The sequence below is a fragment of the Sphingopyxis sp. OPL5 genome (assembly GCF_003797775.2).
Taxonomy (GTDB): Bacteria; Pseudomonadota; Alphaproteobacteria; order Sphingomonadales; family Sphingomonadaceae; genus Sphingopyxis.
The window spans coordinates 4,493,768-4,549,457 of sequence record NZ_CP060725.1 but is presented as its reverse complement, the minus strand read 5'-3'; the positions used below and the strand labels follow the sequence as shown (position 1 = coordinate 4,549,457).

Sequence of the window (55,690 nt, the reverse complement as noted above, 5' to 3'; positions counted from 1 at the left end):
CCCGCGCCGGGCGATGGCGATTTCGACTGGACGGGAATTCTGCCTGTCGAGGATATGCCGCATGTCTATAACCCGCGCGAGGGCTGGTTCGCGTCGGCCAACCAGATGAACCTTCCGGCGGACTACCCCTATCGCGAGCGGGTCATCAGCTTCGGCTGGAGCGACCCTTTTCGCTATGATCGCATCGTCGAGGTGCTGCGCGGGCAGCCGAAGCATGCGATCGCGGACAGCGTCGCGCTCCAGCACGATGTCCAGTCTTTGCCCGCGCGTGCGCTGTTGAAGCTGCTTCCGGCCAATCCCTCGGCGGACGCCGCGCCGGCGGTCGCGCTGCTCCGACGCTGGGATTGCGGGATCGAGGCGGACAGCGCCGCCGCGCTGCTGTACGAAATGGTGATGCCGGCGCTGTCGACGGCCTTTTACGACCGGGCTGTGCCGGCGGCGGCGCGCGAGTTGATCCCGTCGGTGAACCTCGCCGAAATGCTGGGCATTCTTGCGTCGCCGGACAAGCGTCTGGGCGACAACCCTGCCAACGCGCGCGACGCGCTCATCGACGGGGCGCTGGCCGTGGGATGGAAGAAGGCGGTCGAAGTCGGCGGAGCCGACCCCGCCGGCTGGCGGTGGGGCGATCTGCACCGCGTGTCGATCGAACATCCGCTCACCGCGTCGAACCGGGCGATTGCCGCCGCCTTCCCCAAGATCGAGGGTGGCCGCTCGGGCGGAGACGGAACGACGCCGATGGCGCGCGGCTTCAATCCTCGGCGCGGCTTCGATGTGACGCATGGCGCTAGCTATTTGTTCGTCGCCGACGTCGGCGCGTGGGACAACAGCCGCTTCCTGCTGTTGCCCGGCCAGTCGGCCGATCCGCGCTCGCCGCGCTACCGCGACTTCTATCCCAAATGGCTCGCGGGCGAGATGCAGCCTTTGTGGTTTAGCAAGGCGGCGATCGACCGTCATGCCTCCACACGGCTGGTCCTCGCGCCCGCCTAGAGCGCTTCGGCGATCGCGACGAGGGCGCGGTCGACTGCGGCGGTGGCCTGGCTGTCCAGTTCGTCGGGTATGTCGTTCGCCAGCGCGGAGAAGATGAGCGTCTTGCCGCTGCGTGTTACGAGGTAGCCCGACACGGCGCGCGAGGCGTTGAGCGATCCGGTCTTGGCGAATAATTTGCCCTCGAGGATCGTGTCCTTGAAGCGGTTCTGCAGCGTGCCGTCGCGCCCGGCGATCGGCAGCGTTTCGCGCCACGCCATGCTCCACGGCTGGCGCGATATCCAGCTCAAGAGGTCGACCGCGCCGCGCGGGGTGATGCGGTTGTAACTCGACATGCCCGACCCGTCGGCGAAGAAATAGCTGGTGGCGGGGAGGCCCGCTTCGCCCATGACCTTGCGCATCACAGCCTGACCGTCGGCGATCGAACCGCTGCCGGCTTGCCGCGCGACGCGGCGCAGCATCAGTTCGGTGTGGAGATTCTGGCTCTCCTTGTTGATCCGGATCATATTCTCGGCGAGCGACGGCGCGGGCAATTCGGCGAGCATCGCGGGTTCGCCGGGCAGCGCGACCGGCGCACCGTCGCGGGTCTTGGGATCGTCGGCGGTGGTCAGCGGGCGGTGGCGGGCCGCGATGTCGCCGTCGACGCGTACCCCGCGCGCGCGCAGCAACTCGCTGAAGCGCCAGGCGGCATAGTGCGCCGGATCGTCGATGCCGTAGCGCAGCGTCATCGGCGCGGCCTCGGCGCCGATGGTGCCGGTCAGGCGCAGGATGCGGCTGTTAGGTATCCGGTCGGCGGCGACCTTGTCCTCCTTGCCCGCGACGGTCGTGACGTGATTTTCGATGCTGTAATAGCCCGGGGCCTGAATGGTGGGCGCCACACCCGGCGCGCCCGGTGCGAGTTTGACCACCAGTTCATTGTCGTCGAGCGTCAGCGCCGAAATGCCGGTGCCGTAACGCGACTGGATATTGTTCCAGCTCATCCCCGGGCTCCAGCGTTCGTCGGGGAACCAGCTGTCGTCGCCGACGATGTTGCGGACATGGCGCGTCTTCGCGGCGACCGCGTCGGCGAGCGTCTGGAGGCAATCGGTCTTGCAGTCGTCGGCGCTGGAAAGCACCGCGTCGCCGCGGCCATGAAGCACGACGTCGACCTTGCCATCGGCGGCCGTTTCGAGCCTTACGCCCGTGCCTTTTGCGGTCTGCTGGAGCAGAGGCAGTTCGGCATAGGCGATGGCGGTCGTGAACATCTTGGTGTTCGACGCCGGAATGAAGCGCTGGTCGGGGGCGATCGACACGAGCGTTTCGCCGTCGAGCGTCGTGACGAGCAGGCCGTAGCGCGTGCCGGTGGGACCCGTGGCGAGCGTCTGTTCGACGGTGGTGAGCAGCGGTGCGGCCGGTGCCGTCTGGGCGTGGACCGTGGCGAGCGACAGCGCGAGGGCGGAGGCGAGGGCGAAGCTCTTGATCGTCATTTTCATCGGTTTGTCCGTTCGTCCCATGCAGTGATGAGGGCATTGCCCGTGGCGGCGCGTAGCGCCACTATGCCGCTGTCGAAATGGCGGGTCGGATGGACCCGGTTGGTGAGCAGGGTCCAGGCGAGGCCGCGCTCGAAATCGATCCAGAGGCCGGTGCCGGTGAAGCCGGTGTGTCCGATCGTTTCGGCCGAACAGGCGTCGCCGCCGTGCCAGCCGGCAAAGGCGCGCTCCCATCCGCAGGTCCGGTGGTTTTCGCCCGCCGTGCGGATCTCCGCCATCATCGCGGGCGACAGGACTTCGCCGCGCAGCATCGCGGCCGCGAAGCCCAGCACGCCGTCGACGGTGCCGAACAGCCCGGCATGGCCGGGCGCTCCGCCAAGGGCATAGGCGTTTTCGTCGTGGACCTCGCCCTTCATCACGCGGCCGCGCCAGCTGCAATGCTCGGTCGCGACCGCCGGGCCGGGCGGCGGGCCAAAAGCCAGTGCTTCGCCCAGCGGCCAGGCGGAGAGGGGCGCGCCGGTGATCCGCTCGATCGCGATGCCGAGCAGGATGAAATTGATGTCCGAATAGACCGGCGGCCCGTGGCGCCATTCGCGCTGGAGGACGAAGGCGCGCAGCCGCGCGGGGTCGTCGCCATAGGTATAGATCGGCTCGACCGCGGGCAGGAAGCTGCGGTGCATCAGGCAGTCACGGAAGGTCAGCCGGCGCTCGGCGGCGCCCGCGACGTCATATTGGCGCAGGTCGGGGATCGCGTCGGTCAGCGCGCGATCGAGATCGAGCCGGCCCTGTTCGGCGAGGGTCAGGATGATCGTCGTCGTTGCGATGACCTTGCTCAGCGAGGCGAGGTCGAACCAGTGGTCGCGGGTCAGCGTCTCGCGGTCGGGAACGAGCGCGGCCATGCCCGTAAGGCGCACGGCGGTGCGGCCGTCGGCATCGACGACGCCGAGCGCCGCGCCGGGGATGCGGCCGCTTTCGACGGCTTCAAGGGCGGGCGCAACGCCCGCGTCGCAGATGGCCTGCAGCGTCATGTCGCCGCGCGCGCCTTCACGCGGACGATGACCGGCAACAGGAAGATCGCGGCGAAGCTCAGCGCCCCCGACAGCAGGAAAAAGCCGTCATAGCCGATCTGCGTCTGCATCGACCCCGATGCACCCGCGAGCAGGCGTGGCAGCAGAAAGGCGAAGCCGGAGAGCAGCGCATATTGTGCCGCCGGATGGGCCGGGCTGACCAGCATCGACAGATAGATGACGAACACCGCACCCGCGAAACCATTGCCGAACTGGTCGATCGCAACCGAGGTATAGAGGATGAAGGACGATGGCTCGCTGTGCCACAACCAGACATAGATCCAGTTGCCCGCCGCCGCCGTTACCGCGCCGATGCCCAGCGTCCAGCCGAGCGACAGCCGGGTCGACAGAAGGCCGCCGAGCGCGACCCCGGCCATGCTCGCCGAGAGCGCGACGACGCCGTCGGCAAAACCGATCTGTTCGAGGCTGTAGCCCGCTTCGTTCCACAGCGGGTGCGACAGGGTGAGCGTCAGCACGTCGCCCATGCGATAGAGCGAGACAAAGGCGAGCACCGCGAGCACCGCATAGCCATAGCGCCAGAACAGTTCGACATAGGGGGCGGCAAAACCCGATTTGCCCGCGAGCGCATCCGCGCTGAGGCGATTGATGCGGGGGAGCGCGAGTGCGAGCAGGACGAAGGGGAGCAGGGCGACGGCGAGGACGACCGGGGTGACATTGGTCTTGGCCGAGATGCCCGCGCCTTCGGCGGCTGATAGCAGCAGCCAGCCGGCGGCCGCCGTGACGAGCGCCGCGACAAGCAGGATCAGGAGGCTGGCGCCGATGCCGGCGAGGAGCGCCGGCACGCGGCCGGTCGCGCCGTCGCGTTCGGCGCGCATCGCGGCGAGGATCGGAAAGGGCAGGAAGGCGGCGAAGGCGATGACCAGATAGGCTATCGTCCAGTCGGCACGCGCCGCGACGAGGATCGCGCCGCTGCCCGCCGCGACCATCGCGCTGCGATAGCCCCACAGATTGGCGGCGACGATCGGCGCCTGTTCGGCCTGCGTCGGCGCAAGCTCGATGCGCCAGCCGTCGGCGGCGACCTCTAATGTCGTCGTCCAGAAGGCGAGCAGGACTGCGAACAAGGCGGTCAGCGGCAGGCTCTTGTCGTTCGAGGTGAAGGCCATGGCGACCATCGCGGTGAAGATGCCGAGTTGCGACAACATGATCCACCCGCGCCGTCGCCCCCAGAAGCGCGCAAAGCCGGGCACGTCATAGCGCTCGACCAACGGCGCCCACAGGAATTTGAAGGTCGGCAGCAGCGCGATCCAGGCGAAGAAACCTATGATGACGATGTCGACGCCGTGTTTCGACAGGCGAAGCGTAAGCACCGCGTTGAACATGTAGAAGGGCAGCCCGGCGGCAAAGCCGAGCAGCAGGTAGAGGCCGAACAGACGCCGTGCGGAGGGCCTGGCGGGTAAGGGGAGCCCTTCGATCGGGCTGCCGGCCGCGAGCGTCGTCGTCATGGCGGGGGTCTTGTGTCAGCGGGCGGTGGTGTCTCGTCCGCCTTCTCCCAGCGCGCGACGATGGTGGTGACGGTCAGGTTAGCGCTCGCACTCGCGACGGTGCGCGTCATGTCGAGCAGGCGGTCGAAGGGCAGGACGAAGCCGACGACGAGCGCGGTCTGTTCGGGCGACACGCCGACCGCCGAAAGCACCGCAGCGAGCATGAACAGCGAGGCCGAGGGGATCGGCGCGGTGCCGAAGGCCGCGAGTGCGCCGGTGAGCAGGACGACGAGCAGCATCTGCAGGTCGGGCTCGACCCCCACCGCCTGTAACGCGAAGATGCTGAGCAGGCCGACGTACATGGCAGTGCCGTCCTTGCCGATGCTGGCGCCGATGGGCAGGACGGTCTTGGCGACGCCGGGTGCGATCTTCAGATCCTCGAGCGCGATACGCAGCGCCACGGGCAGGGTGGCGGCGGAGGAGGCGGTCGAGAAGGCGACCGCGAGGGCATCGACGATCGTGCGGTAGAAGAGCAGCACGGGCCGCCGCGCGACGAGGACGAGCAGCGGTATGTGCACGAGCAGGATTTGCAGCAGTACGCCGACGGCGACCCCCACCGCGAGCCAGCCGATGTTGGCGAAGACCGCGACGCCGTTATCGGCGACGGCCTTGGCGATCAGCGCGAGGACGCCGAACGGCGTGACCTCCATGACGATCCGCACGACGTGGAACAGGGCCTTGCCTGCCGATTGCAGCAGGTCGGCCATCGGCTTCCCCTCGTCGCCGGCGAGGATGACGCCGAAGCCGAAGAGGATCGAGAAGAAGATGATCGCCAGCATGTCGCCGTCGACCAGCGACTGGACGATGTTGGTGGGGATGATGCCGACAAGCTGGTCGTGCAGCGACTTGGGTTCGCCCAGCGCATGCGGGACCGCGCCGGCAAGCGCGGCGCCCTTTCCGGGTTCAAGCAACAGGCCGACGATGATGCCGATCGACACCGCGAAAAAGGTCGTCGCCGCGAACATCCCGACGGTGCGTGCGCCGACCGATCCCAGCTTGCGCGGGTCGGCGAGCGCAGTGACCCCCGATGCGATGCTGATGAAGACGATCGGGACGACGAGCATCCGGATCAGCCGGACGAAGAGTTCGCCGACGATGGCGATCGCTCCAGTCGCGGCGGGCCAGACGAGTCCCAGCACCACGCCGATCGCGAGCGCGCCAAGCACCCTTTGCCACAGCGGCACCGCGACCCAGCGGCGAAGCAGTCCCGTCATTCGCCCCTGTGCCCCGATCCTGTCAAATGCCACCCCAGAAGCCGGGCTGCGGCGGCGACATGATGCCGTGCGCCGCGCTGACCCCGCCCGCGCGATCCTCTGCAAGCCAGAGCGGTCCGTCAAGGTCCGCGAAACTGCTGTTGGCCGCAATGGCCCAGGCGGGCGCGATCGACAGCGACGAACAGATCATGCAGCCCGTCATCACATCGAGCCCGCGTGCGCGCGCCGCCTGCGCCAGGTCGAGCGCGGCGGTCAGCCCGCCCGTCTTGTCGAGTTTGATGTTCACGACGCGGTAGCCGTCGGGCAGCGTATCGAGATCGGCCGCGACATGGACCGCTTCGTCGGCGGCGATCGGGATGGCGGACCGGAATCCGGAAAGATCGCTATCGGCGTCGGCAGGCAATGGCTGTTCGAGCAGGTCGACGCGCAGATCGGTCAGCAGTCCCTGCAAATCGCGCACCTCGGCGATCGTCCAGCTTTCATTGGGGTCGACGATCATCCGCGGCTTCGGCGCCGCAGCGCGGACGGCGGCGATCTGGGCTGCCGGGTCGGTGCGATCGACCTTGACCTTCACCAGCGGCGCGTCGGCAAGCGCCGCAGCGGCGGCGGCCATGCGATCGGGCGCGTCGAGACCGACCGTCATCGCGGTGACGATCGGGCGCAGCGGACGCTCAAGACCGAAGGTGGCTGCGAAATCGGCGCCCGACAATCGCAGTTCCAGATCCCACAGCGCGCAATCGATCGCGTTCCGCGCGGCCCCGGCGGGCATCAGTTGCAGGAGGTCCTGCCGGCCCGCTCCTTGCTCGATCGCGCCGCGCGCCGCTTCGATCGCCAGAATCGTGCTTTCGGCATTCTCGCCATAGCGCGGGTAGGGGACGCATTCGCCGCGTCCGGTCACGCCATCCTGCGCGATGGCGACGGTCACCACCTGCGCGGCGGTCCTGACCCCGCGTGATATGCGGAACGGCGTGTGCAGCGGCAGGATTTCGTCCGCGACGATCAGGGTGCGCATGGGGATCAGGCGGTTTCGGCGACGCTGTGTGTGGCGGCGTCGGTTTCCAGCAGACGGTCGAGGATTGTCTCGACCCCGAAGCGATAGGGATCGCTGGTCGGCAGCCCGAATTCGGCCTCGGTCGCGGCGCACAGGGCACGCGCGTCGTTCTCGGGCATGGCCGAGGTGTTGAGCGCGATCCCCACAACCCGCACATTCGCGTTGGTCAGCCGGGCTACGCGCAGATTGGCTTCCAGTGTTTCGGCAATGCCGGGCAGCGGATAATGCGGCAGGCCGCGCATATGCGGCCGCGCCGGGTCATGGCACAGGACGAGCGCGTCGGGCTGCGCGCCGTGCAGCAGCCCCGTCGATACGCCGGCGAAGGAGGGGTGATAGAGCGAACCCTGCCCCTCGATCAGGTCCCAGCCGTCATCGCTGCGTGCGGGCGAAACCTGTTCGATCGCGCCCGAGATGAAGTCGGCGACCACGGCGTCGAGCGGAACGCCGTCACCCGCGATCAAGATGCCCGTCTGTCCGGTCGCGCGGAAATCGGCCGCCAGGCCGCGCTTGTCGAGCGCGGCGGCGAGGCAGAGCGTCGTGTACATCTTGCCGACCGAACAATCGGTGCCGACGGTGAGAAGCCTTTTGCCCGCGCGGGGCTTGCCGTTGCCGATCGGGATATCGGGTCGCGGGTCGCGCACATCGTGCAGCTGGCGGCCGCGCCGCGCTGCGGCCTCGATCAGCCGCGGTTCGGCGTTCAGCCGATGGTGCAGCCCCGAAGCGATGTCGAGCCCGGCCTCCATCGCGGCCAGCGCATCGACGATCAGATTCTCGCCCAGCCTGCCGCCGGCATTGGCGATGCCGAGCACCAGCGTCCGCGCACCGGCGGCGTAGGCTGCGGCGAAATCCATCCGCGGCAGGTCCAGGGTCAACGGGCAATCGTCGTGACGATATTCGCCGATGCAGATGTCGGGCCGGAACACCGCCAGTCCGCGCGAAGTCTTGATGTCAGCGGGGTCGCTGGAATGGCCGAGATAGAGAAGATAGGGCGTTTCGATCATGGATCCGGGAACCTGCCTGATGGTAATGGGGCCGATAATAGCTTCCCCTGTCGCAACGCCCCAATATCCAGCGCCCCATATCCTATAGCTTGACGCTATAGACCTTCGATCACCGTCGCGAGCACGGCGAGGAATGCCGACGCCGTCCGCGACGGCGGGCGATTCTGCAGATAGACCGCGTTGATGTCGAAAGTGATCGCGGGCTGCAGCGGCCGGCTCGCCAGCCCGGGCGGCAGCGCGGCGTGCGCCGTGAAATTGTCGACGATCGCCATGCCGACTCCCGCGCTGACCAGCGCTGCGGCGACATAATAGGTGCGGGCCGAAACAACCTCGTCCAGCACGACCTCCAGCCGATTGAGCTCACTCGACAGCATCCGTCCGATCGGGCCGCTCTGCGCCGGGCTGATGAACTTGTGCCCGCACAGTTCGTCGAGGCGCAGGCGCGGGGGCGCGGCCGGCATATCGTCTTCGCGGTAGATGACCACCAGTTCGCCCTCGCCGATCACCTGATGGGCGACGGGCGCCGACAGCGGCACCTCGAAACTGATCGCGATGTCGGTTTCATGTTCGTACAGTTTACGCACCATTTCATCATGGTGCAGCGTCTGGAGATCGAACATGACGTCCGCATGATCGTCCAGAAACCGGGCGACAGCCGCTGGGATCGCGCCGAGCCCCAGCGACGGAAGCGCCGAAATGCGGAGCAGACCGCCGCGCCCGTGGCGCAGGTTCTGGCAGGCCTGGCGCAGCGACCGCACCCGGTCCTGAATGTCGGATACTTCGGCGAACAGGGTGCGCGCGTCCTGCGTCGGGATCAGCCGTCCTTTCGACCGCTCGAACAAGGTCAGCCCGATCGAGCGTTCGGCGTGGCGCAGCACCTTCGTCACCGAGGGCTGCGAAACGTTGAGCGACCGGGCGGCGGCACTGACCGTGCCGTGCAGGAAGACTGCGTGAAATATCTCGATCTGGCGCAGGTTCATCGCGTCGTGGCTCCAAAGCTGCGGTTGTCGGGCAAGAATTTGCCGCTGTTTCGGCCGAATATCGACGCTGGTTTTCGATCTTATGCCATTGGGTTATAGGGGCTGCAACTACACTCTCTGGACGCGGGGCGCTTATTCGAGACATCCTCATCGCCGGAAAAAGCCGACCGAGGGTGCGCCCCGGCCGGCGGTCGCAACCGCCCAACAGAAGGATCACGCCGATGCCGTCGTCGCTTGCTTCGCTTTCCGTTCGCCGGACGATCGCTTCGCTGTCGGTCGCTGCGGCGCTGCTTTGCGTGGCCGGCGCCGCGGCGCGGCCGGACGAGGCGGTCGACGTGATCATCCGGGGCGGGACGATCTATGACGGCGGCGAGGGCGAACCCTTTGTCGGCGACGTCGCGATCCGCGGCGACCGGATCGTCCATGTCGGCCCGTCCGGCGGCTATTCGGCGTCCCGGGTCATCGACGCGAAGGGGTTGATCGTCGCGCCCGGCTTCATCGATCCGCACACCCATGCCGACAGCTTCCTCCGCTCGCCCGATCGGGCGGTGCGCGTCAATGCCGCCTGGCTGGCCCAAGGGGTCAGCACGGTGATGATCGGGGTCGATGGCTATGGCACGCCCGATGTCGCGGAGGATGCCGCCAAGCTCGCGGGATCGGGGATCGGCACCAATATCGTGCCGTTCGTCGGCTTCGGGCCGGTTCGCCAGCGGGTGCTGGGTCAGGATGCGCGCGCGCCAAACCCAGCCGAACTCGACGCGATGAAGGCGTTGGTCGCCAAGGGCATGTGCGAAGGTGCGGTGGGCCTTTCCACCGGACTTTTCTATGCGCCGCAAAGCTTTGCCACCACCGGCGAGGTCGTCGCGGTGGCGCGCGAGGCGGCGATCCGCGGCGGCCTTTACGACACCCACCAGCGCGACGAATCGAGCTACAGCATCGGCCTGCTCGGGTCGGTGGAGGAAGCGATTGAGATCGGCCGGCAGGCCGGAATGCCGGTCCATTTCGCCCATCTGAAAGCGCTCGGCGTCGATGTCCACGGACAGGCCGGCGCGGTGATCGCCGCGATCGACGCCGCGCGCAAGGCGGGGGTCGACGTGACCGCCGACCAATATCCCTGGCTGGCGTCGGGATCGAGTCTCGACGCGTCGCTGCTGCCGCGCTGGGCGGTCGATGGCGGCGGGGCGGCGTTGCTGAGGCGGCTCGACGATCCCGCCACGCTGGCGCGAATCCGGGGCGAAATGCAGGACAATCTGCGCCGGCGCGGCGGGGCCAGCGCGTTGCTCCTGATCGCGCAGGGCTTTCCCTGGACCGGCCGGACGCTGGAACAGGTTGCGGAGGAGTGGAAGGCGGATCCACGCGACGCGGCGCTGCGGATCATCCGGCAGGGTATCGAAGCGAAGGATGAGGGACAGAGGGGCGGGGGCGCCGCCGTTGCGTCCTTCAATATGGCGCAAGCGGACGTCGATCTGTTGATGACGCAGCCGTGGATGGTGACATCATCCGACGGGTCGGATGGCCATCCCCGCATGTTCGCGACCTTCCCCGAAAAATATGCGCGTTACGTCCGCGAGCGCAAGGTCATCGACCTGCGGACCTTCATCCGTCAATCGACCGGGCGTACCGCCGACATCTACAAGCTCGACGGGCGCGGTTACCTGCGTCCGGGCTTTTTCGCGGATGTGCTTGTCTTTGATCCCGTCCAATATGCGCCGCGCGCCGATTATATGCACCCGCGCGAACTGAGCGTCGGCGTCCGGAAACTCTTCGTCAACGGCGCATTGGCGGTCGATGACGGTCGAGCAACGGGCGCCGCTGCCGGTCGCGCTCTGCTGAGGCCCCGTCCGCCCGGCTGCACCGGGCGCGATTGAACGGTTAAAACGCCAAATCTGGATGCTTGCCCATGCGGGCAATGACCATCGCGCAAAGACGCTCGGTCTCGACACGATTTGCACACGCGATCCGCGCGAAACCCTTGCCGCCGTCGCGTCCGTCGTCGATTGCCTGAAACGATACGGGGTTCGTGGAAACCCTGCCCCTCTTGGCCCAGGCGTTGCTCAAGGCGTCGCAGGCGGATCAGCGCCGATGACAGCAAATTCATTCGACAGTCCGAACGGCCTTCGTCAGAAGGTCGGATGCGTCTGCCAATTCCTGGGTGATCGGGTTGTTCCAAAATCTGCTTGAACATGTCGATACGATGCATGCGACCGCTGGTTTGCTGGTCGGCATCATGGTCGGGCTGACGGGCGTCGGGGGCGGGTCGCTGATGACGCCGCTGCTGGTGCTGATGTTCGGCGTCAATCCCAAGACAGCCGTTGGCACAGACCTTCTGTTCGCCGCGCTGACGAAGACGGTGGGGAGTACCGTCCATGGCTGGCGCGACACCGTCGACTGGCATATTTTTCGCCGTCTCGCCGCAGGATCGATCCCGGCCGCTGTCCTTTCGGTCGTCGCGTTGCAGGGGCTCGGCAGTATCGGCGACAGTGCCGAGCATGTCATCATTCTGTTTCTGGGCTTTATGTTGATCCTTACGGCGTTCGCGGCATTTTTTCAGGGACATCTCATGCGGTTCGCGCGGCGGCACGAAGGCCCCGACGATCAGCGGGCGCTGCTGCCGACCGTGATGCTTGGGGCGTTCATTGGAGTTGCGGTCTCGATCTCGTCGATCGGGGCGGGGGCGATCGGTGTGACCGCCCTGCTGATGCTCTACCCGCACCTGCCGGTCTCGCGGATCGTCGGCACCGATATCGTGCACGCGGTTCCGCTGGCCCTGGTGGCGGGTTCGGGGCACTGGCTCTATGGCGATGTCGATCCGACGCTGCTCATCAGCCTGTTGGTGGGATCGATTCCCGGCGTGATCGTCGGCAGCCTCTTGTCCAGTCGCGCGCCCGATCATCTGTTGCGTCCGGCGCTCGCGGCCGTCCTGCTGTTTTCGGGCCTGAAACTGCTGACCAGTTGATAGGGATTCTTTGGAACCGATGGACTGCTTTCGGCTAGCTTGCGACTTGCGAAGTCAAAGCCGTAGCGACCCGCGCGGAATCCCGATGACCCCGTGCCTTGAAACCGCGCCATTGATCGTTGCGGCGTCGAGCCGCAGCAAGGCGGCGTGGGTCGCCGCCGCCAACGGCACGTCGGCCGGCGGGTCGGCGGGGACCACTTCGCCCGCCATGAAGAGCGCGTCGAGCGCGTTGAACAGATCGGCCTCGCCGATGTCGGCCGCGGCGGACAGCGGTTGCGGCCCGTTTTCGAGCGCGCGCAGGATCGCATGCGCCGCATCATTGTCGAAACGGATCGTGCCGGCGGCGGTGCGGGCCTCGAAACTGGCTTCGCCGAGCGGGCGCGCGGCCGACCACCAGCCCTGCATCCGCGCCTTGGCCTGTTCGGTCGCTGAAAGCCGCGCGTAGGGCTGTTTCACGAACAGGTCGGTGCGGAACCAGTTGCGGGTGAGCAGGTCGAGCGCGCATTCGCGCGCGGCGGGATTGGCGATCGTGGACAGTGTGTCGCGCCAGGCCGCCTTCAGGGCAAAATCGGCGCGCAGGCGGTTAGGCCTCGCCTGGCCGGCCAGCGCCAGTTCGCGCTCCGCCGCAGCTTCGAGAACCGCGCCCGACCAGAGCGGCGTCCAGTGGCGATTGAGATATTCATGCGCGAAATAATCGGTCGGCAGGCGGCCGCGCATCTCGTCGATCCATTCCCAATGGCCCGCTTCGAATATCCCGGTCGCGCGCAACTGTTCGAGCGCGGTTTCGAACCGCTGGGTCGGCGTGCCCGGCAGGCCGTCCGCCAATGTCCACAGCATCTGCTGGAACGCGACCATCGGTGTCCAGCCGGGCAGGCAATTATAGCCGACGGCCAGCACCCCGCCGGGTTTCAGCATATGGGCGGCGAGGTCGAGGACATGGCCGCGATTGGTTTCGCTGACCCATGCCAATACGCCTTGGCATTGCACATAATCGGCCGCGCCGCCGGCTTGTGCCGCCAGCGCGGCGTCGAAATATTGATGATGGAGTTCGATGTTATCGAGGCCGATTTCCGCCGCCATCGCCGCGCCGCGCGCGACATGGTTCGGATTGCCGTCGATGCCGATGAAATGCCCCTCGGGATGCGCGGCAGCGTTGAGGATCAGCCCGATGCCGTCGCCGCAGCCGATATCGACCATCGTGAAGGGCGAGCGCGTGCCAAGACCGCGCGGCGACGCGATGCCGGCATGCGCCAGCATCGCGTCTATATTTGGCGGGGCGAAGCTAGCATGAAAGCTGCTCGGATAGAGCGAGTCGCCGACATAGCCGTCGATGCTGTCGGACGGACTCGCCGTCGTGTCGTGCGGCGCCATGCGCGCGATCCTCCGCTACACCGTCAGAACTTCACCGGGTTGGGCGTATATTCGTTGGCGGCGGTCGCAGGGCTGAGCTTCACCTCGTTGACCTTCTGCACGACGCTGCCAAAGTCGGGGTCGAGCTTGATATAGGTCGGGCCTGCGCCGCCCGATGCCTGGTCGAGCGCGTCCTCGCTCAGCGCGACGGCGCCCGCCCTGGTCAGCTTGTCGGTCTTTCTGGTCATCGCAATTCTCCTAACAACGCCGCGCGGAGGCGGCGGTTCGACAGGTTGCGGCCCGAGTCGGAATATCCTTCCCGACAGGCGTCCTGCATAGCCGATTCCGCATGCGATAGTGTGCCTTGCGTCACAGCGATGCCGACACCCTTGTCACAACGGGGAAAATCGGTTCATGTGCGCGGATAGAACAATATGGGTCGCGTGCGCATGGCAACAGGGGCGGCACGCGGATGAGCGAAACCATCTATCGGCAGACGGCGCTGGATCGCATGGCGAATCCGGAGCGGCTCGACGCCCCGCTGACGCTGGTGCCGCGCCCGTCGTGGATCCTGCTCGGCGCCTTCGCCGTCGCGCTGGTCGCGGCGCTGATCTGGGCCAGCGTTGCGCGCGCGCCGGTGACCGTTGGCGCGAGTGGCATCCTGATCAACCGGTCGGGCCTCGCCGAAATCGCCGCCGCGCAGGATGGCCGTATCCAGACCATGCTGGTCATCCCCGGCGATGCGGTGCGGATCGGCCAGCCGATCGCAACCATTGCACGCACCGAGCTTACCCGCGAACTGGCCGACGCCCGCCTCGACCTGCGCGATGCCCAGGCGCGGCTCGCGCGGTTGCAGGGTTTTTACGGCGAACAGGGCGGGCGCGAACGCGGCGCCGATAGTGCTCGGCTCGCGACGATCGCCGAAAGCCGCCGCGCGCTTGCAAGTCGCGCCAGCTATCTCGAGCAGCGCGCGGGCCGGATGGAAAAGCTGATCGCGCGCGGCTTCATCACCCAGGACCAGCTGGTCGATGTCCAGATCGAACTGGCAGCGGTGCGCGAGCAACTGTCGAACCTGGGCGAAGCGGCGCTGCGCGTGCGGGTCGACGCCGACGCGCGATCGGGCACCAGCGGTCTCGCCCTGCTCGACGAACAGCGCGAGGTCGATACGCAGCAGCGCCTGATCGAGCGGCTCGAGGCGCGCCTCGGCGACGAGGAAGTGATCCGCGCCACCGTTGCCGGGCGCGTCACCGAGGTGAAGCTGGGCACCGGCGACATCGTCGCCCCCGGCACCGCGCTCGCGACCGTCGCGCCCAACCAGGGCGGGCTCGTGGCGCTTCTCTATGTTCCCGCCGCCGAAGGCAAGCGCATCGCGCCGGGGATGCGCGCGGAGATCGCGCCGACCGCCGTCGAGCGCGCCGTCTATGGTCATATCCGCGGCCGCGTCGCCTCGGTCGCCCCGTTGCCCGCGACCCCGGAGGGCATGCGGCGCATGCTGCGCAACGACCAGCTGGTAGCCGAACTGACCGCGCGTGGCGCGCCGATCGAGGTGCGGATTCTGCTCGACCGCGACGCCGCCAATGCGAGCGGCTTTGCCTGGTCGGCGTCGAAGGGACCGCCGGGGGCGATCAGCGCGGGATCGATCGTCGCGGGCAGGGTGGTGGTCGCCGACCGGCGCATCATCGGATTGCTGGTGCCGGGCGCCGGTAACTAGCGAATGGCACGGCGCCGATCCACGCCAACGGTGCTCCAGCTCGAAGCCGCCGAATGCGGGGCGGCCTCGCTGGCGATGGTCCTCGCCGCGCACGGCCGCCACATGGGGCTCGACGAATTGCGCGCGCTGTGCGGCGTGTCGCGCGACGGGACCAAGGCGTCGAGCCTGCTCCGCGCGGCGCGATCGCTGGGGATGGAGGCCAAGGGGCTGAAGGCCGAGCCCGATCATATCGCCGACCTGCCATTGCCGGCGATCGCCTTTGTCCATTTCAACCATTTTCTCGTCGTCGAGCATATCGACGCGCGCCAGGTCTGGCTCAACGATCCGGCGTCGGGTCGCCGCCGCGAGACGATCGCCGAATTCTCCGATGGCTTTACCGGGGTCGTGCTGACCTTCGTCCCCGGCGCCGGTTTCGAGCGGGGCGACAGCCGCCCCAGCCTGGCGCAGTCGCTGCGTCAGCGGTTCGACGGGGTGCGCACCGCGCTGTGGTTCGTGGTCCTGACCGCGCTGGCGCTGGTGGTGCCGGGGGTGGTGCTGCCGGTGTTCAGCCGGATTTTTGTCGATTATGTGCTCGTCCGCGGCCTGTCCGACTGGTTGCTGCCGCTGCTGATCGGGATGGGCCTGACGGCGATGGTCCGCTTCATCCTCCTCGAACTGCAGGAGCGCACATTGCTCCGCGCGCGCATGGCGATGAGCCTCAACACCGGCGGGGCGTTGATGCGCAAGCTGCTGACGTTGCCGGTGGCCTTTTTCGACCAGCGCTTCGCCGGCGAGATCGCCGACCGGGTGAAGCTCAATGAATCGCTGGCGACGCTGCTGACCGGCCATCTGGCGCAGGCGGCGGTCAATCTGGTCAGCGCCCTGTTCTTCCTGATCGTGCTGCTTTTTTATCATTGGGCGCTGACGCTGGCGGTCGCCGCGCTAGCGCTGCTCAACGCTGCCGTCCTGCTGCTGTCGAACCGCCTGCTGTCCGACCGCTATCGCAAGATATCGATCGACCGCGGCAAGCTCGCGGGCGCGCGCGTCGCCGGGCTGAAGGATATGGAGACGTTCAAGGCGTCGGGCGGCGAGGATATGCTGTTCGCGCGCTGGACCGGCCTGACGATCGCGGTCCAGAACGGCGAGCAACAGGTCGCGCGGCTGGCCGCCTTTGTGCAGCCGATGCCGGCGCTGATCAGTGCGCTGATTATCGCGACCATATTGGTGTGGGGCGGCTTTGCCGTGATGGGCGGGACGATGACGCTGGGCGAACTCGTCGGCTATCAGACGCTGGCGGCAAGCTTTGTCGCGCCGGTCGCGGCGCTTGCGGGTTTCGGGGCCGAACTGCACCAGATCCGCTCCTACACCGGGCGGCTCGACGATGTGCTGGCCGAGGCGAGTGATCCGCGTTTCGATCGCGCCGATCCCGCCTCCGACGGACGGCTGCCGCAGGGAGGGGTGAGCGCGCGCGACCTGTCCTTCGGCTATGCGCCGCTCGATCCGCCGCTCATCGACGGGCTCAGCTTCGATCTGCTGCCCGGCGAACGCATCGCGCTCGTCGGGCCGTCGGGGTCGGGCAAATCGACCGTCGGCAAGCTGATCGCCGGGCTCGAACAGCCGCGCGGCGGCGACCTGCTGCTCGACGGCCGCGCGCTGCTCGACTGGCCGCGCGCCGCGCTTGCGCACCGCCTCGCTTATGTGCGGCAGGATGTGATGCTGTTCGAAGGGTCGGTGCGCGACAATCTGACGCTGTGGAATGACGCTTTGCCCGAACCCGACATGATCCGCGCGGCGCGCGATGCGATGATCCACGACGTCATCGCCGCGCGGCCCGGCGGTTATGATGCGCGGATCGCGCAGGGTGGCGGCAATTTTTCGGGCGGCGAGCGGCAGCGGATGGAAATCGCACGCGCGCTGGCCAGCGATCCCAGCCTGATTATTCTCGATGAAGCGACCAGCGCGCTCGATCCGGTTACCGAACATGGGGTGATGGAGGCGATCCGGCGGCGCGGGATCACCTGCATCATCATCGCGCACCGGCTGTCGGCGATCCGCGATTGCGACCGCATCTATGTGCTCGAACAGGGGCGGGTGGTCGAGGCGGGCGACCATGGCGAACTGATGGCCGGGCACGGCGTCTATGCGCGGCTGGTCGAGGCATGACGGACGCGATCGCCTTGCCGGCTGGCGCGACCCGGGCGCTGCCGCATGGCGGCACCGGCTGGCGCGTCGCGGCGGGGCGGCTCGAACTCTATCTGGTCACCGCCGAGCGGCGGCGCTTCGTCGAACTCGTCGAGGCCGAGGGGCGCGTCGCGCCGCTGCCCGAGGGCGCGCGCCGCTTCCTCGTCGTCGCGCTCGACGATTGCGAACTCGCGCCGCTGCTCGCCGGCACGTTCGACGATGGCGACCCCGGTGCGGCGCTCGACGCCGCTTTTGCCGCCGAAGCGGCGCAGCGCGACGCGTCGCTGATCGATCGCCTTGGCGTGGGGCCACCCGGCGGTGCCGAGGGCAACCGGCTGGCGCAGGCGTTCGCCGCGCTGGGGGAAGCCCTCGGCCATCCGGTCGACCCGGCGATCTTTCGTGGTTCGCGTATGGATTTTGCGCAAGCCCCCGTACTCGCGCGCATCGCCGGGCTGCGCGCCGGACGGACGATCCTCGCGCCGGGCTGGTGGAAGGACGATGCCGGGCCGATGCTGGTGCAGGTCGGGGAGCATGGCACGAGCGCGGCGCTGTGGCGGGGTGGCGCGTATCTCGATGCCGATGGCATTCCGCTCGATCCGGGCGAGGTGCAGCCCTTGTGCTGGCGCGTCTATGCGCCGCTTGCCGGCGACCTGTCGTCGTTCCGTCCCATGGCGGTGAGCGTCGCCGCCGGCATCCGGCGCGAATGGCCGCTGATCGCCGGGGCGGGGCTCGGCGCGGCGCTGCTCGGGCTGATCGTGCCGCTCGCCACCGCCTGGATTTTCGACGAGATCGTCCCCGGCGGCGCGGGCGGGCTGCTGATCGGCATCGGCATCGCGCTCGTTGTCGCGGCGCTCGTCAGCGCCGCCTTCGCCACCGTGCGGACGCTGGCGATCGCGCGCATCACCGGGCGCGGGCAGGTCGCGATGGCGGCGGGGGTGACCGACCGGGTGCTGCGGCTGCCCGCGCGCTTCTTCAAGACGCTGTCGCCGGGCGATTTCAACCAGCGGATCGAGGCGCTGGAAGGCATTCGCGCGCTCGTCGCCGCGATCCTGCTCAGCGCCGGGCTGACCGCCTTTTTCTCGCTTTTCTATCTTGTCCTGCTCTTCGCCTATGAACCGCGCATGGCGCTCGCCGGGCTGGGCGTAACGCTCGTCTATATCGGCGCGGTGGCGGTCAGCCGCGTGGCACAGGCGGCACCGCTGCGCGAGGCGGCCGAACGCGACGGCAAGCTCGCGGGTCTCACCTTCGAGATATTGGAAGGGCTGCCCAAATTGCGCTCGGCGGCGGCGGAAGACCGCATGCTGGATCGCTGGACGGGCGCTTACACGCTCGAACGCGCGGCGGATGCGCGGGGACAGCGCATCGGCGTGCATTTCGGCGCTTTCGCCGATGCCTGGGGGATCATCGGCCTGATCGCGCTGTTCGCGACCGCGGCGCTGCTCGTGTCGGGCGATGTGCCGCCGGGGCAGTTCATCGGCTTCCTCGCCGCCTTCGCGATCTTTCAGGGCAATCTTGTCGCGCTGTGCGATTCTTTGCTCGCGATCTACACCGCGCGCCCGCTGGCCGAGCGCGCACGCCCGATCCTGACCGCCGAGATCGAGGCGGCGGGCGGCCGCGCCGACCCTGGGCGGCTGACTGGCGATATCCAGGTGTCGGGGCTCAGCTTCGGTTATGACCAGGCGATGGCGCCGCTGCTCGCCGACCTGTCGCTGAGCGTCGCGCCGGGCGAGCATGTCGCGATCGTCGGCGGCTCGGGGTCGGGCAAGTCGACCGTCCTGCGGCTGCTCCTCGGCTTCGAGACGCCGACGACGGGGTCGATCGCCTATGACGGGCAGGAACTCGCGAGCCTCGATCCGGCACGGCTGCGCAGCCAGATCGGCGTCGTGCTCCAGTCGAGCCAGCTGTTCGCGGGGACGATCATGGAGAATATTCGCGGCGCGAGCGATGCCGGGCTCGAGCAATGTCAGGCGGCGGCCGATGCGGCGGGGCTGGCCGACGACCTCGATCAGATGCCGATGGGGCTGCACACGATGGTCACCGAAGGGGCGGGGACGCTGTCGGGCGGGCAGCGCCAGCGCATCCTGATCGCGCGCGCCCTCGCCGGAGGGCCGCGCCTCCTGTTCTTCGACGAGGCCACCAGCGCGCTCGACAATGCGACGCAGGCGATAGTCGCGGCGACCCTCGACGCGCTCGACGCCAGCCGGATCACCATCGCGCACCGGCTGTCGACCGTGCGCAATGCGGACCGCATCTGCGTCCTCGAACGCGGGCGCTTTGTCGAAACCGGGACATTCGCCGACCTCATGGCGCGAAACGGCGCCTTTGCCGCGCTCGCGCGCCGCCAATTGCTGGAGGACTGATATGCGCAAGGCGCTCTATATCCTGGGCGATCTGGAGGACAGCGACATCCTCTGGCTGTCGCGTCACGGCAGCGTCCGCGGCCTCGCGCCCGGCGAAGTGCTGATTGAGGCGGGGCGGGCGATCGGCGAATTATTCTTCGTCACCGATGGCACGCTGGCGGTCACCAGCCCTGCCGGCGCGCATGTTGCCGACCTCGCGCTCGGCGATGTGGTCGGCGAGATGTCCTTTGTGGAAAAGGCGCTGCCGTCGGCAACGGTGACCGCGCGCGACCATGTCCGGGTGCTTGCGGTGCCGCGCGCGGCGATCCTGGCCGAATTCGCGGCGGACAGCGGCTTCGCGGCGCGCTTCTATCGCGCGCTGGCGGTGTTCCTGTCCGATCGGCTGCGCAGCCTGTCGACCCCGGCGGGCGGGCAGACCGAACTCGACGAAGGCCTGCTCGACACGCTCAGCGAGGCGGGCGACCGTTTCGTTCGCCTGATCGCGCTGCTCGAGGGGCGCGAGCATTAGAGTCCGACCGTGGGCCGAGGATGGCCGGGAGCTTAACCGCCGACGGAGGGCTTGACCGACCCGTCACCCGGCTTCACCGATCCGTCGTCGGCCTTGACCGATCCGTCCGCCATCACGAAATTGACGCTGGCCCGGCGCGCCGCCTCGCGCGCGGCCTGCACGGCGGGCAGGCCGCCGCTGACCCCGTCGAGCGCTTCGTCACTGATCGTTTCAGGGGCGTCTTTTCTATCGCTCACTTTTCATCTCCTTGCCGTCGCCTTTTCATTCGATGCCATCCCGATAGGCGATGCAGACGGACGATGCTGTGACGCGAGACACACGCAAAACCCGTTCGGCACCAACGCAGGGCCGTCCACCCACGGCCCAGGTGCAGCCGCCATGCACTTTTCACCCACAGCGCTGATTTTCGGCCGGCGCCGGCTATGATCCGCGTTCGGTTGCGATCCGGATGGCGCCGGTCAACGTTTTGTGAACGGGGCATTTTTCGGCGACGTCAAAGAGCTTTTGGCGTTGTTCTTCCGACAAATCGGGGGCGATGATGGTGACGGTCTTGTGAAACTCGTCGATCATCTGCTCCGATCCCGCTTCCATCTTTTTGCCATGACGAACCTCGACATCGACATGTTCGACCGGCCAGCCTTCGCGAATCGCATACCAGCGAACGGTTATCGCGGTGCATTCGCCGAGCGACGCGGCGAGCAGGTCATAGGGCGACGGACCCAGATTCTTTCCGCCCTTGGACAGGGGTTCATCCCCGAAGATATGATGACCGGACACCTCGATGGCGACCGCGAGCGGGCTGCCCTGAGCATCGGAAACATGGGCCATGGTCTTTTGCGCCATCGTGTCAGCCGTCCTTTTGTCGAATGAAGTCGGTGTAACCAGCAAGGAACGTCGCGAGCTGATTGCGGACGGCGGGATCGCCCATCGCGCCATTCTCGTCGAACATCCCCGATGCGCGCGAGACGAGCATCCGGCCGCCGGTCCACAAGGTCGCGCCAAGGGTGCGCAGCACCGGCAGCCAGTCGTTCTGCGCCAGCAGCGTACCGAACCCACCCGGCGACGCGCCCAGAATCGCGAACGGACGCCCGCCGAACACCCGCGCAATGTCGCCCGGCGGGCGCGAGGCCCAATCGACCGCGTTCTTGAACACGCCGGGTATCCCGTTGTTATATTCGGGCGTCGCCAATATCACGCCATCGGCCGACGCGATCGCCTCCTTCAGATCGACCACCGCATCGGGCAGACCGCTCGCTGCCTCCGCGTCGGCATCGTAGAGCGGGATGCCGTGCAACGTGCGAATCTCGAGCGATACGCCCTCGGGCACCAGCCCGGCCGCGTTGCGGAGCAGGGCGGTGTTGAACGAGCCTGTCCTGAGGCTGCCCGAAATGCCGAGCAGGCGGGTCATGGGTGCGGCCTTGCGGCGATGCTCGGCTTTTCGCCCGGGCCGACGGTCATCACATCCTGCCAATCGGGGTGCTTCTCGTATCGCGCGCGGACATAGGGGCACAAGGGAATGATGCGAAAGCCATTGCCCCGTGCATCGGCGATGAGGAAATCGACCAGCGCCGCCGCCACGCCCGTGCCCCTCAGGCTCTCCGGCGCGCCGGTATGGTCCGCGCTGATAAGGCCGGGGCCGCGATGGGTGAAGACCAGTTCGGCCGCATCCTCGATCCCGGCGACCCGCGCCAGGTAGCGGCCATGGCGGCCATCGTCTTCCTTGGTGATCGTTATTTCGGCCATAGCGGCAGCTTTCCTTGTTCGACTATCATCGGACGGTTCCGGCCATCCGTATATGGAGGATTTAGGGCCCGGCCCAAGCCATTCGATGTCCGGTGATGTCCCCGCGTTTCCTGGATGCCGGCGGTCATTTCGCAACCTCGGGAAACGGGATGGATTCGGCGTGGTCCGCGTCGGGCAATTTCATGCGCCCGGCCGTCCAATCCTCGCGCGCCTGTTCGAGCCGGTCCTTGCTCGAGGAAACGAAGTTCCAAAGCAGGAACCGCTCGCCGATCGGCTCGCCTCCCAGCACCATTACCGTGGAGGGCTGGTTCGCGGTGACATCGGCGCCGTCGCGTCCGTTCAGCACCGCCATCTGGCCCGCGCCCAGCACCGTTCCGCCAATCTTGATCTGTCCGGCGGCGCAATAGACCGCCCGTTCGGGATAGGCGGTGGTGACGCTGCGGCGCGCGCCGGCCTGCATCTCCCAGTGCTGGTAGAAGAGCGGCGAATGAACTGTCACCCGCGACGAAAGGCCATCGGCCTCGCCCGCGATCAACCGGCCCTTGACGCCATGCTCGTCCCATTCGGGCAGGTCGGCCCCGGCATGGTGGTGGAAACTGGGATCATTTTCCTCCGCCTCGACGGGCAGCGCCACCCAGGCCTGGATCCCATGCATGTTCGCACCATGCGCGCGCGCATATTCAAGCCGTTCGCTGTGGGTGATGCCGCTGCCCGCGACCATCCAGTTGACCTCGCCGGGGCGGATTTCCTGCTCGAAGCCCAGGCTGTCGCGGTGGGTGATCTGGCCCGTATACAGATAGGTCACGGTCGAAAGGCCGATATGCGGGTGGGGACGCACATCCAGCTCGCGCGGGATGCCCGGTGCCAGGTCGAGCGGGCCCAGATGGTCGAAGAAGATGAACGGCCCGACCATCCGGCGCGCGTGGAAGGGCAGAACCCGTCCGACGACGAAACCGCCGCCGAGATCGCGTTCCCGTTTGTCGATGATGCGTTCGATCGTCATGGTTTTGGTGTTTCCCTTGCTCTGAAATCAGCCATGCGGCGACGATATCGCCCTATTCAGGGCGGCGTGCGGACCAGCCACCCGGGAACGGACAACGCAGGATCAACTGAACACCATCTCTCGGCGGTCAATCTCGAAAATCCGCTTCGCAAGTCGCCAGCCGATCCCTTGTTCCGTCAGCCTTGTGCCGCCTCGATTATCAGTGCGGCGACCGCATTGGGCTGCGACGCCAGAGACGCATGGCTTGCGGCGAGGCGGATCAGTTTTTTGGGCGCCATCCGCGAGGCCATCATCTCCTGATTGGCCGGCGCAATCATGCGATCCTGTTCCGACAGCTGGTACCAGCACGGCTTGCTCTTCCATGCCGGTTGAGAGATCGTGTTTCCAAAGGTCGAGCCAAGCGGCGCCTTTTGCGTCACCGCCATCACCAACGCCTGATCCTCGGGCAGATCCTGGCAGAAGTTCGCGTGGTATTGGTCTTGTGCGATCCACAAAAACCCGTCGCTGTCGGGCGCGATGGCTGCCGCGCCCGCCGGGGGATTGGCTTGCGTTATGCCGCCCGGGCTTTCACCCGCGTCGGGAGCGAAAGCGGCGATATAGACCAGCCCGACAACGTCGGGATGGGTGCCGGCTTCGGTGATGACCGCGCCGCCATAGCTGTGCCCTACCAGCAGCACCGGGCCACCGACCTGTGCAATCATCTTGCGGGTGCGCTCGGCATCATCGGCCAGCGAGGTGAGCGGCATTTCGACCGCCTTCAGCTTGGTGAGTCCCGCCTGATGGAGCAGCGGAATGACGCCGGCCCAGTGAGCCGCGCCACCCCAGAAGCCATGAACGAGGATGATGGTCGGTGCGTCGGTCATTTCGTCTCTCCTGATTCTCGTTGGGCGCCCTCGTGCATCATGGTCTTGTTGCGCTTGATGGCAAATCGATTCTCATTGTCGTCGCGAGCGAAAAGTGCCGGCCAGCGAACCGCCCCTATGCCGTTCCGGCCTGCCGATTGAACGGGCGGATAGCGGGCCGGGATGCGATTGCCTCGAACGCGCTGTGAATCGAGTTCTTAGCGATCGTTCGCGACCTGCTGGGCCTTGGCGTAGCATTCGATCCGCAACTGATATGGCGGGAAGATCTTCGTATTGACCTGCGCCCATTCGGCGGCATCGTCGGGGTCGATCACCGGGCGGGCGCCGTTGAAATTGGCGGGCGTGGACATGGGTTTTCTCCTTGCTGAGCGGGGTGGACAGCCCGCGCCCCACCGGCGCGCGGGCTGTTTGTGCGATGCTATTCGGTGCGGTCGTAGGAAAACTGGATGCCGGCGGTGCCGCCCGTCTCGATGAACAGGTTCATGAAGGCGGGAACGGTCTCGTTACGTTTCCAGTCGCGCTGTAGTTCGCAGAAGAGTTGGGGGACGGAAATCATCTTGCCGCCCGCCTGTTCGATGCGGCGCAGCGCCGCCTCATGCGCGGCGAGCGAGGTGCCGCCGACCGCGTCGACGGGGACATAGACCTCATAACCCGCCGCGAGCGCGTCGAGCGCGGGGAAGGTCAGGCAGGCCTCGGTCCACAGCGCGGTCATGATCAGCTTCTTGCGCCCGGTGGCCTCGACGGCCTTCCTGAACTCGACATCTTCCCAACTGTTGATCGTCGTGCGGTCATAGGTCGGATAGTCCGCCAGAACCTTGGCGACGTGCGGCACCGGGGGCTTGTTGAGGCCGGTCTGGACATTGACCGTCGAATGGATGATCGGCAGATCATAGACGACCGCGGCCCGGGCGCAGCCGGCAATATTGTTGAGCATCAATTGCCGGTCCATCGAGGCGATCGAGTTCACCTGCACCGGCTGATAGTCGATGATGATGAACGCCGCGTTCTGCGGCGTCAGCAGATGGTCGGCCCTTGGGTCCCGGGTGGCTTCACTGGTCATCGTCGTCCTCCTGTAAAATGCCCGCTATCGGGCCACAAAAATCACTCTCAACGCTGACCGGTCCGGCGCGGGTCAAAAAAAGCCCGGCTCCGTGTCGAAAGGAGCCGGGCTTTCAATCAGGCCGCCATCGCAAACCTGCCGCTGTTGACGTCGTCGATCGCCTGGCGGATTTCCGCCTCGGTGTTCATCACGAACGGGCCATAGCCAACGATCGGTTCGTCGATCGGCTCGCCGGTCAGGACCAATATGGTCGTGTCCCCGTTGGCGCGCAGATGCACCTCGCTGCCTTCGCGGCTCAGCATCAGCATCTCCGCCTCGCCGACGTCCTGATTGCCCTCGACGGTCAGATGTCCGCCAAGGACCACCAGCATCGCCGTGTGCCCTTCGGGCAACGACAGGGTCATGTCGGCGTCGCGGGTGAGGCGCAGATCCCAGACATTGATCGGCGTGAAGGTCTTGGCGGGACCTTTGGCATCGCCGAAATCGCCGGCGATTACGCGCGCCATCCCGGCACCGCCGGCCAGTTCGACCACCGGAATGTCGGCGTTGGTGATGCCTTGATAGCCGCTGGGCGCCATCTTGTCCTTTGCGGGCAGATTGACCCAGAGCTGGATCATCTTGAACGGGCCGCCGGTCTTTGCAAAGGCCGCCGAATGATATTCCTCGTGGAGGATGCCGCTGGCGGCGGTCATCCACTGGACATCGCCGGGGCCGATCACACCGCCATTGCCTGCCGAATCCTTGTGCTCGACCTCGCCGTCATAGACGATGGTGACCGTCTCGAACCCGCGATGCGGATGCTGGCCGACGCCGCGCCGATCGGTCGTCGGTGCGAAATAATGCGGTCCCGCATAGTCGAGCAGCAGGAAGGGGCTGATGTGCCGATCCAGCATATTGTAGGAAAAGAGCGAGCGGACGGGGAAGCCGTCGCCCACCCAATGGCCGTGCTCATTGCCATAGCGGCCGAGTATCGTCTTGTTCATCGTTCATCTCCTCGGGGAGCGACCCCAGACGGGGCGCTCCTGACTTGCGAGGAAGATGCTCCTGCATCGCCGGGCGCGAAAGATTGCGATTCCGGACGCAGCGTCCTATGAATGGAACGATGAAGGATCTGAACGACCTCTATTATTTCGTCCAGATCGTCGATCATGGCGGCTTTGCGCCCGCCGCCCGCGCGACCAGTCTGCAGAAATCGAAGCTCAGCAGGCGGATCGCGGCGCTTGAGGACCGGCTCGGCGTTCGGCTGCTCAACCGCTCCTCGCGCCGTTTCTCGGTGACCGAGGTTGGCCAGGAATTTTATCGTCACTGCGTCGCCATGCTGGCCGAGGCCGAGGCGGCCGAGCAGGCCATCGCCGAACTGCGGGCCGAGCCGCGCGGGGTGATCCGCATGGCGTGTCCGGTCGGGCTTCTGCAATTTCAGTTCAGCGGCCTGATCGCCCGTTTTGTGAAGGCGAACCCGGCGGTCGAGGTCCATCTCAAGACCTTAAACCGGCCGGTCGACGTGATCGCGGAGGGGTTCGATCTGGCGATTCGCGTCCGCTTCCCACCCCTCGACGATACCGGCCTGGTCATGCGCAAACTCGACGACAGCCGGCAATGCCTGGTCGCAAGCCCCGAACTGATCGCAGGCCCCGCCCGATCGCCCGCCGACCTGAATGGCTTTCCCAGCCTCGACCTGGGTCCGGTACGATCGGATTATCGATGGGACCTCGAAAGTGCCGATGGCCGGAAAGCAACCGTTCCCTACACGCCGCGCATCGTTACCGACGATCTGGCGACGCTGCGTGCGGCCGCGATCGAAGGGCTGGGGATCGTACAACTGCCGACGTTGCTGATCTGGCCGGACGTCCAGGCCGGGCGGCTGGTCCATGTCCTGCCGGATTGGCGACCGCCGGCCGGCATCGTGCACGCCGTATTCCCCTCACGCCGGGGCCTGCTGCCGTCGGTTCGCGCGCTTCTCGACTTCTTCGCCCGCGAATGCGCGCTGCAGCGGAGCAAGGCCGACGATGTCCTGCAGCCATGAGAAATCCGGGCCTTTGGACTCCCTGGTGAGATGCCGGCGATGCATTGCGCGGCGGCCGCTGCTGCCACCGGCGCGGCCGCGCCCGACAGGGTCAGGCCGACGGCGAGCGCCAGCAAGCTGCGTAGAATTGCCATGGGGGACCCCCGCTCAATAGACCATGTTCCAGCCTTCGGAACCCGCGAACTGGTTGGCATAGCCCCAGCAGATCAGGCCCGGACGTTCGGCGGAGGCGCCGTCCTTGGTCAGTCGGTAGAGCAATTGGCGGCAGCGGAAGCCCTGGACCGGCTCTTCGCTGACGATCGTCAGCGATCCTTGCGCTTCGGCGCCCTGCCATCTGTGGACATGGCCGATCGCGAATTCGCCGAGGATGTGCTTCGACCCGTTGTAGGGGCGCGGCGTTTCGTCGCGGGGGAAGACCGCCCAGCCGTCATAGGCATAGCCGCCCTCGCAGCTGGTGCAGCGGACCTTGCCGAAATCGTCATAGGCCTGTTTGACCGCGGCGAAACCGTCGGGGGGCGGCATCTGGCTGGGATATTGCACCGTCGACGCGGATTGTTTCCTGGCGGCGGGCTTCGCGGCGGCGGGTTTGCCGCCCGTATCCGGCGCCGCGTCCGGCTTTTCCTTGTCGGTGGTTTCGGAAAGACGATTGGCGATGCTTTTGAACAGACCCTGGCCCATCGCGGGAACGGGCAGGGTCAGCAGCAACGCGGTGCAGGCCGCCGCTTGGAAAAGGGTTCGCATATCATCGCCTCGTTTCTGGATAGTGTGGGGAGCGGCCGGGGAGAGCCTTGACGATGGCTTCGGTCGCGCGCGGAGAAGGAGTGCCGGCGAACCGGGGGGACGCCGCCGGCACTCGCTGTCCCGTTGCGGTCAGGCTTCGGGCTTGGCTTCGGCCTTGGCGCGGGCTTCGGGCTTCGCTTCCGCCTTGGCACGGGCCTCGGGCTTCGCTTCGGCCTTTGCGGCCAGCGCCGACGCGGGCAGGCTGAGCGCGATCGCCGCGGCGAGGAGGGGGAGGGTTTGCTTCATCTGTCTCTCCATCATGAGGGGAGAGCAGAGGCGCCGGGCCTTGCCGGGGGTGGGAAGGGGGCCGGCCACCTCTGCTCGCGGCTGGATGCCGCAACCCGTGGCTAGGACAGGCGGCGCGGTTGCGCCTCGGTGGTGCTTCGAAAGCCGATCGCGGCGCGACAGGACGGGCGGTGCGTCGACGAAGGCGGCCGCTCGCGCGACGAAGGCGTCAGGCGAGCCCCAGCCGTTCGAGCACGGCGTGGACATAGCTCGGCCCGACCTGCACCACCGCGCCATCCGCCATCTCGAGCGCGATCAGCCCTTTGCCGAGCCGCTGGACGCTGCTCACCAGCGCCGGGCGGATGAAGGTCGAGCGATGCACGCGCATCAATTGCTGCGGATCGAGCAATTGTCCGAGTGCGGCCATCGAGATGCGGTGGATGTAGCTGCGCGTCGCGGTGTGAAAGAGCACATAGTCGCGCGCGGCCTCGACCCATTCGATCTGCGCGATCGGCAGACGCAGGTTGCCGGTGGCGACCTGGACCCATATCGCCTCGTCGCGCGCCTCGGCCACTGGCGCCTCAGCCAGCCGGTCGGCGGCGTCGCGCATCGCGCGGCGGCGGCGCGCGCGCTCGACGGCTTGGCGCAGCCGGTCGAAGCGCACGGGCTTGAGCAGATAGTCGGCGGCGTCGACCTCAAAGGCGTCGGCCGCATATTGCTCGAAGGCGGTGACGAAGATGATCTCGGGCCGCGGGTTGGCGACCAGGTCGGCGGCGACCCGGATGCCGCTTTTCTGCGGCATCGAGATGTCGAGCATGACGAGGTCGGGTTTCAGCACCGCGATCCGCTCCTCGGCCTCGCCGCCGGTCGATGCGGTGCCGATCACCGCGACATCGTCGATGTCGCCGAACAAAGTTTCGAGCCGGCGCAGCGCCAGCGGTTCGTCGTCGACGAGCAGGACGGTGAGCGCGCTCATGTCGCCGCTCCCTCGACATGAGTGTTGAACGGCAGGCGGGCGACCGCGACGAAGCCGCGCGCCCTTTTTTCGGTCCGGAGGCTGCCCGCCGCGCCATAGAGCGCTTCGAGCCGCTGGCGGACATTGGCGATGCCGACGCCGGTGCCCGGCCGCATGTCCTTTTCCTGCCCGTTGCCGTCGTCCTCGACGGTGACGACCAAAGTGTCGCCCTCGCGCGCCGCCTCGACGCGGATCGTCACCGGCACCGCCGATGGCGCGAGCGCATATTTGATCGCATTTTCGATCAGCGGCTGGAGCAGGAAGCCCGGCACCAGCGCGGCGTTGAGCGACGGCGGGCAGACGAATTCGACCGCGAGCCGCTCGCCGAAACGTACGCTCTCGATCTCCAGATAATGTTGCAGCGTCGCGAGTTCGTCCTCGAGCGGCAGCAGCGCGTCGGGTTCGGAGGACAAGGTCGCGCGCAGGAATTCGGACAGCTTCGCCAGCATCGCGTCGGCGGTGGCATATTCGCGCGTCACGATCAGCGACGAGATGGCGTTGAGCGTGTTGAACAGGAAATGCGGATTGAGCTGGTAACGCAGCGCGGCGAGGCTCGCGGCGCTCGCCGCGGCCTCGGCACGGCTCGCGGTCTCGCGCGCCGCCGCGAGTTCGAGCTCGCGCTCGCGCGTGAGCCGGTTCGCCTCGATCACCGTGAAGGCGGCGCCGAGCAGCGCGAACTGCCAGATCAGCGCGATGAAATTATTGGTGGCGCGCAGCCCGAAGGGCGCCGCCATCTGTTTCGACACCACCAGCCGCCCGATCCATTCGCCCGTCGCGGCGTCGATCAGCGCGAGCGTGCCCGACGCGAGGCAGACCGCGACGCCCATCGCGGCGAGCCGCACCGCCATGTTGCGTCGGCGCGTCCGGCGCACGGTCCACCAGACCCCCCATGACAGCAGCATCCCCATGACGCAGATGTTGACGACCGACACCAGCACATAGGTGCTGGCGCCGCTGAAGATATGATAGGGGATGAGGTAGAGGATCCCGGACAGGGTCCAGGTCGTGATGACCAGCCAGATGGTCTGACGATGTTCGGGCTTCAACGGCATGGCGGTTCCATTGTGTAGTTTGCGCCCAGCATAAGGGAAGTGGGCGCGGCTGACGTCCTCGCTCGTCGCATCCATGTCCGCCTTCGTCGCGCCGGATCATGCCCGGCGACCGCCGATCGGCCTTGGTCGCACGCCGATGGCGGCGCCGGCGCCCGCCCGATAGCCGGCCTCCATCGCGGCAGCTCGCCGCCCAGGAGACACGCTATGGCACATCGTTATCGCACGGGGCTGGCCGCCTTCGGCCTGCTCGGCGCCCTCATCCTCGCCGAGACGCGCTCAGCCGCCGCCGAACCCGCGCCGGCCATCGCGGCGCCCGCCGCCGCGGCCGCGCAGCCGCTCGAAATCCTGCCCTCGGGCCACCCGGTGGTGCTCGTCCGCATCGACGACGGCGCGCCCAGGCGCTTCGTCATCGACACCGCGGCGAGCAGCACGACGATCATGCCCAAGCTGCGCACCGAAATGCCGGGGCTGGTCGCCAAGCTGTCGGATGACCCGCTCGATGGCGCGGCGGGCCGCAGCGATGTCGAAACGACGATCGTCACCCAGGTCGAGGTCGCGGGCCATGTCTTCCGCGCGCCCGAACTGCTGCTGCTGCCCCCCGGGCCGACCGACCATCTGGGCGTCGACGGCATCCTCGGCGCCGACATCATCGCCGATTTCGTGGTCGAACTCGACATTCCCGGCCGCCGCTGGCGCATGACGCGAAAGGTCGAGGCCGACAGGCTGGACGGCCTCCCGGCCTCGGTGCCCTTCACCCTCGACGACATGCGTGCGCCGCGGTTGACGATCCGCCTCAATGGCGTCGAAGTCCCCGCGATCCTCGACACCGGCGCGCGCGGCACGATCATCAACTGGGCGGCGGCGAAGGCGATCGGGATCACCCCCGACAGCCCCGGGGTGGTCAAGGCGACCGACATCAAGGGCGCGACCAATCATGCGATGCCCAGCGTCGAGACGCCGATCGCGGCGCTGACCATCGGCGAAGCAAAGGTCGAGGGCAGGAAGGTCCGTATCGCCGACCTTTCGATCTTCAAGATCCTCGGCTTCACGCTCGAACAGCCCGCGGTGATCCTGGGTATCGACATGTTCGCCGACCGGCGCTTCGTCATCGATCATCCGGGCCTGCGCCTCCACGTCTCGCCGCCGATCGTGACCCCCGCCGCGACCCCGCAGCCCTGACCTCGAAAGCGATATCTAACATGAAGATGCTCCTTTCCGGCAGCGCGCTAGCCGCGCTTGCCATCGCCGCGACCGCCGCCACCGCGCAGCCGGCACCCAAGCAAAAGATCGACGCGGTCTATTGGCTGTCGGCAGAGACCGTATCGGGCATGGCAACCGGCCAGCCCGCAGGGATCGAAAAGACTCTGATGCTCCAGCTGGGGTCGGTGCACCGCAACCCGGTGCCGAGCGCCGACCATGTGCCGCCGCAGGGGCTGCGCGCTGGCGATCGCCTGCCGCTGCTGACTCCGGCGGTTGGAACGCCCAAGCCCGACGGGCGGCCCGATTTCCGGCCCGGCCCGGCCGACAAGCCCAAGGCGCGGATCGAGCTTTATTGGGGCTGCGGCGAAACCGCGCCCGCCGGGCAGCCGGTGGTGATCGATCTCGCGACGATGAAGCCCGGCGGCGCCTCGCCCTTTGGCGTCCTGCCCGATGTGCGCGCGATGACGCCGCCGTCGACCGCGAGCCACGCGACCTATGGTGAATGGCCGAACAGCCGGGACGGCACGCGCGTGCCGCGCGGCGGCTCGCTGATCGGCGATCATGTCGTACAGGGCAATTATACGCCGGAGATGCGCTTTGCCGTCGCCGCGGGGAATGACTTCCTCGCGCCGCTCGCGCCGCGGAGTGGCGCGCTCGCCTCGGGCGCGGTCATGGTCAGCTGGCCCGCGCTCGCCAATGCGCGCGGTTATCTGCTGTCGGTCACCGGTGCCAAGGAGGACGGCACCATCGTGATGTGGACGTCGAGCACGGTGCGCATGCCCGCGATGGCGCTTCCCGACTATCTCGAACAGGGCGATATCGCGCGCCTCGTCCAGCAACGCGTGTTGCTCGCGCCCCCGGCGACCGAATGCGCGGTGCCCACGGCGGTCGCCACCGCGGCGGAATCGGCGATGCTGATGATGACGGCTTATGGCCCCGAGGCGAATTATGGCTCGCCGCGCGAGGCGCCCGCCGGCTGGAGTGTCAAGCTGCGCACCCGGGCGAGGCATATGAGCCTGCTCGGGGTCGATCTCGCCGCGATGATGGCGGGCGGGGACGACGAGGATGCGCCCGCCGCTGATGAAAAGCCGAAGAAGAAGCGCGGGCTGCTGCGTGGTCTCGGCGGCGCGCTCGGTCTGCCGGGTTGATGGCTATCCTCTCCGTTCGAAAGTCCGTCCGATGAAAAATCCCCTGATCCGTCTTGCGATGCTCGGCTTGTTCGCGGCTGCGCCCGCCATTCTTGCGGCGCACGCCGCGCCCGGCGACAGCCGCGCGCCCAAGAAGCTGATGGCACGCTGGTCGGGCACCGCGCCCGAACCCGGCGCGGGCCTGCCCGGCTGGGCGTCGAAGGCGCCCGACGTCCATGTCCACCAGCCGCGCAATCTGGCGCGGATTCCGATCGCCGAGATCGACCTGCTGCGCCGCCGCGCGATGGTTGCGTTCGACGCGCTGATGCGCCAGCCGTCGCTGCGCGACGTGCGCGGCACCAGCCTGCACGCCGACATCAACATCTCGGTCGTGCCGACGCTCGATGGCGTGCGGCTGGTCGGGGCGACCTTCACCCTCCGCGCCAAGAGCGTGATCGAGGGCAGTTCCGACACGGTCCAGCGCGACGGCCGCTACCTGACCCCGTCGGAGGAGGGCGCAGTGCTAAGCGTTTTCCTCAACCCCTATGACATGATGGCGCGCCGCCAGGTACAGGCCGAGGGCGTGCAGCGCGGGGGATTCCAGGTCCGCACCGGCGCGGCCTATGGCCTGTATGTCGCCGACCGGCTCCCCGACTATGATCCCGATACCGAATATGCCTGGGGTCCGCGGCCGCTCGCGCTGCAATTGCAGCACGACCGCAGCTGGTATCAACCCGGCGCGGCGGGCATCCACCCGCTGCTCGTCCATATGTCGAGCTACTCCCACGAAAATGACGATCTGCGCGGTGATCGGCTGAGCCCTGAACGCCCCGCGGCACGCCTCGCCGCGGCGATGTTCATGACCGACTGGGACGATGTTCAACGCCGCATGAAGGAGGTGAAATGATGCGCCGCTTTACCCTGACCACGCTCGGGCTGGCGCTCGCCGCCGCGCCCGCCCCCGCGCTCGCCCAGCGCACCGACGACAATGTGACGACCAGCGCCGAGGATGCCTTCGGCACCTCGATCGGCGGCGAGCAGATCGGCATCTACAATCCCAATTATGTCCGCGGCTTCTCGGCCGCAGAGGCGGGCAATATCCGCCTCGACGGTCTCTATATCGACCAGCAGGCGAGCTTCACCGACCGGGTGATCGCTGGACTGCAGATGCGCGTCGGCCTGTCGGCGCAGGGCTATCCCTTTCCCGCGCCGACGGGCATCGCCGAATATGAGCTGCGCAAGCCCGGCGACAAGCGGTTGCTCAGCGTCAGCGGGCGGCTCGGGCCCTTCGGCGCGAAGGTGGTCGAACTCGACGGCCAGTTGCCGGTGACCGACCGGCTGTCGCTCGGCGCGGGCTATGGCTATTTTTCCGACCGCAACCACACGGGCGGCAGCGCGCAATTCCGCACCATGGCGGCGATCGCGCGCTGGGAGCCGGTCGACGGGGTCGAGGTCACGCCTTTCTGGAGCCGCATCGGCATCGCCGACGAGGAATTGCCGCCGTTGCTGCTTACCGCCGGCGACCATCTGCCGCCGCGGCTCGAGCGGGTGAAGCGGATCGGGCAGAAATGGGCGGCCAACGACGGCCAGACCATCGCCACCGGCCTGACGACGACGATCCGGCGCGGCGACTGGACGCTCAAGGCCGGCGCCTTCCGCTCGATCCTCGACCTCGATCGCTCGCACACCCAGCTCTTTCTCAACGTCCGGCCCGACGGGACCGCAGACGAGGTGGTGATCGCCGAGCCCGGCCGCCGCTCGGCCTCGACCAGCGGCGAAGTGCGGCTGTCGCGGCGTTTCGCCGACGGGCCGCGCCTGCATACGCTGCACCTGTCGCTGAAGGGCCGCGACAGGTCGCGCACCTATGGCGGCAGCCGCGAGATCTTCATCGGCAACCATCCGCTCGAGGACCCGGTGACCGTCCCCGAACCGGTCACCAGCTTTGGCCCGCAGACGCGCGACACGGTGGGACAATGGACCGCAGGCATCGCCTATGAGGGGCGGTGGAAGGATGTCGGCGAAATCAGCGTCGGGGTGCAAAAGACCGATTATCGCAAGCGCGTCTTCGGCCCCGGCGCGCCGGTCATCACGACCAAGGACGGCCCGTTGCTGCTCAACGCGACCGCCGCCGTCTATGCGTCGCCGTCGCTCGCCTTTTACGGCAGCTATACGCAGGGGCTGGAGGAAAGCCCGGTTGCGCCCGGCCACGCGGTCAACCGCGACGAGGCGCCCCCCGCCATCCGCACCCGCCAGTTCGACGCCGGCGTGCGCTGGTCGATCACCCCGGCGATCCGCCTCGTCGCGGGCGTGTTCGAGGTGTCCAAGCCCTTCTACTCGGTCGATACGGCGCGGGTGTTCCGCCAGCTCGGCGACGTCCACCATCGCGGCGCCGAATTCTCCTTTTCGGGGCAGATCGCGCCGGGACTCACCGCGATCGCGGGCACCGCGCTGATCGACGCGACGCTGTCGGGCGACGCGGTCGACAGCGGGCAACTCGGCCGAAAGCCGCTGGCGAGTTTCGGTCGCCTGTCGACCGCGGTGCTCGATTACCGGCCAACCTTCGCGCCCGCCGTCTCGGTCGACCTCGTCGTCGAAAGCACCTCGGACCGCGTCGCGAGCACCGACGGCAAGCTCGTCATTCCGGCGCGCGCGATCGCGTCGGTCGGTGGGCGCTATCGCTTCAAGCTTGGCAAGGCGCCCGCGACGCTGCGCGTCCAGATCGCCAATGTCGGCAACAAATTCGGTTGGGCGAACGGGCCGTCGGGCATCTACCTCTACAATTTGCCGCGCCGGCTGACCGCCACGCTGACCACCGACCTCGGCTGACCCTTTCCCCCCGGCATCACGACAATCAGGAGACCCTCATGCGACAGGTTTTTCGCACGATCGTGGCGGCCGCCACGCTGTTCGGCATCGCCCACGCGGCGCAGGCCCAGAGCTTGCTCAAGCGCCTTGTCGATCGCACCGCGCAACAGGCCGAGGAAGAGGTCCAAAGCGTCGTGCGCGACACGATCGCGAGCGGGCTGCACGGCGGCGGTGGAAGCGAGCCGTCCCCCGACGGGGCAGAGGAGGGCAGCGAAACGGGTTCGAACGACCCCGCGCCCGCACCGGAACCCGCTCGCGCGACGTCCGTCGGGGCGGCCTATATCGACGGCCTGCGCGTGCCGCCCGAGATCGAGGCGCAAAAGGCCGGCTACAACAAGTTCGGCGAGGTCAGCTGCAACGATTGCGAGGGCGGGATCGACTTCGATGGCCGTCCCAAATTTCCCTACGACCAGTTCAGCGGCCAATATGGCGAACGCGCCAAACGCGCCGGCAGCTGGCCGGTCGGCCACGTCCACCGCTGGCAGGGGCGGGCCGCGAAGGGCATGCTGACCGTCACGCGCGAGGAGCAGGTCGAGGGTTTCCGCTGCCGACGCCTCGAATACCGGCTGGAAAAAGGTTCGGCATCGGCCAGTCGCCCCGGGCTTATCTGCTTCGGCCTCGCGAACCGCTCGTCGGAAATCGAGAATTGGCACGAAATCTATTGATCGGCGTAGCATGTCGGCGTTCGAGAGGGCTTGCCCGTCGAGAACGATCATTCCAACCGCGTTGTCCGCAATCTTCTGCTAGGGAAGCGCGCCCGCTGACTTGTCGGAATGCGCAAATGACATTGTCGGAATGAAGGGAGGAAATGGCCGTTAAGCCATTGAGAAAATGGTGGACGCACTAGGGCTCGAACCTAGGACCCGCTGATTAAGAGTCAGCTGCTCTACCAACTGAGCTATGCGTCCACTGCCGTATTCCGGCGCGCTTTGGAGCGTTGGGAAGGACCCTTTGCTGCGAAGCGAGCGGCCCGCTATCATGGCCTTGCGGGGATGGCAATGCCTCCTGCGCATTTTTCTCGACAATTTTCGTCAGCTGAGGCGGCTGCTCTGCTTTTTGCTGTCATTCTCGATCGCCAGGACGATGCCGACGCAGGTCATGATCGTCAGCATCGACGAGCCGCCATAGGAAAAGAGCGGCAGCGGAATGCCGACGACGGGCGCTAGCCCCATCACCATCGCCAGGTTGATCGCGATATAGAAGAAGATCGTCATCGTGAGGCCCGTCGCGGTCAGCTGCCCGAAGCGCGTCCGCGCCTTGAGCGCGACGCGGGTCGACCAGCGCAGCAGCAGGAAGAAGCCGAGGAGCAGCGTGAGCCCGCCGATCAGCCCCCATTCCTCGGCCATCGTCGCGAAGATGAAATCGGTATGCCCCTCGGGCAGGTAATCGAGGTGGCTTTGCGAGCCGTTGAGGAAACCCTTGCCGCCAATGCCGCCCGACCCGATCGCGATCTTCGACTGGCTGATATGATAGCCGGCGCCGAGCGGGTCGCTTTCGGGATCGAGGAAGATCAGGACGCGTTTCTGCTGATAGTCGTGGAGCATCGAAAACAGCACGGGCAGGGCGGCGGCGCCCGCGGCGGCGGCGCTGCCGAACCACCAGAAGGGCAGGCCGCCGACGAACATCACGATGATGCCGCCGGCGCAGATGGCGAGCGCGGTGCCGAGGTCGGGCTGGAGCATCACGAGCGCCGCCGGCAGGCCGATCAGGACGAGCGCCGGCCATAGCGCGGTCCAGGTGCGCGTGTTGCCCGGCGGCAGCTGGGCATAAAAACGCGCGAGCGCCAGCACGATCGCAACCTTCATCAGTTCCGAGGGCTGCAGGTTCATGAATCCGAGGTTGAGCCAGCGCTGGCTGCCTCCGCCGACGAAGCCGAGCAGTTCCACCGCGACCAGCAGCACCAGCACGCCGATATAGCCGATATAGGCGAAATCCTCGAAGATCCGGATCGGAAAGCGCCCGATGATGAGCGCGACGCTCAGGAAGACGACGAAACGCACCCCCTGCTGCAACGCCCAGGGCGACCAGTTGCCGCCCGCCGCCGAATAGAGGACGAGCAGGCCGAAACCGGTGATGCCGGCCAGTATCGCGATCAGCTTCCACGGAATCCGCTGTATGGCTGGCGGGACCGGGATCATTGCGGAACTCCGGGCTCGGGGTCGCTCGATGCGCCCGATTTCCATGCCGCATAGTCGCGGTCCATCCGCTCCTTGATCGTGCCGCCCCAGCCGGCCTCAAAGGTGTCGAGCGCCTCCATCGCCTTTTCGCGATCGAACAGGAAGGTCATGAAATCCTTCGCTATCGGCGCTGCGGCGCGCGCGCCGCCCATGCCATGTTCGATCACGACGGCGGTCGCGTAACGTGGATTGACGACCGGCGCGAAGCCGATGAACAGGCCGTGGTCGCGAAATTTCCATGTCCCGCTCTTGCCGTTCCCCGTGCCCAGTCCGCGCACCTGCGCGGTGCCGGTCTTGCCGGCCATGGTGATGCCGTCGAGCGGCAGGCGGCTGCGCACCGCGGTGCCGGCGCCATTGACGACAAGGTCCATGCCGTGGCGGGCGACGGCGAGCGCTTCGGGGGAAAAGGGCAGGGGCTCGTTCTTGAATTCGCGGTTGATCAGGCGCGGATACAGCCGGCGCCCCGACGCGATCCGCGCCGCCATGACGGCGAGCTGGAGCGGGTTCACGCTGACATAGCCCTGTCCGATAACCGAGTTCAGCGAGTCCGAGGCCGACCATTTCTGGTCGTATTTCTTCATCTTCCACGCGCTGTCGGGAATGGTGCCGTAACGCTGGCTGCTGCCCGCAAGCTGGAATTCCTCGCCGAGGCCCATCAGCCGCGCGGTCGGCGCGATCGCGTCATAGCCCAGCCGGTCGGCGAGCCAGTAGAAATAGCTGTTGCAGCTTTTCATGATCGCCGACGGCATGTCGAGACTGCCATGGGTGCCGAGGCAGCGGAAGAAGCGGTTGCCGAGGCGGTAGCCGCCGATGCAGGTGTGACGTTCGCTCGGGTGAACGCCATGTTCGATCGCGGCGATCGCCGCCATCGGCTTCAGCGTCGACCCGGGCGGATACAGGCCGCGCGTCGCCTTGTTGATCAACGGCTGATGATCGTCGGCACGCAGCCAGGCATATTCGCTGTTGCTGATCCCGTCCGAAAAGCTGTTCGGATCGAAGCTCGGCATCGAGACGAAGGAGAGGATGTCGCCATTGGTGCAGTCGATGACAATCGCAGCGCCCGACTCGCGCCCCATCCGCCGCGCGACATATTCCTGCAGGTCGGCGTCGATCGTCAGATGGACGGTCTTGCCCTGGATGTCCGACGTGGTCGTCAGGTCGCGCACGACCTTGCCACGCGCGGTGACCTCGACGCGCTTCGCGCCCGGGGTGCCCTTCAGCATCGGCTGGAAATATTTCTCGAGCCCGTCCTTACCGATCTTGTACCCCGGCGTGATGTAGAGCGGGTCCTTGTCCTTTTGATATTCCTCGGCATTCGGGGCGCCGACATAGCCGATCAGATGGCCGACCGCCGCGCCGGTGGGATAGTTGCGCGCAAAGCCGCGCTGCGGAGCGACGCCGGACAGTTCGGGCAGGCGGACGAGGATCGATGCATAGTCCCCCTCGGACAGATCCTCGGCGACCGCCACCGGCTGGAATCCCGAGGCCGCCTTGAGGTCGCGGTTGATCCGGTCCATCGCATCGCCGTCGAGCCGCAGCAGGGTGCGAAGCTGGCCGAGCACCATATCTTTGTTGTGCAGCCGGTCGGGGATGAGGTCGATGCGCAAGGACACGCGGTTGTTGGCGAGCGCCTTGCCATGCCGGTCGACGATCCAGCCGCGGCGCGGCGGGGTTAGCGTAAGATTGACACGGTTGCTTTCGGATTCAAGCACATAGCGGTCGTTTTCGACAACCGATATATAGGCCATGCGCGTCGCGAGCGCGGCACCGATGACCATCTGTCCACCGCCGACGAGCAACGCGCGGCGCGTGAAGGTCATGCCCCGCCAGGCTTCGGTGATCGGTGGACTTTTTTTCCGGGGCATGGGTGGGAACTATCGGCGTTTCAGGCGGAAATTGTCAAACATGCCGGTCAGCCGCATGAACAGCGGGACGAGCAGCGCCGACACGATGATCTGCGGGGCCACAAGGCCGAGAACCTTGCCGGTGTGCGCATCGGGATGCGCGATCAGCGCCGCGAGCGACTGAATGATCGCTACGAGCAGCGCGGCGATCGCCCAGTCGTGAAAGAAGCCGCGCCAATAGATACGCTGCGAAAAATACTGGATCGCGATGCTGGCAAAGGTCCACAGCGCGATCGCCGAGCCGATCGGTGCGCCGCTGAACAGATCGTCCCACAGGCCCAGCGGCAGACCGATCCACACCGGCCACATTTCGATGCGCAGCAATTGCCAGCACAGGAAGAACAGCAGCCCGAGCGGCGGCAGCACCGGCGAACTGGCGACCATAGGCAGCATCAGCGGCAGCGCGGAGGCGATCATGACGCTGGCCACGGGCACCATCCGCATCCGCCACAGCGAGGCGGGCTCGCCCAGCCGGCGCGTGTCGGTGCGGTTCATGGCGCGGGCGCCGGAGCGGGGGCCGCCTGCGCCTCGATATTGTCGGGGGTGTAGGCGCGCAGCACGGATACGGCGTCGACCTGGGCCGGGTCTGCGAGCGGGCGAGCGAGAGCGCCGTCAGCGGTACGCCGGACGACGATCGCGACGGGAATATTAGGCGGATACAACCCTCCCGTGCCCGAGGTGACGAGGATATCGCCGGGTTTGAACGGATTGTTCGCGATGTTGAGGGTGCGGATATCGAGGTCGCCGTTGCCCCGGCCGTTGGCGAGCGCGGGGAGCCCGTCGCGAGCGCGGCGGATCGGCACGACATTGTCGATGTCGGTGAGCAGCAGCACCTGCGAAACCGAGGGGCCGCTCGACAGCACCCGCCCGATCAGCCCATCGGCCCCGCGAACCGGCTGCCCCGACGCGACGCCGAGGTTGCGCCCGATGCTGAGCAGCGCGATGCGCTTGCTGCTTGTCGAGGTGGAGGTGAGCAGATAGCCGTTAGCAAAGGCGGCCTTGTCGGTTTCCTGCAGCTTGAGCAGTGCCTTGAGCTGGCGATTTTCTTCCTGCAGCGCGCTCGTCGCGACCAGCTGGCGCCGCGTATCGGCGAGTTCCTTGCGCAAGCGGCGGTTCTGCGACCCCGCGCCGACATAGGCCGACACCCAGTCGTCGATGCCCGAGATCGAACCGATGATCGAGCGGCTGCCGCGCGCGACCGGCGCCGTCACCTCATGGCTCGCGACGCGCAGCGCCGCGAAACCCACGGGATCGGCAACCGACAGGATCGCCAGCAACAGGCCCGCCACCGCCCCGGTCACCGCGATGACATAGGCGACGAACAGGCTCGTCTGGGCCTTGCGGGATTGCCCCGGACGTCGATGTGCCGGGCGGACCATGATGCAGCTTTACCCTATCAGGCTTGCTGGAGCACGCCGCGGAAGGCGGGGTCTTCCATCGCGCGGCCGGTGCCGATCGCGACGCAGGTCAGCGGATCCTCGGCCACCGTCACCGGCAGGCCGGTCGCGTCCTTGAGCAGTTCGTCGAGCTCGGCGATCAGCGCGCCGCCGCCGGTCAGGACGATGCCCTGGTCGACGATGTCGGCAGCGAGTTCGGGCGCGGTGTTTTCGAGCGCGATGCGCACGCCCTCGACGATCGTGCCGATCGGTTCGGACAGCGCTTCGGCGATCTGCGCCTGGTTGATCGAGATTTCCTTGGGCACGCCGTTGACGAGGTCGCGGCCCTTGATGTGGATGGTCAGCCCGACGCCGTCGGCGGGAATTCGCGCGATGCCGAAATCTTTCTTGATCCGCTCGGCGGTCGCTTCGCCGATGAGCAGATTATGGTGGCGGCGGACATAGGAGACGATCGATTCGTCCATCTTGTCGCCGCCGGCGCGGACCGAGGTGGTGTAAGCGAGACCGCGGAGCGAAAGCACCGCGACTTCGGTGGTGCCGCCGCCGATGTCGACGACCATCGAACCGATCGGTTCGGTCACCGGCATGTCGGCACCGATCGCGGCGGCCATCGGTTCTTCGATCAGCCACACTTCGCTCGCGCCGGCGTTCGATGCGGCATCGCGGATCGCGCGGCGTTCGACGCTGGTCGAGCCCGAGGGGACGCAGATCACGATTTCGGGGCTGCGGAACGCATTGGGCTTGCCGCCATGTACCTTGGTGATGAAATGCTTGATCATCTGTTCGGCGACGTCGATGTCGGCGATGACGCCGTCGCGCAACGGGCGGATCGCCTCGATGCTGTCGGGGGTCTTGCCCATCATCAGCTTGGCGTCGTCGCCGACCGCCTTGACGCGCTTGACCCCGTTGATCGTCTCGACCGCGACGACCGAAGGCTCGTTGAGCACGATGCCCTTGCCGCGGACGTAAACCACCGTATTGGCAGTGCCGAGGTCGATCGCCATGTCTTGGGAATTGAACTTAAACCAACGCGAAAAAAAGGACATCGATCGTCATTCCTGTCTTCATGCGGACGGACCGCCCCGTCGCCAATATTCAGCGCGCTTTCCCGTCCGTCAACAGGACCAAATCTGAGGGAGATTCCGGCCGTCCCTGATGGGGCTGGCTGGACGAGAAGATAAGGCTGTGCGGGTGGGTCGCGATTTGCGCCCGACTGCGCTAGGAGAGGGATTATGTCAATACGCCGCCTGCCCGAAACCCTCGTAAATCGGATCGCAGCCGGTGAAGTGGTCGAAAGACCGGCTGCGGCGCTAAAAGAACTGGTTGAAAACGCCATCGACGCGGGTTCGCGCCGAATTTCGGTGCGAATCGCCGATGGCGGAATCGCGCGAATCGAGGTCGAGGACGACGGGTCGGGCATGACCCCCGCCGACATGGCGCTGGCGCTCGAACGCCATGCCACCTCGAAGCTCCCCGACGACGCGATCGAGGCGGTCACGACGCTCGGGTTTCGCGGCGAGGCGCTGCCGTCGATCGCCAGCGTCGCGCGGCTGACGCTCGAAAGCCGGATGCCGGGCGCCGACGGCTGGCGGCGGGTCGTCGACAATGGTGCGGTGGTGGCCGAAGGGCCCGCGGCGCTGGCCAAGGGCACCCGCGTGCTGGTCGAGGACCTGTTCGCGCGCGTCCCCGCGCGCCGCAAATTCCTGCGCAGCGGGCGCAGCGAATATGCCGCGTGCCTCGACGTGGTGAAGCGCCTCGCCATGGCCAATCCGGAGGTCGGTTTCACACTGGAGCATGACGGACGCCGGGTACTCGACGTGCAGGCTGGACAGGACCGGCTGGCGCGCGTTGCGGCGCTGACCAGCCGCGACCTGGCCGGCAACAGCATCGGGGTCGATCTCGACCGCGGCGACGTGCATCTGGGGGGGGTGATCAGCCTGCCGACCTACAATCGCGGTATTTCCGACCACCAATATCTCTTCGTCAACGGCCGACCGGTGAAGGACCGGCTGCTCGTCGGCGCGCTGCGCGGCGCTTATGCCGACCTGCTCGCGCGGGATCGCCATCCCGTCGTCGCGCTGTTCCTCGACGTGCCGACCAGCGAGGTCGACGTGAACGTCCACCCCGCCAAGACCGAGGTGCGCTTTCGCGATCCGCAACTGGTGCGCGGCATGATCGTCGGCGGCCTGCGCCGCGCGCTTGACGAACATGGCTTCCGCAGCGTCCAGCGCCCCGCCGAGGCGGCGCTCGCGGCCTGGCAGCAGGAGCCGGTGGCACCGGCGCCGACGACCGGCTTCCTTTTCGGCGCCGCGCCGCGCACCGAACCCGCGGTGCACCTGTTCGGCGCCGACATCGCGCCGCCCGCCGCCGATGTCGCGCGCGTTTATGACCGGCTTGTGCCCTTCGCTTCGGCGCATGCGCCGCTCGCCGGCCGCGCCGAGGTTGCCGTCGCCCCCGTGCCCGAAGCCGAAGCCCATCCGCTCGGCATCGCGCGCGGTCAGATCGCCAAAACCTATATCGTCGCCGAGGCCGAGGACGGGCTCGTCATCGTCGACCAGCATGCCGCGCACGAACGGCTGGTGCTCGAACAGCTGCGCGGCGGCATGACGGGCCGCGCGGTGCCCTCGCAAGGGCTGCTCCTCCCCGAGGTGGTCGAACTCGACGAGCCCGCCTGCGACCGGCTAGAGGCGGCGGCGGGCGAACTTGCGGCGCTCGGCGTCGAACTCGAACGCTTCGGCCCCGCCGCGGTGATGGTCCGCGCGACTCCCGCGATGCTCGGCAATATAGATTGCATCAAGCTCGTCACCGACATCGCCGACGATCTCGCGGGTTATGACGTCGCGCTGGGACTCAACGAAAAGCTCGAACTCGTCGCTGCCACGATGGCCTGCCACGGCTCGGTCCGCGCCGGCCGCACGCTGGGCGTCGCCGAGATGAATGCGCTGCTCCGCCAGATGGAAATCACCCCGCATTCGGGCCAGTGCAACCATGGTCGCCCGACCTGGGTGAAGCTCGCGATGGACGATGTTGAAAGGCTTTTCGGGCGGAAATAGAATTTTTTGCTCGGCTTTGGGACGAAATCGGGGCTAGGGGGCGAGCTCCCCTCCATGGAGTATCCATCAATGAAATTGACGATTGCTGCGCCGCTCGGCGTTGCCCTCCTCCTCGCGGCCTGTTCGGGCGAACCCCAGGCGGAAAAGGCGGCCGCGCCGGCTCCGGTTGCGGAAAAGGCCGATGTGCCCGACACCGGCAGCGAAAAGCCGATCGAACTGGCCGCGATCGGCAAGGGCGAATTGCTCGCGCTGCAGGGCGAGCGCGCGTGCCGTTTCACGATCGACGGGCAGGATGCGCCCGCGCTCGTCGTCAAGACCGACGTTGACGCGAACGCGACCGCACAGGGTGCGGTCAAGGTCGGCAGCCGCGTTCAGCGTATCGCGGGTCCCGGCGGCTTCGATGAACTGAAGAAGGGCATGGACCTTTCGGGGCCGGGCCTCAGTCTGACCGTCGAACCGTCGGAAGGCGGCACGAAGGCCAAGCTGGCGGCCAGCCGCCCGTTCGGTAAGCCGACCAGCTTCGACGGTGACTGGAGCTGCGACGCCTGAGGCGTCTCAGCCCATCTTGATCCCGGCGACGCCGTTTTCGACGACGCCGGTCGCACGCTTCGACAGCGTGTTGACCGGCGTCGTCACCTTGTCGACCACCATGAAATGCGTCTGCCACGCCTCGCGATTGACGTCGCAGACCATATAACCGCGCTGGTCGTTGGCGAATTTCAACTCGGGGTTGAGCGCCAGCCATTCGTCGGTGCCCTGGCGCTTGTCGCTGCCGTCGCCGCCGCTGGTGATGGATGTGCCGACGAACTCGCCGCCGACGACCTTGTCCTTGAGCACCAGGTCGCCACAGAAATTCTGATGCTCGTCGCCGGTCAGCACGACGCAGTTCTTCAGCCCCGCCATACGGGACAACACCCGCTCGCGTGGCTGCTCATATCCCGCCCAGCTGTCGAGGTTGAGGATTTTCGCCGGCTCGTCGGGTTTGCGGCGCCGGTCGAGCGACATCATCGTGATCTGCTGCGCCAGCGCGTTCCACGTCGCGCCGCCCTTCGCCAGGTTGCGTCCGAGCCATTCTTCCTGCGCCTTGCCGAGCACTTGCGCGTCCTTGCCGTTCACCTCGGGGCAGGCGGGCTTGAACCCGTCGCCGCACGGCTGGTCGCTGCGATATTGCCGCGTGTCGAGCAACTGCATCGCCATCAGGTCGCCATAACGGAACTCGCGGTTCATCGCGACCATGCCGCCGCGCGGCAGCAACGCCTTGCGCACCGGCATATGTTCGTACCACGCCTGCATCGCCGCCTGTTTCTTCAGCATGAAGACTTCGGGCGGCGCGGCATCGGGGTCGTTGCCGGGTAGCCCCATTTTCCAATTGTCGATGTCCGACACCCAGTCGTTGCGGATCTCATGATCATCGAAACTCGACAGAAAGGCGTGGACCGACCGCGCCGCCTGCAAATCGATGTCGCCGAGTTGCTGGCTGTAGGCGGTGCGGAAATCTTCGAGGTCGACCAGCGCGCGAAACGCATGCTTGCGCACCGGGCGCGTCGGCAGCCCGGTGTTGAACAGATATTCCTCGCTATATTCGTAAATGAAGTCGCCATAATGATAAACGAAGGCAAGGTCCTCGCGCGCGAGGTGGCGGTAGGCGCCGAAGAAGCCCGCCTCGAAATGCTGGCAGCCCGCGACGCCGAATTTCAGCGTCTCGGCCCTGGCGCCGGGGGCGGGCAGGGTACGCGCGCGCCCGCGCAGGCTGCGTTCGCCGCCCGCGGTAAAGCGGTAAAAATAGGGCCGGTCGGGCTGCAATCCCGCGACCTCGACATGGACGCTGTGCGCGAGTTCGGGGCGCGCGAGGTCGGTGCCCTTGGCGACGATTTCGCGAAACCCGCTGTCGGGCGACACTTCCCAGTCGACCGGGATGTTGGTCAGCGGCATGCCGCCGTGGCGCTCCATCGGTTCGGGCGCGAGCCGCGTCCAGATGACGAACCCGTCGCTCGCCGGATCGCCCGCCGCGACCCCCAGCTTGAAGGGAAAATCGCGGAACAGTCCCTGCGCGCGCACGATCGCCGGTGCGGCGAGTCCGGCGAGCGTCGCTCCGGTGAGAAAAGAGCGGCGATTATACATGGCAGTTCCCATTGTCTGATGATTCGGCGTTGCGCCGGACATAGCCCAGCCGATGCGGAAATCCCATGTACCGCGATCATGACAAAAGGGTTGCGGGCTGCGGCGCGATCGGGCTTGCGGTGCGCTGGTCTTTCTGGAACTAGGGAATCATCTATCCGGGGGGAAGGTCATGATCACATTGCTGAAATCGCGTGCAGCTCTGTCCGTCGCCGGCGCCGTGGCGTTCGCGGTGCTGATGCCCGCCGCCAGCGCGACCACCGCGCCCAGCCCTGCCGCCGAACAGGCGGCGATCGCGGCGCAGCGGCAGGCGGCCGACCGCCTGACCAAGTCGATGAAGCGCCAGACGGGGACGGTCCATATCGGGGTTGCGAACGCCGACCTCAATCTGGGCGACGCCTATTATTTCGTGGGTCCTGAGGAGGCGCGCACGATCCTCGTCGATGTCTGGCGCAACCCGCCGGGGGCCGCGACGGGAGTGCTCGGCATGGTCTTTCCGAAAGGCAAGAGCTTCACCGACGACACCTGGTCGGCCGTCATCACCTTCGAGGACACTGGCTATGTCTCCGACGACGATGCCAAGACGATCGACTACAACGAGATGCTGGCGAATATGAAGGCCGCCGACGAGGAACAGGCGCCCGCTACGCGTGCCGAAGGCTATCCGGCCGGCATCCTGCAGCGCTGGGCGCAGGCGCCAACCTACGACGCCCAGAAACACTCGCTGGTCTGGGCGCGCGACATCAAATTCGACGGCATGGCGCAGGACACGCTCAACTACGACATCCGCCTGCTCGGCCGCTCGGGGGTGCTCAGCATGAACATCCTCGCCGACATGGGCCAGCTTGCCGAGGTCCGCGAGGCGGCCAAGACCTTCGCCACAGTCGGCAGCTTCCGCACCGGGGCGCGCTATGCCGACTATAATCCCTCGACCGACAAAAAGGCCGAATATGGCCTTGCCGGGCTGGTCGCCGTCGGCGCGACGGCGGCGGTCGCAAAGAAGGTCGGGCTGCTCGCGGTGCTCCTCAAATTCGGCAAGTTCATCGTGATCGGCGTCATCGCCCTGTTCGCGGCTTTCCGCAACGCGATCGGCGGCTTGTTCGGGCGCAAGCCGGCGCTCGATGCCGCCGAATGGCAGGACGAAAATCACATCGCGCCCGCCGAACCCGCCGAAAGCGATGATCCGGCCGACAAGCCCCCGGCGCAATAGTCCCGATCAGCCGACGAGCATCCAGACCGCCATGCCGATCATCGCCAGATTTTCGGTCAGCGAAACAAAGCCCAGCGGCACCTTGCTGCTGCCGCCGACGCAGGCGCATTTGAGTTCGCGCTTGTCGATATAGACCGCCTTGAACACCGACATCGCGCCGATGGTGCCGATGAACAGCGCGACGGGGATCGACAGCCAGGGCAGGGCGTGCGCGGTCATCAGCACACCCGCCAGCCCCTCGGCGAAGGGATAGACTTTGCCGTAGGGCACCCATCGCTTTGCGAGCAGGTCATAGTTCAGGAACATCGTCGAAAAACTGTCGACGTCCTGCAGTTTGAGCAGCGCAAGCACGACCATGCTGAACGAGACGAACCATTCCGCCGCCTGCATCGTCAGCGCCGTGCCGAACGCCGCATGGCTGGCGGCCACCGCCATCAGCGCTGTCATCGCGAACAGCGCGATCACCGGGCGGTAACTGACCGCGTCGGGATCGCGCACGCGCAGGCCGAAATGGCGGCGCAGATCGTCATGGCCGCCGATCCGCTCGCCGTCGATGAAGGTCTGCGGCGTCGTCTTGACGCCGTGTTCGGCCTTGAAGGCATCGACCGCCTCGCGCGTCGTCAGCCAACGGTCGTCGACCGTGAAGCCTTTCCGTTCGAGCAGATATTTGGCCTTCAGGCCATAGGGGCAGGTGTGGCCGGGCATGACCATGCGATAGAGGGTTGCTTGTCTCGTCATGCCCCCCATATCGCATCCGTACCATGATACGGAGTCAAGCGATGCAGATCACCATCGGGAAATTGGCCGCCGCCGGCGGCGTCGGGGTCGAAACGATTCGCTATTATCAGCGGCGCGGCCTGCTCGCGACGCCCGCGCGCACTGGCGGCGACGGCTGGGGCGGAGGAATCCGACGCTATGATGCGGATGATCTGAGGCGCCTGAAATTCATCCGCGCGGCGCAGGGCGCGGGCTTCACGCTCGACGAGATCGGCGAATTGCTCGAACTTGAGGTGGGCGACGATCGCGTGCAGGTGCGCCACCTCGCACGTCAGCGGATCGAGGCCCTCGACGCCAAGATCGCGCAGATGACCGAAACCCGCGCCGCGCTTTCACGCCTCGCCGACCAATGCGCGGCGAGCGACAAGGGACCATGCCCGATCCTGGCGGCGTTCGAGCCAGCCTGATTCCTTTCCCGCTTGCGGGAAGGGAGGATCAACTATGCAGGAAGTGCATCACGTCGCCGTCATGGACGACATAGGCCTTGCCCTCGGCGCGCAGCTTGCCGGCTTCGCGCGCCTTGGCTTCACCGCCCAGCGCGACATAGTCGTCGTAAGCGATGGTCTCGGCGCGGATGAAGCCCTTCTGGAAATCGCTGTGGATTTCGCCCGCCGCCTCGGGCGCGGTGGCGCCGGTGTGGACGGTCCAGGCCCGCGCTTCCTGCGGACCGACGGTGAAGAAGGTCAGCAGATGGAGCAGTTCGTATCCGGCGCGAATGACCCGCGCGAGGCCGGTTTCGTGCAGCCCCATTTCCTCGAGGAATTCCATCCGGTCGGCCATCTCCATCGTCACCAGTTCGCTTTCGATCGCGGCGGAGACGACAACGGCCTGCGCGCCCTCGGCGGCGGCCTTGGCGAAGACTTTCTTGGAGAAAGCGTTGCCGTTGGCGGCGCTGCCTTCGTCGACGTTGCAGACATAGAGGACGGGCTTGCTGGTCAGCAGCTGCGCGGTGCGCAGCACGCGGGCTTCCTCCTCGTCCTTCGGCTCGGTCAACCGTGCCGGCTTGCCTTCGCGCAGCAGTTCGAGCGTCTGGCCCAGCACCGAGGCCGCGATCTTCGATTCCTTGTCGCCCTGCGCGGCTTTCTTCACAAAGGCGGGGACGCGCTTTTCGAGGCTTTCGAGGTCGGAGAGCAGCAGCTCGGTTTCGACCGTCTCGGCATCGGCGACCGGATCGACGCGGTTTTCGACATGCTGGATGTCGTCATCCTCGAAACAGCGCAGGACATGGACGATCGCATCGACTTCGCGGATGTTGCCGAGGAACTGGTTGCCGAGGCCTTCGCCCTTCGACGCGCCGCGCACCAGGCCCGCGATGTCGACGAAGGCGAGTTGGGTCGCGATGATCTTCTTGCTGCCCGCGATGGCGGCGAGCTTTTCGAGCCGCGCGTCGGGCACCGCGACGTTGCCGATGTTCGGCTCGATCGTGCAGAAGGGGTAATTGGCCGCCTGCGCCGCTGCCGTTTCGGTCAGCGCGTTGAACAGGGTGGACTTGCCGACGTTGGGCAGTCCGACGATGCCGCATTTGAAACCCATAAAAACTCCATGCCTCCGGCGGGAGCCGGCGTTGTTCGCGCCCCTAGCGCCAAGTGGCCGCCGACACCAGCCTTTGCCGCCGATGCGAAACCGGTTGCGGCAGGTTCAGTCTTGGGCCCTTATCGCGCCGATGATGAGAATAGCGATCCGATGGGCGGCGGTTGCGGTGATCGCGACGACGAGTGTGGCCGGGGTCGGCGCGGCGACGAGCCGTTTCGAAACCGGCGTGCTCGCCGAACTCAACCGCTTTCGGGGCGATCCTTCGGGCTATGCGACGGTGCTGCGCGGCTATCGCCCGCGTTTCGAGGGCAAGCTGCTCGTCGGCGAGGGCGGCAGCGAGATCGATATCATGACCAGCGAGGGTGTGGCGGCGGTCGACGAGGCGATCCGCGACCTGCGTCCCGCCAGGCCGCTCTCCCGTCTCCGGTACAGCCCGCTTCTCGCGCGTGCCGCCGCCGACCATGTCGCGATGCAGTCACGCTCGGGCGCAGTCGGCCATGAGACGAACGGGCGCGGTCCGGGTGAGCGCGTCAGGGCGCGCGGCGGCGGACCCTATGTCAACGAGGTGATTACCTATGGCCATCACAGTCCGGCCTCGGTCGTCCAGCAGCTGCTGATCGACGACGGCGTGCCCGACCGGGGCCATCGACTCAGCTTGCTGCGTGAGAGCCATCGCTATGCCGGGGTGGCGTGCGGCACGCACAAGGTTCATCGCACGATGTGCGTGATCCTGATGGCGCGCACCGCCGACGGCCTGCCGGTGGTGCAGCGGCCGGCGAAGGCCGAAAAATAGAGGGGCCAGCCTCTCGCCGAGAGGCTGGCCCCGTCGTTACCGGATGGCGCGGCTCAGTTGCCGACCGGCTGGTTGTCGGTCCGGCGCACCACGATGGTCGACGAGCGCGGCTGCTGGCCCGAAACCGGCCAGTTGCCCGTCGGATGCTGGATGTTGACGAAGAAGGTACGAAGGTCGGGTGTATAGGCGAGACCGGTGATCTCGCACCCGACCGGGCCGACGAGGAAGCGTTTCGACTGCTTCGTCGCCTGGTCGAGGTAGAACATCGCGTTCTGTCCGACCGTGTCCTCGATGCTGACGCCCGAGGCACCGGAGGTGCCGGGGACGCTATGGTCGGTCTGCACCCACAGGCGACCCTGCGGGTCGATGCGGATGCCGTCGGGGCTGGAGAAGGTGTCGCCGTTGATATTGCCCGTCAGGTTCGACCCGCCCGACGCCCAGGCCGGGTCGCCCGCCAGCAGGAAGATTTCCCAGCTGAACTTGGTCGCCAGCGGCGAATCGCCTTCCTCGCGGAACTTCAGGATATGGCCGTGGCGGTTGGTAACGCGCGGGTTGGCGGGGTCGGTGACGCGGCGCCCGCTGTTGTTGGTCAGCGTGACGAACACCGCCTTATTGTCGGGGGCGACCGTGATCCACTCGGGACGATCCATCACGGTGCCGCCGGCGACGCGCGCCGCCGATTGGCAGTTGATCAGCACGTCGGCCTGATTGTTGAAGTTGACGATCGTCGGCGCCGGTGGCGTCGTGCTCTGGCTGACATTGCCGGGGTCCGACGCGCCCGCGGTCAGGCCGTTCTGGCCGACGACCAGCGCGCGCCATTCGCCCGTGCCGTCGCCGTTGAAACGCGCGACGTAGAGAGTGCCATAGTCGAGCAGGTCGGTGTTCGCGGCGCGGTTGGTGGCGCTATAGGCCCGGTCGGGGATGAATTTGTAGATGCACCCGGGGGTCGAGTCGTCGCCCATATAAAAAGCGACGCGGCGGTCGGCGTTCGCCATGAAGGCGACGTTCTCGTGGCTGAAGCGGCCCATCGCGGTGCGCTTGGTCGGCGCCGCCAGTTCGCGCAGCGGATCGATCTCGACCACCCAGCCATAATCGTTCGCGGGCTTGGTAGGGTCGAGATAATTGTCGGTGGTTTCCTCGCAGGTCAGATAGGTGTCCCACGGGGTCCGGCCGCTGGCGCAATTGTTGAGCATGCCCTTGATGCTGCCCGACAGCAGGCCCGCCGCGGGGCCACCGGCGCGATAGGCGCTGTTGCCGGTGTAGCGACGGTTATAGGTCGATCCCGCCTGCACCGACCATTTGCCGTCGCTGCCCTTCGAAATCTCGACGACGCCGATGCCGACCGCCGACAGGGCGATCGCCTTCTGGTCGGCGCTGGCGGTCGCCGGGTCGTAGTTGCCCGCCATCAGGATGTTGAAATCGGGATATTCGAAGTTCAGCGCCAGCAGGCCGCGGTTGTTCGCATCGACGCCCGGAAAGGCGAAATATTCCATGCCGTCATGGTTGCCGCCGGCCCATTTCTCGGCGACCGCGGGGCTGGCGGGGAAGCTGCCCGAATAGGGGGTGCCGGTCTCGACCGAATCGCCCGCCTTCAGCAGTACGTCGACGGTGTAGCCCGCCGGCACGGTGACCGTGTCGTTGCGGTTCGCGGCGACCGAGGTGAAATTGACCGCGAAGCTCGGCGGCGTCGGGGTCGGCGTGGGGGTCGGGGTGGGCGTCGGCGGCACCGTCACCACCGGATCGCCATCGGTGTTGCACGCCGCGAGCGCCGGTAGCACCGACAGGCCGAACAGGCCGTTGACGAGCAGCGAGCGGCGCGACGGGTTGGCGGCGACGATCGCTTCCAGGCTGTTCGGGCCGTCGAGATCGGCGGTCGCGCGGCGATACGGCGCGCGGGCTTCGTCGGTAAGATGTGACATGCAGTACCCCTGTTGTTCGGTTGAGCCCCGGAGCTGGATCGCTCCGATGAGGTGGCTCCCGATGGCAGGGGGAGGTGTCAGCGTTGTTGCTTGAACATGTCAGGCCGGCATGACTTGCATGACACCGATGTGACAACCGGCCCCGTCAGTCGTGCACCGCGCGGACCAGCGGCCCAAGCTGGCTGCCGCCCAGCCACGCTAGCTGGACCTCGGCCGAGACCTTGTTGATCGCCTCCTGCGGCTTGCTGCCCGGATGCACCGCGCTGCGCAGCGGGCGTTTGCCCGCGGGCATCGCCATGATCTCGGCGATCGCGCGCGGCACGTCGGCGGGGTCGGCGCTGCGCCCGCTGCCGTCCTCGGTCCCCATACCGCGTGTGAAGGGGGCATAAGCTGCGAGCAGGTCGCCATCGCTGCGGCCCTTCAGCGCGCCCGTATAGATGTTGCGGTTGACCCATACCCTGGTCGGATAACCGCCGGGCTGGATGATCGTCACCTCGATGCCGTGCGGCACCAACTCATAGGCGAGCTGTTCGGACAAGGCTTCGACCGCGAATTTGGTCGCCGAATAATGGCCGCCGCCGGGCACGATGACGCGGCCGAGCTGCGACGATATGTTGAAGATCTGCCCGCTCTTCGCCGCTCGCATCTGCGGCAACAACGCGCGCAGCATGCGCTGGATGCCCAGCACATTGGTTTCGAAGATGAGGCGCGTCGCCTCCATATCCTGCACCTCGACCGGCCCGGTGATGCCGATGCCGGCATTGTTGATGAGCGTATCGATGCGTCCGCCCGCGATCTTCAGCGCCTCGGCGGTGCCGCTGGCGACCGATGCATCGTCGGTGACGTCGATCTCCACGACATGCAGGTCGAGCCTGTCCGTCTCCGCCTCCGCGATCAGGCTGTCGGCTTCCGGTCGCGGGGTGTTGCGCATCGTCGCGATCACCTTCGCGCCATGTTTCGCGTAGAGCAGCGCCCCGAGCCGCCCGAACCCGCTCGACGCGCCGGTGATCAGCACGGTGCGGCCCTTCAGCGCATCGGGGGCCAGTGGTTCGGCGGCACGCAACAGGGCAGGCGCTGCGGCGGTCAGCGCGGCGGCACCGGCGAGCAACTGGCGGCGATTGGGGGACGCGGAGTGGGGCATGAGGAGGCTCCTTTCGGGGCGCCATCATGCATCAAACCGGTGCGCGCGCCAAATTGCCGTCAATGACGCTTGGGCAACCTCGCCAGCCAATCCTGCAAGGCCTGCGGATTTTTGAGCCGGATCAGTTCGCCCGCGAATCCTTCGAGTGCCGCTTCGGTCCGGGGACGAGGGCCCTGGTTCCAGCGTAGGATATAGGCGAGGAATGCGAGGTCGAACCGCTCGGGGCAGCCTTCGCTCATGTCGGGGCGCGATCGGCCGCGCCATGTCCAGATTCGTTTCAGTGCGCGCCAGAAGCAGAGCCCGATCGGAAAATCGAGATAGACCACGGTGTCGGCGCGCTTGAGCCGCTGCGCCATCGTGCCCCCGTAATTGCCGTCGATCAGCCAGCGCTCGCCGGCGGTGATCGCGGCGAGTTCTTCGATCAGCTCGTCCTTGTCGCCCTCGACCCAGCCCGGATGCCAATGGAGCCGGTCGAGATGATGCACCGGCAGGCTCAGCCGCCGGGCGAGGTCGGTTGACAGCGTCGATTTTCCGGCGCCGCAGGGACCGATGACCAGCACCCGCTCCACGGGGATTCAGTTCTGCAATCGCAGCGCGATATCGCTCACAAAGCGCGCGTCGTTGCCATCCGCCAGCCACGGTGCTTCGGCCGCGATCGCGCCGAGCAGGTCGACCAGCGGCTCCATCTCGCTCTTGTGATAATTGCCCAGCACATGGCCGGTCACGCGGTCCTTGTGTCCCGGATGGCCGATGCCAATGCGCACGCGGCGGAAATCGTCGCCGATATGCTGGATCATGCTGCGGATACCGTTGTGGCCCGCCGCGCCGCCGCCCTGCTTGATCTTGATCTTCATCGGCGCGAGGTCGAGCTCGTCGTAAAAGACGGTGACGTCTTGCGGCGTCAATTTATAGAAATCGAGCGCGGCGCGCACGCTGCGGCCGCTTTCGTTCATGAAGGTGCCGGGTTTCAGCAGCAGGATACGCTGCGATCCGATGCGCCCGTCCTGGATCCAGCCCTGGAATTTCTTGGCCGGGGCAGGAAAGCCATGGACGTCGGCGATGACGTCGGCGGCCATGAAGCCGACATTGTGACGGTGCATCGCATATTGGGGCCCGGGATTGCCGAGGCCGACCCAGAGTTGCATGGCAGTGCCCTTCTCGGGGTCCGGAAGGGGCCGCCTTCGCGAACGAAGGCGGCCCGATCAGATTCAGGCTTCTTCGGCGGTTTCGCCGTCATCCTTGGTCGTGTCGCCGCCGGTCGACTTGAGTGCCGACGGAGCAACGATCGTCGCGATGGTGAAATCGCGGTCGGTGATCGCGCTTTCGCTGCCCTTGGGCAGCTTGACGTGGCTGATGTGGATCGAATCGCCGACGTCGAAGCCGGTGACGTCGATCGAGATGTCGTCGGGGATGTTGGCCGCGTCGCACACCAGCTCCAGCTCGTGACGCACGATGTTCAGCACGCCGCCGCGCTTCAGGCCCGGCGAGGCTTCTTCATTGGCGAAGATCACCGGAACCGCGACATGGACCTTTGCATCCTTGCTGATGCGCAGGAAGTCGGCGTGGATCGGACGATCCTTGACCGGGTGGAAAGCGACGTCCTTCGGCAGGGTGCGAACCTGCTTGCCATCGACCTCGATCATAACGACCGAGTTCATGAAGTGACCCGTCATCAACTGCTTCATCAGCAGCTTTTCTTCGACATGGATCATCAGGGGTTCTTCTTTGCCGCCATAGACAACGGCGGGGACGCGGCCATTACGACGCAGTTCACGCGAGGCTCCCTTGCCTCCGCGATCACGCGTCTCGGCCGACAGCACCAGCTGGTCGCTCATCATTTTTCTCCGAAACAGATTACACAGTTCCGCCACGCCTCCAGGGATGACCATGGTCGGAAGCGGGGGCGCTTAGCGCCCAACCGGCGGAAATGCAAGCGCTGCGGCGCCTATTGCACCCGCGTCACCCGAAAACCCTCGGCCTCCAGCAAGGCGGGCACGCCGTCGGGGCCGACAAGATGCCCGGCGCCGACCGCGACGAGCAGTGTTCCGGGTTTCGTCATCCGCTGCTTCGCCCACAGGCTCCAGCGCCGGTTGCGGTCGGTGATGATCGTGGCGCGCGCGGCGGGTACCGCGTCGACATCCTCGTTGATCATCGCTTCCAGCGCCTTCACGTCGCCGCGCGCCCAGGCGGCGGTCAGCGCCTCGACCGTCGGCACCGCGTCACCGGCTCCAGCAGCGGCTTTGGTGAGCAGGGTCCGCTGCGTGGCGGGATCGAGCGTTTCGAACATCATCAGCTGCGCCCGCGCGCTTTCCAAGCCGCCGATCGGTTTCCCCGCGTCCTTGAATTGTACGGTCAGCCCGGTTTCGACGCCGTTCGACGGCAACAAGGCGGCGTTCTGC

Annotated in this window: 54 protein-coding genes and 1 tRNA gene (2 of these 55 cut by a window edge); 18 read left to right on the top strand and 37 right to left on the bottom strand. The window is 66.8% G+C overall.

Features of this window, described 5'->3' with window-relative positions; all coding sequences use genetic code 11:
• Positions 1–987: the end of a penicillin acylase family protein gene (locus EEB18_RS21950; protein ID WP_187138801.1), read on the top strand. It extends 1,401 nt beyond the left edge of the window; the window shows 987 of its 2,388 coding nt (coding positions 1,402–2,388); its start codon lies off the left edge, out of view; it ends in the stop codon at positions 985–987.
• Here the strand turns inward: EEB18_RS21950 and dacB are convergent.
• The 7 genes from dacB to EEB18_RS21915 all read right to left on the bottom strand — a co-directional run bounded on the left by dacB (position 984) and on the right by EEB18_RS21915 (position 9,268).
• The gene (dacB, locus tag EEB18_RS21945) at positions 984–2,456 is read right to left on the bottom strand and encodes a D-alanyl-D-alanine carboxypeptidase/D-alanyl-D-alanine-endopeptidase (RefSeq protein ID WP_262408037.1); all 1,473 of its coding nucleotides are present in this window, start codon (positions 2,454–2,456) and stop codon (positions 984–986) included. The two genes, EEB18_RS21950 and dacB, sit on opposite strands and share 4 nt — an antisense overlap.
• Complete coding sequence (locus tag EEB18_RS21940) at positions 2,453–3,481, bottom strand: serine hydrolase domain-containing protein (protein WP_187138800.1); 1,029 nt, start codon at positions 3,479–3,481, stop codon at positions 2,453–2,455. Before EEB18_RS21940 ends, dacB begins: the two co-directional genes overlap by 4 nt.
• Complete coding sequence (locus EEB18_RS21935) at positions 3,478–4,983, bottom strand: permease (RefSeq protein WP_187138799.1); 1,506 nt, start codon at positions 4,981–4,983, stop codon at positions 3,478–3,480. The genes EEB18_RS21940 and EEB18_RS21935 overlap by 4 nt, the downstream gene beginning before the upstream one ends.
• Positions 4,980–6,236: a dicarboxylate/amino acid:cation symporter gene (locus EEB18_RS21930; RefSeq protein WP_056348058.1), complete on the bottom strand. Its 1,257-nt coding sequence runs from the start codon at positions 6,234–6,236 to the stop codon at positions 4,980–4,982. Before EEB18_RS21930 ends, EEB18_RS21935 begins: the two co-directional genes overlap by 4 nt.
• Before the next feature lie 22 nt (positions 6,237–6,258).
• The gene (dgcA, locus tag EEB18_RS21925; protein ID WP_187138798.1) at positions 6,259–7,248 is read right to left on the bottom strand and encodes an N-acetyl-D-Glu racemase DgcA; all 990 of its coding nucleotides are present in this window, start codon (positions 7,246–7,248) and stop codon (positions 6,259–6,261) included.
• A 5-nt stretch (positions 7,249–7,253) separates the two neighbouring features.
• On the bottom strand, positions 7,254–8,288 hold the full coding sequence (gene dgcN, locus EEB18_RS21920) for an N-acetyltransferase DgcN (protein ID WP_187138797.1): 1,035 nt from the start codon (positions 8,286–8,288) through the stop codon (positions 7,254–7,256).
• A gap of 95 nt (positions 8,289–8,383) precedes the next feature.
• Positions 8,384–9,268, bottom strand: a complete 885-nt coding sequence (locus EEB18_RS21915; protein WP_187138796.1) for a LysR family transcriptional regulator — start codon at positions 9,266–9,268, stop codon at positions 8,384–8,386.
• 221 nt (positions 9,269–9,489) lie between these two features.
• On the opposite strand from EEB18_RS21915, the gene EEB18_RS21910 reads away from it, so the two are divergent.
• Complete coding sequence (locus EEB18_RS21910) at positions 9,490–11,136, top strand: N-acyl-D-amino-acid deacylase family protein (RefSeq protein ID WP_187138795.1); 1,647 nt, start codon at positions 9,490–9,492, stop codon at positions 11,134–11,136.
• 326 nt (positions 11,137–11,462) lie between these two features.
• Positions 11,463–12,224, top strand: a complete 762-nt coding sequence (locus EEB18_RS21905) for a sulfite exporter TauE/SafE family protein (protein ID WP_187138956.1) — start codon at positions 11,463–11,465, stop codon at positions 12,222–12,224.
• 54 nt (positions 12,225–12,278) lie between these two features.
• Here the strand turns inward: EEB18_RS21905 and EEB18_RS21900 are convergent, their stop codons facing one another.
• Both EEB18_RS21900 and EEB18_RS21895 read right to left on the bottom strand, forming a co-directional pair.
• Positions 12,279–13,595 (bottom strand): class I SAM-dependent methyltransferase, encoded by a 1,317-nt coding sequence (locus EEB18_RS21900; RefSeq protein ID WP_187138794.1) that lies wholly within the window; start codon positions 13,593–13,595, stop codon positions 12,279–12,281.
• Between the two features lie 23 nt (positions 13,596–13,618).
• Entirely contained in the window at positions 13,619–13,822 is a 204-nt protein-coding gene (locus tag EEB18_RS21895) for a hypothetical protein (protein WP_187138793.1), read from the bottom strand.
• 224 nt (positions 13,823–14,046) lie between these two features.
• Here EEB18_RS21895 and EEB18_RS21890 point away from each other — a divergent pair, with 224 nt between their 5' ends.
• Genes EEB18_RS21890 through EEB18_RS21875 form a run of 4 tightly spaced genes read left to right on the top strand, consistent with a single transcriptional unit; the run spans position 14,047 to position 20,313 of the window.
• A complete protein-coding gene (locus EEB18_RS21890) occupies positions 14,047–15,285 on the top strand; it encodes an NHLP bacteriocin system secretion protein (RefSeq protein ID WP_187138792.1) in 1,239 nt (412 codons plus the stop codon).
• A 30-nt stretch (positions 15,286–15,315) separates the two neighbouring features.
• Positions 15,316–17,427 carry an NHLP family bacteriocin export ABC transporter peptidase/permease/ATPase subunit gene (locus EEB18_RS21885; protein ID WP_187669049.1) on the top strand — a complete coding sequence of 704 codons (2,112 nt, stop codon included), beginning with the start codon at positions 15,316–15,318 and terminating at the stop codon, positions 17,425–17,427.
• Positions 17,424–19,805 (top strand): ATP-binding cassette domain-containing protein, encoded by a 2,382-nt coding sequence (locus EEB18_RS21880; RefSeq protein ID WP_187138790.1) that lies wholly within the window; start codon positions 17,424–17,426, stop codon positions 19,803–19,805. Before EEB18_RS21885 ends, EEB18_RS21880 begins: the two co-directional genes overlap by 4 nt.
• 1 nt (position 19,806) lies before the next feature.
• Entirely contained in the window at positions 19,807–20,313 is a 507-nt protein-coding gene (locus EEB18_RS21875; RefSeq protein ID WP_187138789.1) for a cyclic nucleotide-binding domain-containing protein, read from the top strand.
• 32 nt (positions 20,314–20,345) lie between these two features.
• Here EEB18_RS21875 and EEB18_RS21870 read toward each other — a convergent pair whose 3' ends face one another.
• The 9 genes from EEB18_RS21870 to EEB18_RS21830 all read right to left on the bottom strand — a co-directional run bounded on the left by EEB18_RS21870 (position 20,346) and on the right by EEB18_RS21830 (position 25,965).
• Complete coding sequence (locus EEB18_RS21870; protein WP_187138788.1) at positions 20,346–20,549, bottom strand: hypothetical protein; 204 nt, start codon at positions 20,547–20,549, stop codon at positions 20,346–20,348.
• Positions 20,550–20,733: 184 nt separating this feature from the next.
• Entirely contained in the window at positions 20,734–21,156 is a 423-nt protein-coding gene (locus EEB18_RS21865; RefSeq protein WP_187138787.1) for an OsmC family protein, read from the bottom strand.
• A 4-nt stretch (positions 21,157–21,160) separates the two neighbouring features.
• Positions 21,161–21,721 (bottom strand): NADPH-dependent FMN reductase, encoded by a 561-nt coding sequence (locus tag EEB18_RS21860; RefSeq protein WP_187138786.1) that lies wholly within the window; start codon positions 21,719–21,721, stop codon positions 21,161–21,163.
• On the bottom strand, positions 21,718–22,056 hold the full coding sequence (locus tag EEB18_RS21855; protein ID WP_187138785.1) for a GNAT family N-acetyltransferase: 339 nt from the start codon (positions 22,054–22,056) through the stop codon (positions 21,718–21,720). The genes EEB18_RS21860 and EEB18_RS21855 overlap by 4 nt, the downstream gene beginning before the upstream one ends.
• A 124-nt stretch (positions 22,057–22,180) precedes the next feature.
• Positions 22,181–23,059 carry a pirin family protein gene (locus tag EEB18_RS21850; RefSeq protein ID WP_187138784.1) on the bottom strand — a complete coding sequence of 293 codons (879 nt, stop codon included), beginning with the start codon at positions 23,057–23,059 and terminating at the stop codon, positions 22,181–22,183.
• 176 nt (positions 23,060–23,235) lie between these two features.
• Positions 23,236–23,922 carry an alpha/beta fold hydrolase gene (locus EEB18_RS21845; protein ID WP_187138783.1) on the bottom strand — a complete coding sequence of 229 codons (687 nt, stop codon included), beginning with the start codon at positions 23,920–23,922 and terminating at the stop codon, positions 23,236–23,238.
• Between the two features lie 197 nt (positions 23,923–24,119).
• Positions 24,120–24,272: a hypothetical protein gene (locus tag EEB18_RS21840; RefSeq protein WP_187138782.1), complete on the bottom strand. Its 153-nt coding sequence runs from the start codon at positions 24,270–24,272 to the stop codon at positions 24,120–24,122.
• Positions 24,273–24,340: 68 nt separating this feature from the next.
• Entirely contained in the window at positions 24,341–24,982 is a 642-nt protein-coding gene (locus EEB18_RS21835) for a hydrolase (RefSeq protein ID WP_187138781.1), read from the bottom strand.
• A gap of 116 nt (positions 24,983–25,098) precedes the next feature.
• Positions 25,099–25,965, bottom strand: a complete 867-nt coding sequence (locus EEB18_RS21830; protein WP_187138780.1) for a pirin family protein — start codon at positions 25,963–25,965, stop codon at positions 25,099–25,101.
• 119 nt (positions 25,966–26,084) lie between these two features.
• Between EEB18_RS21830 and EEB18_RS21825 the strand changes: the two genes are divergently transcribed.
• Positions 26,085–27,005, top strand: coding sequence for a LysR substrate-binding domain-containing protein (locus tag EEB18_RS21825; RefSeq protein ID WP_187138779.1), 921 nt, complete (start codon positions 26,085–26,087; stop codon positions 27,003–27,005).
• Between the two features lie 147 nt (positions 27,006–27,152).
• Here EEB18_RS21825 and EEB18_RS21820 read toward each other — a convergent pair whose 3' ends face one another.
• From EEB18_RS21820 to EEB18_RS21805, 4 genes are all read right to left on the bottom strand, one after another.
• Positions 27,153–27,746 (bottom strand): hypothetical protein, encoded by a 594-nt coding sequence (locus tag EEB18_RS21820; protein ID WP_187138778.1) that lies wholly within the window; start codon positions 27,744–27,746, stop codon positions 27,153–27,155.
• 129 nt (positions 27,747–27,875) lie between these two features.
• On the bottom strand, positions 27,876–28,031 hold the full coding sequence (locus EEB18_RS21815; RefSeq protein ID WP_187138777.1) for a hypothetical protein: 156 nt from the start codon (positions 28,029–28,031) through the stop codon (positions 27,876–27,878).
• Positions 28,032–28,239: 208 nt separating this feature from the next.
• On the bottom strand, positions 28,240–28,986 hold the full coding sequence (locus EEB18_RS21810; protein ID WP_187142223.1) for a LytR/AlgR family response regulator transcription factor: 747 nt from the start codon (positions 28,984–28,986) through the stop codon (positions 28,240–28,242).
• Positions 28,983–30,077, bottom strand: coding sequence for a sensor histidine kinase (locus EEB18_RS21805; protein ID WP_187142222.1), 1,095 nt, complete (start codon positions 30,075–30,077; stop codon positions 28,983–28,985). Before EEB18_RS21805 ends, EEB18_RS21810 begins: the two co-directional genes overlap by 4 nt.
• Positions 30,078–30,281: 204 nt before the next feature.
• Between EEB18_RS21805 and EEB18_RS21800 the strand changes: the two genes are divergently transcribed.
• From EEB18_RS21800 to EEB18_RS21780, 5 genes are read left to right on the top strand one after another with little or no spacing between them, the layout of a single operon-like run.
• Positions 30,282–31,256: an aspartyl protease family protein gene (locus EEB18_RS21800; protein ID WP_187142221.1), complete on the top strand. Its 975-nt coding sequence runs from the start codon at positions 30,282–30,284 to the stop codon at positions 31,254–31,256.
• A 20-nt stretch (positions 31,257–31,276) separates the two neighbouring features.
• Entirely contained in the window at positions 31,277–32,425 is a 1,149-nt protein-coding gene (locus EEB18_RS21795) for a hypothetical protein (protein WP_187142220.1), read from the top strand.
• Positions 32,426–32,456: 31 nt separating this feature from the next.
• Positions 32,457–33,311 (top strand): hypothetical protein, encoded by an 855-nt coding sequence (locus EEB18_RS21790; protein ID WP_187142219.1) that lies wholly within the window; start codon positions 32,457–32,459, stop codon positions 33,309–33,311.
• The gene (locus tag EEB18_RS21785; protein ID WP_187142218.1) at positions 33,311–35,230 is read left to right on the top strand and encodes a TonB-dependent receptor domain-containing protein; all 1,920 of its coding nucleotides are present in this window, start codon (positions 33,311–33,313) and stop codon (positions 35,228–35,230) included. The genes EEB18_RS21790 and EEB18_RS21785 overlap by 1 nt, the downstream gene beginning before the upstream one ends.
• A 38-nt stretch (positions 35,231–35,268) precedes the next feature.
• On the top strand, positions 35,269–35,934 hold the full coding sequence (locus tag EEB18_RS21780; protein WP_187142217.1) for a hypothetical protein: 666 nt from the start codon (positions 35,269–35,271) through the stop codon (positions 35,932–35,934).
• A 167-nt stretch (positions 35,935–36,101) separates the two neighbouring features.
• Here the strand turns inward: EEB18_RS21780 and EEB18_RS21775 are convergent.
• From EEB18_RS21775 to EEB18_RS21750, 6 genes are all read right to left on the bottom strand, one after another.
• Positions 36,102–36,177 (bottom strand) — tRNA-Lys (locus EEB18_RS21775).
• Between the two features lie 123 nt (positions 36,178–36,300).
• On the bottom strand, positions 36,301–37,407 hold the full coding sequence (gene rodA / locus EEB18_RS21770) for a rod shape-determining protein RodA (RefSeq protein WP_187142216.1): 1,107 nt from the start codon (positions 37,405–37,407) through the stop codon (positions 36,301–36,303).
• Complete coding sequence (mrdA, locus tag EEB18_RS21765) at positions 37,404–39,311, bottom strand: penicillin-binding protein 2 (RefSeq protein ID WP_187142215.1); 1,908 nt, start codon at positions 39,309–39,311, stop codon at positions 37,404–37,406. The genes rodA and mrdA overlap by 4 nt, the downstream gene beginning before the upstream one ends.
• Positions 39,312–39,320: 9 nt before the next feature.
• Complete coding sequence (locus tag EEB18_RS21760) at positions 39,321–39,845, bottom strand: rod shape-determining protein MreD (RefSeq protein ID WP_187142214.1); 525 nt, start codon at positions 39,843–39,845, stop codon at positions 39,321–39,323.
• Positions 39,842–40,729: a rod shape-determining protein MreC gene (mreC, locus tag EEB18_RS21755; RefSeq protein ID WP_187142213.1), complete on the bottom strand. Its 888-nt coding sequence runs from the start codon at positions 40,727–40,729 to the stop codon at positions 39,842–39,844. The genes EEB18_RS21760 and mreC overlap by 4 nt, the downstream gene beginning before the upstream one ends.
• 17 nt (positions 40,730–40,746) lie before the next feature.
• Complete coding sequence (locus EEB18_RS21750) at positions 40,747–41,793, bottom strand: rod shape-determining protein (RefSeq protein WP_056347999.1); 1,047 nt, start codon at positions 41,791–41,793, stop codon at positions 40,747–40,749.
• Positions 41,794–41,979: 186 nt separating this feature from the next.
• On the opposite strand from EEB18_RS21750, the gene mutL reads away from it, so the two are divergent.
• Positions 41,980–43,800 (top strand): DNA mismatch repair endonuclease MutL, encoded by a 1,821-nt coding sequence (gene mutL / locus EEB18_RS21745; protein WP_187142212.1) that lies wholly within the window; start codon positions 41,980–41,982, stop codon positions 43,798–43,800.
• Between the two features lie 69 nt (positions 43,801–43,869).
• Positions 43,870–44,349, top strand: a complete 480-nt coding sequence (locus EEB18_RS21740) for a hypothetical protein (protein WP_056347992.1) — start codon at positions 43,870–43,872, stop codon at positions 44,347–44,349.
• Between the two features lie 6 nt (positions 44,350–44,355).
• Here EEB18_RS21740 and EEB18_RS21735 read toward each other — a convergent pair whose 3' ends face one another.
• Positions 44,356–45,921 (bottom strand): alkaline phosphatase D family protein, encoded by a 1,566-nt coding sequence (locus EEB18_RS21735; protein ID WP_187142211.1) that lies wholly within the window; start codon positions 45,919–45,921, stop codon positions 44,356–44,358.
• Positions 45,922–46,090: 169 nt separating this feature from the next.
• Between EEB18_RS21735 and EEB18_RS21730 the strand changes: the two genes are divergently transcribed.
• The gene (locus EEB18_RS21730; RefSeq protein ID WP_187142210.1) at positions 46,091–47,128 is read left to right on the top strand and encodes a DUF2167 domain-containing protein; all 1,038 of its coding nucleotides are present in this window, start codon (positions 46,091–46,093) and stop codon (positions 47,126–47,128) included.
• Positions 47,129–47,134: 6 nt separating this feature from the next.
• On the opposite strand, the gene EEB18_RS21725 is transcribed toward EEB18_RS21730, so the two are convergent.
• Positions 47,135–47,866 carry a glutaredoxin family protein gene (locus tag EEB18_RS21725; RefSeq protein WP_222943129.1) on the bottom strand — a complete coding sequence of 244 codons (732 nt, stop codon included), beginning with the start codon at positions 47,864–47,866 and terminating at the stop codon, positions 47,135–47,137.
• A gap of 41 nt (positions 47,867–47,907) precedes the next feature.
• Here EEB18_RS21725 and EEB18_RS21720 point away from each other — a divergent pair, with 41 nt between their 5' ends.
• A complete protein-coding gene (locus EEB18_RS21720; protein ID WP_187142208.1) occupies positions 47,908–48,312 on the top strand; it encodes a MerR family transcriptional regulator in 405 nt (134 codons plus the stop codon).
• Between the two features lie 28 nt (positions 48,313–48,340).
• Here EEB18_RS21720 and ychF read toward each other — a convergent pair whose 3' ends face one another.
• On the bottom strand, positions 48,341–49,438 hold the full coding sequence (gene ychF / locus EEB18_RS21715) for a redox-regulated ATPase YchF (protein ID WP_187142207.1): 1,098 nt from the start codon (positions 49,436–49,438) through the stop codon (positions 48,341–48,343).
• A 133-nt stretch (positions 49,439–49,571) separates the two neighbouring features.
• On the opposite strand from ychF, the gene EEB18_RS21710 reads away from it, so the two are divergent.
• Positions 49,572–50,231 carry a CAP domain-containing protein gene (locus EEB18_RS21710; protein WP_187142206.1) on the top strand — a complete coding sequence of 220 codons (660 nt, stop codon included), beginning with the start codon at positions 49,572–49,574 and terminating at the stop codon, positions 50,229–50,231.
• 53 nt (positions 50,232–50,284) lie between these two features.
• On the opposite strand, the gene EEB18_RS21705 is transcribed toward EEB18_RS21710, so the two are convergent.
• The 6 genes from EEB18_RS21705 to EEB18_RS21680 all read right to left on the bottom strand — a co-directional run.
• Complete coding sequence (locus EEB18_RS21705; RefSeq protein WP_187669048.1) at positions 50,285–52,150, bottom strand: PhoX family protein; 1,866 nt, start codon at positions 52,148–52,150, stop codon at positions 50,285–50,287.
• 145 nt (positions 52,151–52,295) lie between these two features.
• Positions 52,296–53,291 (bottom strand): SDR family oxidoreductase, encoded by a 996-nt coding sequence (locus EEB18_RS21700; RefSeq protein ID WP_187140761.1) that lies wholly within the window; start codon positions 53,289–53,291, stop codon positions 52,296–52,298.
• A 59-nt stretch (positions 53,292–53,350) separates the two neighbouring features.
• Positions 53,351–53,860 carry a topology modulation protein gene (locus EEB18_RS21695; protein ID WP_262408036.1) on the bottom strand — a complete coding sequence of 170 codons (510 nt, stop codon included), beginning with the start codon at positions 53,858–53,860 and terminating at the stop codon, positions 53,351–53,353.
• A gap of 6 nt (positions 53,861–53,866) precedes the next feature.
• Entirely contained in the window at positions 53,867–54,436 is a 570-nt protein-coding gene (gene pth / locus EEB18_RS21690; RefSeq protein ID WP_187140760.1) for an aminoacyl-tRNA hydrolase, read from the bottom strand.
• A gap of 63 nt (positions 54,437–54,499) precedes the next feature.
• Positions 54,500–55,126, bottom strand: coding sequence for a 50S ribosomal protein L25/general stress protein Ctc (locus EEB18_RS21685; protein WP_187140759.1), 627 nt, complete (start codon positions 55,124–55,126; stop codon positions 54,500–54,502).
• A 110-nt stretch (positions 55,127–55,236) separates the two neighbouring features.
• On the bottom strand, positions 55,237–55,690 hold the 3' portion of the coding sequence (locus EEB18_RS21680; protein WP_262408035.1) for a TraB/GumN family protein. The gene runs 452 nt beyond the window's last position; the window shows 454 of its 906 coding nt (coding positions 453–906); its start codon lies beyond the right edge, outside the window; its stop codon occupies positions 55,237–55,239.

Excerpts from the sequence above, each read along its gene's own strand:
- dgcA (WP_187138798.1), bottom strand. The coding sequence starts at position 7,248 with ATGCGCACCCTGATCGTCGCGGACGAAATCCTGCCGCTGCACACGCCG.
- EEB18_RS21750 (WP_056347999.1), bottom strand. The coding sequence starts at position 41,793 with ATGTCCTTTTTTTCGCGTTGGTTTAAGTTCAATTCCCAAGACATGGCG.
- rodA (WP_187142216.1), bottom strand. The coding sequence starts at position 37,407 with ATGATCCCGGTCCCGCCAGCCATACAGCGGATTCCGTGGAAGCTGATC.
- EEB18_RS21720 (WP_187142208.1), top strand. The coding sequence starts at position 47,908 with ATGCAGATCACCATCGGGAAATTGGCCGCCGCCGGCGGCGTCGGGGTC.
- EEB18_RS21795 (WP_187142220.1), top strand. The coding sequence starts at position 31,277 with ATGAAGATGCTCCTTTCCGGCAGCGCGCTAGCCGCGCTTGCCATCGCC.
- EEB18_RS21760 (WP_187142214.1), bottom strand. The coding sequence starts at position 39,845 with ATGAACCGCACCGACACGCGCCGGCTGGGCGAGCCCGCCTCGCTGTGG.
- EEB18_RS21825 (WP_187138779.1), top strand. The coding sequence starts at position 26,085 with ATGAAGGATCTGAACGACCTCTATTATTTCGTCCAGATCGTCGATCAT.
- EEB18_RS21780 (WP_187142217.1), top strand. The coding sequence starts at position 35,269 with ATGCGACAGGTTTTTCGCACGATCGTGGCGGCCGCCACGCTGTTCGGC.
- EEB18_RS21735 (WP_187142211.1), bottom strand. The coding sequence starts at position 45,921 with ATGTATAATCGCCGCTCTTTTCTCACCGGAGCGACGCTCGCCGGACTC.
- EEB18_RS21860 (WP_187138786.1), bottom strand. The coding sequence starts at position 21,721 with ATGACCCGCCTGCTCGGCATTTCGGGCAGCCTCAGGACAGGCTCGTTC.
- dgcN (WP_187138797.1), bottom strand. The coding sequence starts at position 8,288 with ATGATCGAAACGCCCTATCTTCTCTATCTCGGCCATTCCAGCGACCCC.
- EEB18_RS21905 (WP_187138956.1), top strand. The coding sequence starts at position 11,463 with ATGCATGCGACCGCTGGTTTGCTGGTCGGCATCATGGTCGGGCTGACG.
- EEB18_RS21710 (WP_187142206.1), top strand. The coding sequence starts at position 49,572 with ATGAGAATAGCGATCCGATGGGCGGCGGTTGCGGTGATCGCGACGACG.
- EEB18_RS21880 (WP_187138790.1), top strand. The coding sequence starts at position 17,424 with ATGACGGACGCGATCGCCTTGCCGGCTGGCGCGACCCGGGCGCTGCCG.
- EEB18_RS21830 (WP_187138780.1), bottom strand. The coding sequence starts at position 25,965 with ATGAACAAGACGATACTCGGCCGCTATGGCAATGAGCACGGCCATTGG.
- EEB18_RS21855 (WP_187138785.1), bottom strand. The coding sequence starts at position 22,056 with ATGGCCGAAATAACGATCACCAAGGAAGACGATGGCCGCCATGGCCGC.
- EEB18_RS21845 (WP_187138783.1), bottom strand. The coding sequence starts at position 23,922 with ATGACCGACGCACCGACCATCATCCTCGTTCATGGCTTCTGGGGTGGC.
- EEB18_RS21820 (WP_187138778.1), bottom strand. The coding sequence starts at position 27,746 with ATGCGAACCCTTTTCCAAGCGGCGGCCTGCACCGCGTTGCTGCTGACC.
- EEB18_RS21815 (WP_187138777.1), bottom strand. The coding sequence starts at position 28,031 with ATGAAGCAAACCCTCCCCCTCCTCGCCGCGGCGATCGCGCTCAGCCTG.
- pth (WP_187140760.1), bottom strand. The coding sequence starts at position 54,436 with ATGCAACTCTGGGTCGGCCTCGGCAATCCCGGGCCCCAATATGCGATG.
- EEB18_RS21850 (WP_187138784.1), bottom strand. The coding sequence starts at position 23,059 with ATGACGATCGAACGCATCATCGACAAACGGGAACGCGATCTCGGCGGC.
- EEB18_RS21835 (WP_187138781.1), bottom strand. The coding sequence starts at position 24,982 with ATGACCAGTGAAGCCACCCGGGACCCAAGGGCCGACCATCTGCTGACG.
- EEB18_RS21865 (WP_187138787.1), bottom strand. The coding sequence starts at position 21,156 with ATGGCGCAAAAGACCATGGCCCATGTTTCCGATGCTCAGGGCAGCCCG.
- mreC (WP_187142213.1), bottom strand. The coding sequence starts at position 40,729 with ATGGTCCGCCCGGCACATCGACGTCCGGGGCAATCCCGCAAGGCCCAG.
- EEB18_RS21705 (WP_187669048.1), bottom strand. The coding sequence starts at position 52,150 with ATGTCACATCTTACCGACGAAGCCCGCGCGCCGTATCGCCGCGCGACC.
- EEB18_RS21940 (WP_187138800.1), bottom strand. The coding sequence starts at position 3,481 with ATGACGCTGCAGGCCATCTGCGACGCGGGCGTTGCGCCCGCCCTTGAA.
- EEB18_RS21935 (WP_187138799.1), bottom strand. The coding sequence starts at position 4,983 with ATGACGACGACGCTCGCGGCCGGCAGCCCGATCGAAGGGCTCCCCTTA.
- EEB18_RS21725 (WP_222943129.1), bottom strand. The coding sequence starts at position 47,866 with ATGACGAGACAAGCAACCCTCTATCGCATGGTCATGCCCGGCCACACC.
- EEB18_RS21910 (WP_187138795.1), top strand. The coding sequence starts at position 9,490 with ATGCCGTCGTCGCTTGCTTCGCTTTCCGTTCGCCGGACGATCGCTTCG.
- EEB18_RS21875 (WP_187138789.1), top strand. The coding sequence starts at position 19,807 with ATGCGCAAGGCGCTCTATATCCTGGGCGATCTGGAGGACAGCGACATC.
- EEB18_RS21930 (WP_056348058.1), bottom strand. The coding sequence starts at position 6,236 with ATGACGGGACTGCTTCGCCGCTGGGTCGCGGTGCCGCTGTGGCAAAGG.
- dacB (WP_262408037.1), bottom strand. The coding sequence starts at position 2,456 with ATGAAAATGACGATCAAGAGCTTCGCCCTCGCCTCCGCCCTCGCGCTG.
- EEB18_RS21915 (WP_187138796.1), bottom strand. The coding sequence starts at position 9,268 with ATGAACCTGCGCCAGATCGAGATATTTCACGCAGTCTTCCTGCACGGC.
- EEB18_RS21700 (WP_187140761.1), bottom strand. The coding sequence starts at position 53,291 with ATGCCCCACTCCGCGTCCCCCAATCGCCGCCAGTTGCTCGCCGGTGCC.
- EEB18_RS21730 (WP_187142210.1), top strand. The coding sequence starts at position 46,091 with ATGATCACATTGCTGAAATCGCGTGCAGCTCTGTCCGTCGCCGGCGCC.
- EEB18_RS21685 (WP_187140759.1), bottom strand. The coding sequence starts at position 55,126 with ATGAGCGACCAGCTGGTGCTGTCGGCCGAGACGCGTGATCGCGGAGGC.
- EEB18_RS21810 (WP_187142223.1), bottom strand. The coding sequence starts at position 28,986 with ATGAGCGCGCTCACCGTCCTGCTCGTCGACGACGAACCGCTGGCGCTG.
- EEB18_RS21805 (WP_187142222.1), bottom strand. The coding sequence starts at position 30,077 with ATGCCGTTGAAGCCCGAACATCGTCAGACCATCTGGCTGGTCATCACG.
- mrdA (WP_187142215.1), bottom strand. The coding sequence starts at position 39,311 with ATGCCCCGGAAAAAAAGTCCACCGATCACCGAAGCCTGGCGGGGCATG.
- EEB18_RS21785 (WP_187142218.1), top strand. The coding sequence starts at position 33,311 with ATGCGCCGCTTTACCCTGACCACGCTCGGGCTGGCGCTCGCCGCCGCG.
- EEB18_RS21895 (WP_187138793.1), bottom strand. The coding sequence starts at position 13,822 with ATGACCAGAAAGACCGACAAGCTGACCAGGGCGGGCGCCGTCGCGCTG.
- EEB18_RS21800 (WP_187142221.1), top strand. The coding sequence starts at position 30,282 with ATGGCACATCGTTATCGCACGGGGCTGGCCGCCTTCGGCCTGCTCGGC.
- EEB18_RS21900 (WP_187138794.1), bottom strand. The coding sequence starts at position 13,595 with ATGGCGCCGCACGACACGACGGCGAGTCCGTCCGACAGCATCGACGGC.
- EEB18_RS21890 (WP_187138792.1), top strand. The coding sequence starts at position 14,047 with ATGAGCGAAACCATCTATCGGCAGACGGCGCTGGATCGCATGGCGAAT.
- mutL (WP_187142212.1), top strand. The coding sequence starts at position 41,980 with ATGTCAATACGCCGCCTGCCCGAAACCCTCGTAAATCGGATCGCAGCC.
- EEB18_RS21740 (WP_056347992.1), top strand. The coding sequence starts at position 43,870 with ATGAAATTGACGATTGCTGCGCCGCTCGGCGTTGCCCTCCTCCTCGCG.
- EEB18_RS21840 (WP_187138782.1), bottom strand. The coding sequence starts at position 24,272 with ATGTCCACGCCCGCCAATTTCAACGGCGCCCGCCCGGTGATCGACCCC.
- EEB18_RS21790 (WP_187142219.1), top strand. The coding sequence starts at position 32,457 with ATGAAAAATCCCCTGATCCGTCTTGCGATGCTCGGCTTGTTCGCGGCT.
- ychF (WP_187142207.1), bottom strand. The coding sequence starts at position 49,438 with ATGGGTTTCAAATGCGGCATCGTCGGACTGCCCAACGTCGGCAAGTCC.